This window comes from Micromonospora matsumotoense, assembly GCF_900091525.1.
GTDB classification, from domain to species: domain Bacteria; phylum Actinomycetota; class Actinomycetes; order Mycobacteriales; family Micromonosporaceae; genus Micromonospora; species Micromonospora matsumotoensis.
In genome coordinates, this window is the sequence record NZ_FMCU01000002.1 from 170,695 (window position 1) to 226,756 (window position 56,062).

The following is a 56,062-nucleotide window of genomic DNA, read 5'->3' on the forward strand; positions in this document are numbered from 1 at the left end:
GGCCTTCCTCGGCGAGGTCGGCTACTGGACGGCGATCGCCGCCCTGATGGCCGCCGGGCTCGCCGGCGTGGCCGGCATGATCGACCTGTGGGACGTACGCCCCGGGCCGCACCGTCGTACCATGATCACTTTCAACATGGTCAACGCGGGCATGGCCGCGCTCTTCCTGCTGGCCTGCCTGGTCCGGGCGGACGCCCCACAGCGTGGCGCGACCGGCATGCTGCTGGTGACCGAGTTGGTCGCGCTGATGGTCGGCGCGGTCGGCGTCGGGCTCGGTGCCCGGCTGATGCGCCAGTTCGAGTCCGGCCGTCGGGAGCCCACCGGCTTCGACGCCCTCGACGGTGTCCCCGCCGGCTCCACCGTGGAGATCCTCCGTCCCGCCCCCTGACCGCCATCCGCCCTCTCCCGGGGGATCACAAGTGGGCCGACGCAGCGGTTTCCCCGTCCCGGCAACCCGCCGTGGTGCGACCTGATGTGGATCATTGCTTGCCGGTAATCGGGTTGCCGGTCGGGGGCCGGTGCCGCAGGGTGGGCGGATGGTCGATCGGAGCTGCGCCGAGTTGATCGCCGAGGCGGCGGCGGCCCCCGTCGACGGCTGGGGTTTCGACTGGCTGGACGGCCGGGCCACCGAGGAACGTCCGCCGTGGGGTTACGCCCGCCAGGTGGCTACCCGGATGGCGGGGGTCGGGGCGGCGCTGGACATCGACACCGGCGGCGGTGAGGTGCTCGCCGAGGTGCCGCAGCCGCCCCCGCTGCTGGTCGCCACCGAGGCGTGGCCGCCGAACGTCGCGATCGCCCGGCGGACGTTGCGTCGGCTCGACGGCCGGGTGGTCCAGGTCGGCCCCGGCTCCCGCCTGCCGTTCCGGGACGACGCCTTCGACCTGGTCACCAGCCGGCACCCGGTGGACACCTGGTGGGCGGAGATCGCCCGGGTGCTGCGGCCCGGCGGTCGTTACCTGTCCCAGCAGATCGGTGCCGGCACCATGCGTGAGCTGAGCGAGGCGGTGCTGGGGCCGCTGCCACCGCCGGCCACCCGGCACACCGCCCAGGCGGTGGCCGCCGCCCGGGCCGCCAACCTCGACGTGGTACGCCTCGAGCAGGCCACCCTCCGGGCGGAGTTCCACGACATCGGTGCGGTGGTCTGGTTCCTGCGCAAGGTGGTCTGGACCGTGCCGGACTTCGACATGGACCGTCACCGGCCACAGCTGGAACGGCTGCACCGCCTGATCCGGGCCGAGGGCGTGTTCGTCGCCCATTCCCGACGCTTCCTGATCGAGGCGGTCAAGCCGGCTGCGTAGCCCCGGGCCGGGCCAGCCGGATGGGACGAGGGGGCAGAGCTGGCCGCGCGGCCTCCCGGAGCGCACGGCAAGCGGTCGAGCGCCGTCGGGTGGTGGAGTCGAAGCCGGGGCAGGTGGATCGGCCGGGCCGAGCATTCGGCTGCCGCCCGGTCGATGACGACAAGATCCACTCAGGGGGGCCGATGGTGCGGTATTCCGGCGACCGGATACCGCACCATCGGCCCAGGTGAGTGGATCAAGACTGGCCGGTCGGGCCGCGCTGGAGCGCGTCGGCATGCTCCGTGGCGGATGGGTCCCGCCCGGCGCCGGGCCGGGTCGGTGGCGGGTCAGCGGGCGGCGAGCAGGGTGAGCATCTCCGGCAGGTCGAAGAAGCGGGCCGTCTCCACCGCCGACGGCGTGCCGTGCTCCGGGTCGGCTCCGGCGTCGAGCAGTGCCCGTACCGTCTCGGCGTGGCGTCGGAACACCGCCGCGGCGAGCGCGGTCTGCCCCCGGTCGTTGACCCGGGTGTGGTCCGCGCCCCGGGCCAGCAACGCCGTCACAGTCTCCGGGTGGGCGTGGTAGGCGGCCAGGATGAGCAGCGTGTCGCCCTTGTCGTTGGTCATGTTCACCGGCAGGCCGGCATCGACGTAGCCGCCGAGTTCGGCGGCCTCGCCCGTCCGGGCCAGGTCGAACATCCGGTGGGCGAAGGCCAGCGCTTCGGCGTCGAACTTCTCGGTCACCGGTCCAGCCTAGATGTCCGGGTGCGGGCGGTGGCGTGGTCGGCAGGGGTCGGCTGGGCAGGGGACCCGCCACACCGCCGGCGACCGGCGGTGGTCACCTCCGCATCGTGCGTCCCATCATGCGGTATTACCTACTAAACCTATAGGCTTTAAAGTCTAGAGTGGTGCGGGACGCATCACTACGGGAGTGACCATGACCAGCATCCACGCCACCGACCTGCTCGCCGTCGCGGGTCGGTACACCGACCCGACCACCTGGGCGGTGCCGCTGCGCTTCGACCGCGCCGAGCGCTGGTACGCCCGGCTCGCCTCGGCCGACGACCACGAGGTCTGGGCGCTGAGTTGGCTGCCCGGCCAGGGCACCGACCTGCACGATCACGGCGGCTCGTCCGGGGCCTTCCTGGTCGTCGCCGGGGAACTGACCGAACAGACGGTCTCCGGTGGACGACTACGACCGCACCGCCTCGCCGCCGGGGCCGGGCGTCGGTTCGGCCCCCGCCACGTGCACGTGGTGACCAACCGTGGTGACCAGCCGGCGGTCAGCGTGCACGTCTACCGGCCCGCGCTGCGCCACATGACCCAGTACCGCCTCGTCGACGGCCGACTCCGGGTCGCCGAGGTCGCCCTGGCCGGCGTCTCCTGGTGACACCGCCTGTTCCCGTTCCGCCCGCCCGCCGGCTCGCCCATGGAAGGACCGCGACGATGCCGCAGCACCCCACCCGTACCGAGAGCTGTCCGGCCCCGCCACCGGGTTCGCGCGGCATCGACGAGATCCTCGCCGAGGCCCGCACCCGACTGCGTCGGCTCGACCCCGAGCAGGCGCACCTGGCCCACCGGGGTGGGTCGCTGATGGTCGACATCCGGCCGGCCGCCCAGCGGGCCGCCCACGGCACCGTACCGGGTGCTCTGGTCATCGAACGCAACGTGCTGGAGTGGCGACTCGACCCGCGCTGCCCGGCCCGGCTGCCCGAGGCGGTCGGCTACGACCTGCCGGTGCTGGTGATCTGCCAGGAGGGCTACACCTCGTCGTTGGCCGCCGCCGCGTTGCAGGACCTCGGGCTGCGCCGCGCCACCGACGTGGTGGGCGGCTTCGTCGCCTGGCGGATCGCCGGCCTGCCGACCCTGGGGCCGACGCCGTCGCACCGCGTCCCGTCCCTCGCGCCGCCGGTGACCGCCGGCCGGACGCCGCACTGACCGTCGCGCCCCACCGGGCGTGGCGGACGCACCGCCACACAGGAGGCTCCCATGTCCCTCGTCACCCTCACCGCGCGTCCGCACCCGCCGGGCCGCCCCGACCGGGTGGCACCGGGTCGGCCGCGGTCCACGCCGTCGCTGACCATCACCCTCGACCTGACCGCCGGGCCGCTGACGCCCCGGCTGGCCCGCCTGGTCGACCTGCTCGGCGAACTGGTCGAGACGGGGGAGGGGGCGGTCCGGCTGAGCGAGCCGACCGCGCCGCGCCTGCTGTCGTCGGTGCCGACCCCGCGCCCGACGCCGGCTGCCGGGGAGCCGACACCGGCCGGCGACGATCCGGCGACCCTGTGGATCCTCGCCGGCACCCGGGTGGTGCGCCAGGGCGACCGGGACATCCCGCTCACCCGCATCGAGTTCGACCTGCTGCTCTTCCTCGCCGAGCACCCGCACCGGGTCTTCACCCGGCTCCAGTTGCTCGCCAGCGTCTGGGGATACGAACACGCCGTCGCCCGTACCGTGGACGTGCACGTCCGCCGGCTGCGCGCCAAGCTCGGCGCGGACGCCCCCCTGGTGACCACCGTGTACGGAGTGGGCTACCGGCTCGCCGACGAGGTGAGGGTGCGGGTCGACCGGTTCCGCTGATCGTCGGACCAATTCGCGACGCACCCGGCTCGTCCGAGCGGGTGCGTCGCGTCGTGCCGGCCGTGCCCCGACGGGCAGGCACCCCCCGTACCGGGGCACTTCCGCCCTTCTGCTGTAATCATCTGGCTCGTACACAGAGCGAGGGCTCGGCTGCGAACTGTTCGTCAATTGTCACATTCATGCAACGCGGTCGCCCCTTGACCCTCGTCCAGGGGCCGGGAAGCATCGATGCAGCGGCGTCCCGGGCCGTGGGAGATACCCGGACCAGCCCTAGGAGGACCATGTCGGTCAGCCCCGCATCGTCGCGCGCCGGATGGCATACGTCCCAACCCTCGGTTCCGGGTCGGCCCCCCGGCGGACAGCGCCGCCCGGCCAACGGCGTCACCCCCGTGCTCACGGTGACCCTGTCCATTCCGCTGGCCAGTGAGGAGTCGCTCACCGCGCCGGCCCGCCGGCTGTTGGAGGCGGCCCGGGAGATGCTGGAACGGGGGGAGGGCACCATCACCACCACCGGCGTCCCCGCCGAGCGGCGACCCGACCAGGTCCCGGCCGGCCGGTCCCCGGGTCGGTCCCTCGCGGCCACCATCCCGATGCTGCACATCCTGGCGTCCTCCCGTTCGGTGCTGCGCGACGGCGAGCCGCTGCCGCTGACCCGACTGGAGTTCGACCTGCTGCTGCACCTGGTGGCCCACCCCCGTCGGGTGTTCACCCGGCTGCAACTACTCAACGCCGTGTGGGGCTACGAGCACGCCGGGGTACGCACGGTGGACGTGCACGTCCGCCGGTTGCGCGGCAAGGTCGGCATCGACGTCCCGCTGGTCACCACGGTCTACGGGGTGGGCTACCGGCTCGCCGACGACGCCCGGGTCACCGTCGACCGGACCGGCTGACGACGCGCAGGGCACCATGGGTGAATGCGCGTCCGTCCGATCTCGCCCGACCTGCTCGTCGCCGAGCTGACCGAACGGCTCCTCACGGCCGCGTCCGCGCCCGCCTCCGCCGGGTCCGCCCCGCCGGCCCATCTGCGGGTCGCGGTCGACGGCCCGCCGGCCGCCGCTCCCGACCGGCTCGCCGCCGCGCTGATCGATCCGCTGCGCGCCCGTGGCCGCCCGGCGCTGCACCTGCGTGCCGGGGACTTCCTCCGGCCCGCCTCCGTCCGCTACGAATTCGGCCGGACCAACCCCGACGCCTACTACGAGGGCTGGACCGACGAGGCCGGCCTGCGCCGGGAGGTGCTCGACCCGGCCGGTCCCGGTGGCACCGGGCGGGTGCTGCCGTCACTCTGGGACGCGGCGGCCGACCGGGCCAGCCGGGCGGCCTACCAGGAGTTGTCGCCGGGCACGGTGCTGCTGGTCAGCGGGGCGCTCCTGCTCGGTGGGGGCCTGCCGTTCGATGTCACCGTGCACCTGGTGCTCTCGCCTGCCGCGCTGGCCCGGCGCACCGATGCGGCGCAGCGGTGGACCCTCCCGGCCTTCGCCCGGTATGCCGACGAGGTCGTCCCGGCCGCCTTCGCCGACGTGGTGGTCCGGGTCGACGACCCCCGCCACCCGGCGTGGGTGCAGCGGGACGAGGTGACCGGTTGACCCCGGCCGCCAGGCGGCGTGGGGCACCGGAAAAAACGGGCACCGGGGCCGGGAAGTCCGGTGGTTTACCGGACCGGGAGGGTGGGTAATCGCGGGACTCACACGGCACGGATGATCTCATCCTGCCGTCCGAGTCCGGAGTGCGCCGTGTGCTCACGCCGGTCCCAGGAAAGGCAGGCAGCGATGCTCGTCCACGACACCGTCGGCACCGCCCGCACCACGGCGGAGGCCGACCAGATCCGGACCTCCCTGCGGGCCCGCTACGACGAGCTGTCCGCGGAGTACGAGCAGGCCGTCATGCAGAGCCAGGTGCTGCGGCTGGTGGAGGTCGGCGACACCGCCGGCGACGACCAGGCCGACAGCGGCACCAAGACCGCCGAGCGGGACACCGCCCAGTCCCTGCTGCGCACCATCCTCGACCGGCGGGCCCAGTTCGAGCACGCCCTGACCCGGTTGGACGAGGGCACCTACGGCTTCTGCGAGGGCTGCACCGCGCCGATCCCGGTGGAGCGGCTGGAGATCTACCCCTCGGCCACCGCCTGCGTGACCTGCAAGCAGAACCGGGAGCGGCGGGCCGCCTGACCGGTCGCCGACCACTGCCACCGGGCCGCCACGGACCCGGGTGCGCCGGGGGTACCCGGCCGACCCGGGTCTCCGCGCTCCACATCCGCGCTCCACAGGGGACCCAGGCCCGGGCCTGGGTCCCCTGTGGAGCGCGCGCCGGAGGTCGAGCGGCGTTGCCGTTCCTCCCCGCCGGTCGCCGAGTGTCGGCACGCCTCCTGGTCGGCGGGGGCGACCGCGAGGAGACCCCTGACGTTCCCGCGTGCGCACCGGTGGGCGTACGTCGCCATGGACGCCACGGGGGGCACCGCAGGTCGGTGCCCCCGGTGCTGGCCGCCACCGCTGGCCTGGCGGTGGCGCGGTGGCACGCGCACCGCGACAGGTGGGCCAGCGGCTTTCACCTCGTCCGGGTGAGGACGGCTCACCCCGCCACCGCGCAGCATCGATGGTGCCGGCCCGGTCTGGCGGCCGGGACGATGCCCCGGCCCTACCAGGCGGCCGGGGACGACACCCCGGTCGTCATACGCGGCCGGGACACCGAGCACGGGCACGGAGGTGACCGAGATGGCGGTGCGGGTGGTGGTGGATCCACGACGGGGCGCGGTGCTGCACGTCGTCGGCTCGGGTGGAGACACCCGCCGACCGGAGCGGGTCGGTCGCAGCGGCAGCCCGGCCCGGCAGGGGCGGGGCCCGTCGGGGCCGCCCCGACGCGCCGACGACCGGCGGTGGGACGGCGAACCGAAGGCCGGGGGGTGACCCGATGGCGGAGCAACTGATCTCGGCGTTCGAGTCCTCGGTGGACAAGACCAACCTGATCCTCAAGGACATCGAGCAGGCATACGGGTGGCCCCGGGCGCAGCGCAACCAGTCGTACGCGGCGCTGCGCACGGTGCTGCACCTGCTGCGCGACCGGATGACCGTGCAGGAGTGCGCGGAGTTCGCCGCCCAACTGCCGGTGCTGGTCCGGGGCATCTACTTCGACGGTTGGCAGCCGGAGAACGTGCCGGTCAAGCTCAACCGGGACGACTTCCTCTACGAGGTCCGGCAGGGCTTCCCGTACGACGTCGAGGGTGGTCCCCAGCGGGTGGCCCAGGTGGTGCTGGACGCCCTGCGCCGGCACGTCACCCAGGGTGAGTGGCAGGACGTGAAGGCCGGCATGCCGAGGGACCTGCAACGGCTGATTCCTTGACCCCGGGTCATGTGTTTCTCCCGACCTGGCCCGGCGATCCGTCCCGCGCGTCGGACGGGCCGTCTACGGTGTGGTTAGAGAAGATCGTGTGGGGGGTATCACCCGCACGACAGACCCCGCCCTGTGGCGGGGCGGCACACCCGAGGGAGCACCCATGGCACTGAACGACGACGACATTCAGACCACCAGCGGCGGCGGCCTCGAGGGTCCGGCCGACGGTGGCGCGACCCCGGGTCAGCATGACGGTGGCGCCGACGGTGGCGCGGAGGGTCCGGCCGACGGCGGGGCGACCCCGGGTCAGCATGACGGTGGCGCCGACGGTGGCGCGGAGGGTCCGGCCGACGGCGGGGCCACCCCGGGTCAGCATGACGGTGGCGCCGACGGTGGCGCGGAGGGTCCGGCCGACGGCGGGGCCACTCCGGGTCAGCACGACGGTGGCGCCGACGGCAGCGCGCGCTGACCGGCAGCATGACGACCATCGACCCGCCGGGCGGCCACGGCCGCCCGGCGGTCACGTCGGCCGCGACGCGTGCCCTGGCACGTTGCGTCAGCGTCGAACCGGCCAAGTTCGCCGCCGCCCACTGGGGTCGCGCCCCGCTGCTGTCCCGCGCCGACGAGCTGCCCAACCCCGCCGGGTTCACCGACCTGCTCAGCCCGGACGACGCCGACGAGCTGCTCAGCCGGCGCGGTCTGCGTACCCCGTTCCTGCGGGTGGCCCGGGACGGCCAGTTGGTGCCGACGGCGCGGTTCACCGGCGGTGGCGGCGCGGGCGCGGAAATCGGCGACCAGGTCCTCGACGAGCGCATCCTGGAGCTGTACGCCGCCGGCGCGACGCTGGTGCTCCAGGGACTGCACCGGCTCTGGCCCGCCCTGGTCGACTTCGCCCGGGACCTGGGCAAGGCCCTGACGCAGCCGTTGCAGGTCAACGCCTACCTGACCCCACCGGGCAGCCAGGGCTTCGCCACCCACTACGACACCCACGACGTCTTCGTGCTCCAGGTCGACGGCCGCAAGCGCTGGCGGATCCACCCGCCCGTGCTGACCGACCCGTTGGAGCGGCAGCCGTGGGGTGGCCGGGCCGACGAGGTGTCCGCCACCGCCGACGGGCCGGCCGCGCTGGACGTGGTCCTCGAACCGGGCGACGCGCTCTACCTGCCGCGTGGCTGGCTGCACAGCGCCCAGGCGCAGGAGTCCCGCTCGCTGCACCTGACCGTCGGCATCCGCGCACTGACCCGGTACGCCCTGGTCGAGGAACTGCTGGCGCTGGCCGCCGAGGACCCCCGGCTGCGGGCCGGGCTGCCGTTCGGCACCGACGTCGCCGACCCCGACGCCATCGAACCGGAGCTGACCGAGACCGTGGAGGCGCTGCGCGCCTGGCTGCTGCGGGCCGATCCGGCCGCCGTCGCCGCCCGGCTGCGGGACCGGGCCTGGCCGGCCGCCCGGCCGGCCCCGATCCGGCCGCTCGCCCAGGCCGCCGCGCTCGCCAGCCTCACCGCCGACAGCCGGATCGCACCCCGGGGAGGGCTGCGCTGGCAGCTCGCCACCGCCGCCGACCGGGTGGCGCTGCGGTTGACCGACCGCACCATCACCCTGCCCGCCCAGTGCGCGCCGGCACTGCGTGCCCTGCTCGGCTCCACCGGTCTGCGGGTGGGCGACCTGCCCGGCCTGGACGACGACGCCGACCGGATGGTGCTGGCCCGCCGGCTGCTGCGCGAGGCGGTCGCCGTCCCGGTGTGAGCCGTCCCCCATCCGAGCCGTGCCGGGGTGAGCCGCCCGGCGAGCGTCCCGGGGCGCGCACCGGACCGGGAGCCCGGGGGCGGTTCAGCGGGTCGACACCAGCAGCAGCACCGTGGTCAGCACCCCGGCGGCCAGCACGATCGCCAGCGGGCGGGGGCCGAGCAGCGCGTGCCGGCGGTCGGCCAGCCGCTTCGCCGGCGCCAGCCCGGCCACCGGCCCGAGCAGCGTCACCACCAGCGCCAGCACCGGCATCCCTACCGCCAGGTCACCGCCGTACCGCTGGCCGGCCGCCCGGGCGCCGGCCCCGAGGGCGTACGCGACGACCGCCCCGGCCACCCCGCAGAGGGCGAGCAGCGGGTTCACCGACCCCGGCAGCTCACCGCGCTGGCCGGTCCGGTCCAGCAGTTCGCGTACGCCACGCAGCAGCGGCACCGGGTCGCCGGTGACCTCCCGGGCCGGCCCCGGCGGATCGCCGAGCCGACGGGTGCCCAGCCGGGAGCGCAGCTCGGCCCAGAGATGACCCACCTCGGTGTCGACCCGCTCCAGCATCGACCGGGCGTCGGTGGCCTCCTGCTCGGCGTCGCGCACCTGTGCGGTGGCCTGGGCCACGGCCCGTTCGGCGGCGGCGCACTGCTGGTCGTGCCAGGCCTGTGCCTCGGCCCGCTGGGTGGCCACCCGACCGGTCAGCTCGGCGAGCCGGCGGACGTGGGCGGCGTAGGTGTCACTGGCGACCGGTTCGTTCATCGGGACGGACCATAAGGGATGATCACCTGTCCGGTGCGGTGCACCGCCCGGTCGAAGAAGAGTCCCCGCCACGGACGCGGGTACCAGTCCGGCCCGCCGGAGCCCGGATAGAGCGCCGAGCCCAGCTCGCCGCCCTGCACGTCCAGGGCCACCCAGGCGCCGATCTGGTCGGTCCGGGCGGCCGGCCCCCCGAGGTCCGCCCGCATCCGGGCCACCCCCCGCCACCAGGCCAGCACATGGGTACGCCGCTCCGGCCCGTCATGCAGGATGCGGCGCAGCCGGTCCAGCCCGGTCGATCCGGGCGAGCCGGTCGCCAGCGCACCGGCCGCCGCGTCGACGGCGAACAGCAGCAGGTAGTGCGGGGTGGACGGGGTGCCCGGCCGGGTCAGCGCGGTCGCCGTTTCGGCCATCAGCTCGGCGACGGTCTCCTCGTCGTACCAGGCGGCGTCGTCGGCGAGATCCTCGTAGAGGGCACGGGCCGCCGGGTCGGCGTCCGGGTCGAGGCAGGCGATGGAGAACCGGGCGCTGCCGGGGCGGTGCTGCCGGGCCAGCGATCGGGCGGCGGCGTCGAGCACGGCGCATGCCTCGTCGACCCGGGTGCCCAGGACCGCGAGGTTGCGGCCGGGGGCCCGGGGCAACCGCAGCGCCGCCGACCGGGACTGCACGTCGATGATCTCCCCGAGTACGGCGACCGGGCCGCGCGGCGGGAGATCGTCAGGCGGCGGGGCGAGGGCCCGGAAGTCGGGGGCCTCGGCGAGCCGGGGAATGGCGTCGCCGTCGAAGAGCCGCGCCGGGGCGGCGTCGGCGGGCCGCATCCGCCACAGCCGGTGCTGCAACTCGCTCCAGGTCTCCCAGTCGCTGGCCGACGGGATGCGGGCCACCTGGTTGCCCTCGGTCATCCCCGACTCGGCGTTGACCACCGCGTGGTGCCGGGGCAGCGCCTGCGCGGCGTCGTTGCGTTCGGCGAGGATGCGTAGCGCCTTGGGCAGCGCGATCCGCAGGGTGAACTGGGCGACCAGGGCGGGCCGTCCCCACAGCGCCTCGATGCCCCGGACGTCCTGCGAGGCGAGCACCAGGTGGATGCCCTGCGAGCGACCCCGCCGGGCCAGGTCCTCCAGCAGGTCGGCGGCCTCCCGGGCCACCACGTCCCGGCCGGCGAGCAGCGCCTGGAACTCGTCGACCACCGCGACGATCCGGGGCCAGTGCCCGGTCGGGTCCACCGCCCGCAGCTCGGCCAGCTTGGTGACCTCGTGCTTCTTGGCCGCGTCGGCCCGCCGGCGCAGCTCCTCGGCGAGGAAGCGCAGCAGGGCCAGGCCGAACTCCCGGTCGGTGTTCACGTTGATCCCGACCAGCCGCATGTGCGGCAGCCAGCTCGGGTCGCGGCGACCCTGGGCGAACCGGGCGAAGGACACCCCCTCCTTGAAGTCGAGCAGATAGAACTCCAGCTCGGCGGGGGAGTAGCGGGCGGCCAGCGCGCCGATCCAGGCGAAGATGAGGTTGGTCTTGCCGGTGCCGGACGGCCCGCCGATCAGCGCGTGCGGGGGATAGTCGCCCAGGTTGAGCAGCACCGGCCGGCCGTGCGGTCCCTCGCCGATCGGGGCGGTCAGCCCGTGCGCCGAGTCGTCCTTCCACATCTGCTCCGGCGGGGGGAGCAGGTCGGTGAAGGGGGTCGGTGGCGGGCCGGCGTTGACCCGGGCGGCGACCTCCCGGCAGGTCTCGGTGACCAGGGTGGCCGGTGGGGGCGGGTCGAGGCGTACCGGGGGGCCGGGTGGGTCACCGATGTGGGCCGCGCCCGGCCCGGTGCGGACCCGGGTGAGGCTCGGGTCGTCCGGCAGGTCGATGCCGCGCACCACCAGGTGCACCCCGCAGGCCGCGCCGGTGCGGACCACCCGGTCGAGCTGGCCGCGTTCGTGCCGGGACAACTCGTCCCCACCGAGCAGCACCGCCACCCGCCACGGCTCCGGGCGTCGGCCGGTCGCCATGGCCAGGGCGCGCAGCGAGCCGTACTCGCCGGCCAGCACCGTCTCGTTGATCCGGCGGATCTGCTCCACGAGATCGTCGAGGAGCCGGGCCAGCCCGCCCGGCCCGACGAAGGTGAGCAGCCCCGCGGTGCCGAGCGGGGCGAAGCCGGCCAGTCCGCCGCCGAGGTGTTCGGGGTCGTAGCCGTAGAGCCGGACCGCACCCGGGTCGGCCCGGCCGACACCGCGCAGCAGCAGCGCCGACACCACCGCGTCGGCGCCCTCCCGGTCGTCGCCGGTCAGCTGCACGTGGCCGGCGTCGAGCAGGGGCACCAACGCCGGGACCGGTTCCGCTCCGGGCACCTGCAGGGTGCCGACGCGCAGCGGGCCGGGGCTCTCGCCGCGTCCCGCCGGGGTGGCCTGCCAGCCGGACCACGGCGCGCCGGCCGCACCGGGGGCCTCCCGGCGGGCGGCCTCGGTCGCCCGGTGGGCCAGCTCGGCGAGCCGCGCGGCATGTCGCTGGTCGATCTCGACCAGCCGCCGGTCGCGTTCGGCGCCGACCCGCGCCGGCACGGTGGTGGCGGCCCGCCGGACCCGGGCCAGCCGCTCCCGGGCGGCGGTCAGCTCCGCCTCCGCCGAGGCGAGCCGGGTACGGGTGACGCCGAGCGCCTCGGAGAGCATCCCCCGCACCCGCGCCGCCAACTGGGTACGCAGATCAGCCACGGGGTCCACCGTTCGCCCAGGGGCTCGTCCGGCCCGGCGTCGGGCGCGGGGCGGGCGGCTCGACGCGCGGTGGCGGGCTCGGCTCGGGCCGGCGTTGCGGGGCCGGCGCGGGCCGACGCGGCCCGGCGCGACGGTCGGTGGGCGGGCGGGGCGGGGACCGGTCGGGTTCCGGTGCCGGCTGCGGCACCGGCTCCCGCTGCCGGTCGGGTTCCTCGCGGGGCAGCTCCCGGCCGAGCCGGGCCAGCAGCACACCGGTCAGCACGCCGGCGGTGACCGCGGGATCGGCCGCGTGGGGCTGCGCGTCGTCACCCTCACCCCGGCGTGGCGGGGGCATTCGACAGACCCGGGTGAGCAGGGTGTCCAGCACCGGCGGGGGCAGGCCGGGGAGCAGGTCGCGGACCCGGCCGTCCAGTTCCCGGCGCAACCGGGGCAGGTCGTCGGCGCGGGGCGGATGACCGAGCAGTTCCCCGGCGAGGTCGCGCAGCAGCGGTGGGGCGATCGCGGCCAGGCCGAGGCCCACGTCGGCGTGCGCGGCGCGCAGCTCCCGGTGCAGCCGGTCCCGGTCGCCGGAACGGATGCCGGTGACCACCCGACGCAGCAGCTCCCGGGAGTCGGCGACCCGCTCGTCCGGCTGCGCGGCGGGGCCCTCCCGGCCGCCGGTCAGCTCGGCCACCCGGACCGCCCACCAGCGCTTGACGGTGGGGTCCTCCTCGGTGGCCGGTGGTGGGGCGGCCGGCCCGGTGGTCTCGCCGCGCGGCCCGTCGTGGCGCGGCGCGGGACCGGTGGTCCCGGGGGGAGGCGGGCCGTCGGGGGCCAACCCGATCGCGGCCAGATATCCGGAGAGCTGCTCCTGGGCGACCCGCAGGGCGTGCCCGGCCGACTCGGCATGCTCGGTGGCGGCGGCCAGCTCCGGCACCCCCATCGGGTTGGCCGATTCCTGGCGTACCCAGCGCAGCCGCTCGGTGGCCTGGCCGAACTTCTCCAGGGCCAGGGCGAGCTGGGCGAGCGGGAGCTCCTCGGCGGCAGCCCGCACCTGGGCTCCGACGTCCTCGATGATGGACACGACGCCCCGCTACAGCGACGACACGTAGAGCTGCGCCTGTTCCACCGCGACGAGCGTCGCGGCGAGACATTCCTCCAGCTCCTGGCCGGCCTGGGTGAGGGAGGCCTGGGCCGCCTCGACGGTCTCGTGCCCGCTGCCCTCCAGTGCCCCGGCGAGGGTCTGCTGCGCCTCGGAGAGTTTCTCCCCGGCGGCCTGCACGGCTGTCTGCCCGTCACCGATCTGTTGGAGGGCGATGTCGATCGCGGCCTTCAGCTCGGCGACGCTCGCCACGGTGACCTCCTGGGGGCGGGGAGATCTCCATTACAACGTATACCCGACGTGGAGAGAACATCCGCCCTGTCGGTGTTGCCGCCCGGGTGTCCGGTTACCGCCCTGACGTGCGGAAAAGCCGCCGACGGGTCCCGCAGGCGATACGCCTGGTCCCGTTGACGGCACTGGGCGGGGGTGGCCGCCCACCGGCATCCGGGTCGGTCGGGTCAGGAGGGCAGCCAGCGGGGGCCGTACACCTCGGCGCCCAGCTCGCCCACCCGGCCCCGCAGCTCCCGGTCGGCCGTGACCACCAGCCGACGCCGGTCCGGCGCGTCACGTACCAGGTCGACGATGGTGTCGTCGCCCGAGCCGGGTGCGGCGACGGTGCGTACCCCGGCCACTCCCGGCACGTCGCGCGCCGCGCCCTCGACCACCAGCACCACCTCGACGGGCGCGGACAGTTCCGGGGGCACTCCGGCGTCGGCCACCGGGACCAGCCGGTCGCGTAGTCGGGCCGCCGCGCCGGCCCGGTCGTGCCACCAGCCGTCCGGCCGGGAGCCGACCACGTTCGCACCGTCGACGATCAGCAGCGGGTTGGTGTCCATGCCCCCCACCCTGCCATCTGTCGGCGTTTGTCGGGGCGACCGTCGGGTAGCCACCGGCGATCGTGTCGCGCCTACGTGTCGCCCTCGGCGACCCTGCCGCGCCCGAGGAGCGGAGGACAGACATGATGGGACCCGGTGACTTCGGCTCCGACCCGTGGGACGAGTTCCTGGCCCGGTACTTCGGCCGGGGTGAGGGCGGACGCCGACCGGCCCATCGGGTCGACATCACCCGGCTGATGACCGCCGACGCCCGGGAGATGCTGGCCGACGCGGCCCGGCGGGCCGCCCAGAAGCACAGCACCGACCTGGACACCGACCACCTGCTCTGGGCGGCGTTGCAGCGCGACCCGTTGCGGGACCTGGTCCGCCGCGCCGGCGCCGACCCGGACACCCTGGTCAACGCGCTCGGCGGACGCGCCGACGGTGCCCCGGGCGGCGAGGTGCCACCGAACCTCTCCCTCACCCCGGCGGCCAAACGGGCGTTGCTCGACGCCCACCAGCTCTCCCGGGCGATGGGGGCGAACTACATCGGCCCCGAACACATCCTGATGGCGCTGCCGCTCAACCCCGAGTCGCCGGCCGGGCGGATGCTCGCCGCCGGGCGGATCCAGCCCGAGTCGCTCCAGGCGGCCGGTGCCGAACGGGGCCCGATGACCGGCCCCCGGCCCGACCGGGGCACCCCCACCCTCGACCAGTACGGCCAGGACCTCACCGACCTGGCCCGCAACGACCAGATCGACCCGGTGATCGGCCGCGCCGACCAGATCGAACAGGCGATCGAGATCCTCTCCCGACGCACCAAGAACAACCCGGTGCTCATCGGTGAGGCCGGCGTCGGCAAGACCGCCATCGTGGAGGGCCTGGCCGAGCGGATCTGCGACGGCGACGTGCCGCAGACCCTGCTCGGCAAGCGGGTCGTCCAGCTCGACCTGGCCGGCCTGGTCGCCGGCACCCGCTACCGGGGCGACTTCGAGGAGCGGCTCAAGAAGGTGATCGACGAGATCCGGGCGCACCGGGACGAGCTGATCATCTTTCTGGACGAGATCCACACCCTGGTCGGTGCGGGCGGCGCCGGCAGCGAGGGCGGCATGGACGCGTCCAACATGCTCAAGCCGGCCCTGGCCCGGGGCGAGCTACGGGTGATCGGGGCGACCACGCTGGACGAGTACCGGCGCAGCATCGAGAAGGACGCCGCCCTCGCCCGCCGATTCCAGCCGGTGCTGGTGCCCGAGCCCAATGTAGAGGACACCGTGGCCATCCTGCGCGGGCTGCGGGACCGGTACGAGGCACACCACCAGGTGCGGTTCACCGACGAGGCGCTGGTCGCCGCCACCGAGCTGTCCGACCGGTACGTCACCGACCGGTTCCTGCCGGACAAGGCGATCGACCTGATCGACCAGGCCGGCGCGCGGGTGCGGTTGCGTACCCGGACCCCCGCCTCGGACGTCCGGGAGCTGGAACAACAGCTGGAGGACGTCCGCCGGGACAAGGAACAGGCGGTCGCCGACGAGCAGTACGAGAAGGCGTCCGCGCTGCGGGACCGGCTCGCCGAGGTGGAGGCGCAGATCGGCCGGGCCCGGGGCGACGGGGGGGACAGCCGGGTCCCCTCGGTCGACACGAAGGAGATCGCCGAGGTGGTCTCCCGGTCCACCGGCATCCCGATCAGCCAGCTCACCGAGGAGGAACGCGACCGGCTGCTGCGCCTGGAGGGGCACCTGCACCAGAAGGTGATCGGCCAGGACGACGCGGTCAGCGCGATCGCCGAGGCGGTCCGCCGCTCGCGCACCGGGCTGGCCGACCCGAACCGGCCGATGGGCAGTTTCCTCTTCCTCGGCCCGACCGGCGTCGGCAAGACCGAGCTGGCCCGTGCCCTGGCCGAGGCGCTCTTCGGCGAGGCGGACCGGATGGTCCGGGTGGACATGAGCGAGTTCCAGGAACGGCACACCGTGGCCCGGCTGGTCGGTGCGCCCCCCGGCTACGTCGGCTACGAGGAGGCCGGCCAGCTCACCGAGGCGGTGCGTCGCCGCCCGTACGCGGTGGTGCTGCTCGACGAGATCGAGAAGGCCCACCCGGACGTGTTCAACATCCTGCTCCAGGTGCTCGACGACGGCCGGCTCACCGACAGTCAGGGCCGCACGGTCAACTTCAAGAACACCGTGCTGATCATGACGAGCAACCTGGGTTCGGAGCTGATCACCGGCGCTCAGCGTACGGTCGGGTTCGGGGTCGGCGCGCAGGGCGACCAGCAGGAGGCCGACGAGCTGCGGGAGCGGCTGATGCGCCGGCTCCAGGAGAACTTCCGCCCCGAGTTCCTCAACCGGATCGACGAGACGATCATCTTCCAGCGGCTGGAGGCCGAGCAGCTGCGCCAGATCACCGGGCTGCTGCTGGAGGAGACCCGTCGCCGGCTGCACGCCCAGGACATCCAGGTCGACTTCACCGCGGCCGGCACCGACTGGCTGGCCGAGCACGGCTACCAGCCGGAGTTCGGGGCCCGCCCGCTGCGCCGGGTGATCCAGCGGGAGGTGGACAACCGGCTCTCCCGGATGCTGCTGGAGAACCAGCTCTCACCGGGCCAGAAGGTCACGGTCGACGCGCGGGACGGACAGCTCACCTTCGAGGTGTCCGCCGGCGACCGCGACTACACCCCCGCCACCACCTCGCATCCCCGATGACCGGAGGGCGGAGATGACCGAACCCGAGGAGACCGAGGAGTACGCCGAGCAGACCCCACCCATCCTCGCGGTCCCGACGGCGAACCCGGGCCGGGTCCAGGTGCCGCCGGAGGGCCTGAAGCAGTGGACCGACGACGGGGACCCGGCACCACCCGGGCCACCGGAAGAGGAGGCGTGATGGCACGCGAACAGCGACTCGACCCCGAGGTCGAGGTGATCTGGGAGGACTTCCACGCCGAGGTGAACGTCCCCTCCGCGCAGTTGCGGCAGTGGCTGCTGACCCGGGGGTCGGGGGAGGAGGCGTTCGGCCCCGACCCGGATCTCGACCTGCCCGAGCCCGGCCGGCAGATCCTGGCCGTGCTGCGCAAACGCAAGGTCGACCTCACCCCGGCCGACATCGAGGTGATGCGCGTGGCGATCGACCGGATCCGGTCGTTGGTGGACGAGAAGCCCGGCGGCGGCAACGCCGACGACGAGTGGCGGCACGCCCTGCTCGACCTGGGCCACGACGTCCTCGTCGAACGCTGACCCGAAGGTCGGTCGGGCATGGCGGGGGCACCCGGGACGGCGTCCCGGGTGCCCGGTCGTCGGTGGGGCTACTCGGACCCGAGGCTGGGCAGTTGCAGGCCGGCGGCGTCGGCGGCGTCCTGCCGAGCGGCGCGGGTCTGCTCCTCCCGGGTGAGCAGCGTCGCGTACTCGGTGATGTCGGCCGGGTCGGGCACGTCGGGCAGGCGACGCAGGAACGTCTCGACGTCGCGGACGGCGGCGGTGTGCGCGGTGGCCGCCCGGCGCAGCAGTTCCCGCTGGTCGGCGGCCGGATAGAGATCGGTCATGCAGGGCTGATACCCGTCGTCACGCCGTTCGCACCCACCCGGCCGGGCGGGCCGCACCGGTGTCCCGGGCCCCGAACTCGGGATGTCGCAGCAACCAGGTCAGGTAGTCGGGGTGCGCGGCCAGCGAGTCGGTGTACGCGGCCACCGCGTCCTCCAGGACCGCCTCGGCGACCCGGGCCGCCGCGGACTCGGGGTGCCAGCCGAGCAGCAGTCGCCAGCGCAGCGGGGTGCCCGCCAGCCGACGGGTCACCAGCCCGGCGACCGGGCGGAAGGTGGCCTGGCACAGCGCCACCGCCTCACCGGCGTCGACCAGATCCATGCAGCCGCGCACGTCGGTCTCGTACACCTTGCGGGGGGTGAACCCGGCGCGGGCGCACGCGGCGGCGAAGCAGTCGCCGAAGCAGCCGTCACCCGGCGCGGCCACCCACTGCTCGTGGCGCAGCTCGGCCAGGCCGACCTCGTCCTGGCCGGCTTTCGGGTGGCCGGCCGGCAGCAGCACCAGCACCGGATCGACCGCCACCTCCTGCCAGGACAGGCCGAACTCCGCCGGTGGGGTGGCGTCGCCGCAGATCCCGGTCAGCGCGAAGTCGAGCCGGCCACCGGCGACCAGGGCGGCCAACTCGTCGGCCGACCACGACGCGTAGGTGGTGATCTGCGCGTGCGGTTGCTCGGCGGAGAGCCGGTGCACCAGCCGGCCCAGGATCGGGCTGTTCACCCCGCCGAAGCGGTACCGGCCGAGGGCGTCGTCGGCTCCGGCCAGCCGGGCCGCCTCGTCCTGGAGGCCCTTCATCGCCGGCAGCAGCACCCGGGCCCGGGACAGCACCAGCTCACCCAGCGCGGTCGGCCGGGCGCCCCGGCGGTCCCGTTCGAACAGCGGACCGCCCAGCGTCCGCTCGATGCGCTGAAGCTGGGCGGTCAGGGCCGGCTGGGCCAGGCCGAGGGTGGACGCGGCCTTCGTCACGCTGCCCGTCTCGGCGATCGCGCAGACCACCCGCAGGTGACGCAGCTCCAGATTCATATGGTGACGGTATGGCCACTCGTCGATAGACGGAAGGCCCTGGACGTAACCGGCTGGCCCAGCTGAACGGATCGGAGTCGACCGGTCACCGCTGCGCGCGGCGGGTGAGGTCGCTCAGCTGGGTACGCCGGCCGGTCACCGCGTCGCGCAGCTTGTCCACCACTCCGACGGCCGGCTCGACGATCCGGTTCCACGGCGGGGTGGCCGGGGTGCCCGGATGCGGTCGGGTCGGTGCCGCCTCCTCGGCGATCACCCAGCGGTTGCCCAACCGGATCAGCTCCGCGTCGGTGGCCACCTCGCGCAGCGGGACGAGCAGCGCGTCGACCGCGGTGACGTGCCGACGGATCTGGGCCGCCACGTCGGCCAGCGTCGGATCGTCCGGCCCGCCGAGGGCCTTCAGCGCGGTGAGCAGCGCCGCGTCCGCGGCGATCTCCCGGTCCACCCGTTCCGCGGCGTCGGGCAGCGCGGCACGGGCGCTGGGCAGCAGGTACTGCTCCTCGGCCGACAGGTGCCGCGACACCATGGCGGTGAGCACCTGTTGCACCTCCCGGCGCCGCTCGACCGCCAGGGTGGGGTCGGTGACCTGGTCGACGAGTTCGAGCAGTTGCCGGTGCTCGGTGTCGGCGAGGTCGGCCATGCTCCGCCCACCGGGGCGGTAGGCGTCGTCGGCGGCCGGGGGCAGCGGGGGCAGGGGAACGGCGGACATGACGCCCTCCTCGACGGGGGCCGGCACGGATCGCCGGCCGGTGCGACGGGCGGAACGGGGACGCCAGCGCCGGTACCCGTACCCGATGCTCGGCAAACCCCGGCCGGTGCGGGCGCTCCGGCGCGAGGCGGCGACTGGTAGAAAGAGGCGATGACGAGCGATGCCGCCTCCGCCCCGCCCGACCCCACCGCCGAGGTCGTCGACCTCTGCCGTGACCTGCTGCGCATCGACACCACCAACACCGGTGACAACGCCACCAGCGCGGGTGAGCGCCGGGCCGCCGAGTACGTCGCGGAGAAGCTCGCCGAGGTCGGCGTAAACGCCGAGATCCACGAGTCCGCGCCGGGCCGGGCCAACCTGGTGGCCCGCATCCCCGGCGTCGATCCGGGCCGGGACGCCCTGCTGGTGCACGGTCACCTGGACGTGGTGCCCGCCGACGCCGACGAGTGGTCGGTGCACCCGTTCTCCGGGGAGATCCGCGACGGCTACCTGTGGGGTCGGGGCGCGATCGACATGAAGGACTTCGACGCGATGGTGCTGGCGGTGGTGCGGCACTGGCAGCGCACCGGCGTCCGCCCGCCCCGCGACATCGTGCTGGCCTACACCGCCGACGAGGAGGCGGGCAGCGACTACGGCGCACACTTCCTCGCCCAGCACCACCGGGACCTGTTCGACGGCTGCACCGAGGCGGTCGGCGAGGTCGGCGGGTTCTCCTACTCGATCAGCGACACCCAGCGGCTCTATCTGATCGAGACCGCCGAGAAGGGCCTGGACTGGATGCGGCTGCACGCCAAGGGCCGCCCCGGGCACGGCTCGTTCATCCACGACGACAACGCGGTCACCGCGCTCGCCGAGGCGGTCGCCCGGATCGGCCGGCACCGCTTCCCGATCACCGTCACCCCGACCGTACGGGCGTTCCTGACCGAACTGTCCGACGTGCTCGGCGTCGAGTTGGACCCGGACGACCCGGAGACCGCGATCGCCAAGCTCGGCCCGATCGCCAACATCATCGGCGCGACCATCCGCAGCACCGCCAACCCGACCCGGCTGGCCGCCGGCTACAAGGACAACGTCATCCCCGGTCGGGCCACCGCCACCATCGACTGCCGCAGCCTGCCCGGCCAGTCGGAGATGCTGGAGCGGCAACTACGCGAGCTGGTCGGCCCGGACATCGAGATCGAGTACATCCAGCGTCAGCCGGCCCTGGAGACCACCTTCGACGGCGACCTGGTCGAGGCCATGTCGGCGGCGCTGCGGGCCGAGGACCCCGGAGCGCGGCCGGTGCCGTACATGCTCTCCGGTGGCACCGACGCCAAGGCGTTCGCGCAGCTCGGCATGCGCTGCTTCGGGTTCGCCCCGTTGCGACTGCCGGCGGATCTCAACTTCTCGGCGCTGTTCCACGGCATCGACGAGCGGGTACCGGTGGACGGACTACAGTTCGGCGTGCGGGTGCTCGACCGGTTCCTCCGCAACTGCTGAGCAGCACCGGTACCGCACCTCCCCCCATTTTTGTTGAAGGGACTGCCTCATGACCGACCAGCACGGTGAGCTGGACGCCGCCCTGGAGCGCGTGATCGACGCGGCCCGCGCCCACCTGACGGCGGTGCGCGCCGCCCAGGGGCGGATCGACGACGACGACGTGTGGCAGGCGTACGTGGCGTTGAACAACGCCTCCTTCGCCTACGACGAGCAGTTGCTCGACGCGTTCGGCGAGGTCACCCCCTGGGACGTCGAGTCGATCGACCCGGACGAGGCCGACGAGCGGTTCGGCGGCGCGGCCGAGGGTGCCGAGGCCACCGATCCGCACCCCCAGGTCATCTCGGTGCGGCAGCGCCGCGACTACCGGGTGCCCAGCGTCTCGGCGCTGCTGCGGGTCGCCGAGGTGGCCCGCCGGGAGGGCACCCCCGAGGACGACGAACCGGCGCCGGTCGAGGGGGTCGGCGAGGCGGTGCTGGAGCTGCTGCAGAGTGGCGACGGTTCGCTCAGCGCCCTGGACGTGCCGGAGCTGGAGCCGCTGGACGGCGTGGTGATGGTCAGCGAGGTGGGCACGCCCGTCGACCTGGAGTCGTTCGACGACGACGACCCGGTGGGACCGTTCGCCCCGGCCGCCGACGACCGGCTGGTGGGCCGGCTCGACGAGCACCCGTTCCTCGACGAGGACGAGCACGACCACGCCGGGCACCAGCACTAGGCGGCGCGCGGACCGGCCCGGGGTGGCGTGACCCCGGGCCGGCCGGTGCCCCCTGCACGCGCCGGCCGCGTCGGGCTGGTGGTCAGTAGGACAGGCCCGGCTGTGGTTGGTTGACCAGGCGGCGGCGCAGCATGACCTTGCGGGTGCCGTCCCGGAACAGCTGCACCCGGGCCAACTCCCAACCGGAGAACTCCGCCTGGATCGCCAGCTGCGCCGCAGCGGTCAACCGGTCGACGTTCGGCGGCAACCGCAACGGCGCGTATTCGTAGTCCATGGCATCCATGCTGCCCAGCCCGGCGGCCACCCGCCACCCCCTGGGCGGTGCGCCGTGCCACCGTCGAGCTTCGTGTGCGCCCACGGCACCCGGACGGGCCGGTCGCCCGGCTCCGTTCAGCCCGACACGCAGTCGGCCGCCCCGTGCTGCCAGGAGTGGTCGTAACGGCCGGCGATCCGCTCGATGAACTCCTCGACGGCCCGCTCGTCGAGGGTGTCCAGGCGGCCCAGCCGCTGCCAGCCGGTCAACCCGATGCCGTGCCCCAGCGGTGGGTAGGGGGCCACCACCACGTCACGGGGATGGCGGCGGCCGAGCCGCTCCAGCTTCTCGACGTCGCCGGGCGGGACGTCCGGGGCGTACTGCACCAGCACGTGGCCGTGTTCCAGGGCGTGCACCTGGAGTTCCTCCGGCACCGCGTCCCGGTAGATGCCCGGCACGACCACCCGGGGCGAGTGTGGCCCGGATGTCGGCGGGACCGTCCGGTACGGCTCGTGCGGCGCCCCCTCGTACGCGATGTGCCGGTCGCCCTCGAACGGCTGGGCCGTGCCGGGCAGCCGGTCGCAGGGCAGCGCGGTGTCCCCGCCGACCAGGCCGACCAGCACCCCCACCCCGAGGCTGGACATGGTCGCCACACTGAGCACGGTGACCACCACACTGACCACCGGGCCGAGCCATCTGCGGTTCACGTGGCCAACTTTCCGGCGCGGTAACGATTACGGGCGATCACCCCGAGCGGAAGCAGGACGTTGAGCGACGCGAAAGCGGCCAACGCAATTCCCTCCCACCAGTAGACACTGCCGAACGGTGCGCCGATCAGCACTCCGGCGGCCCACCCGAGTGTCACTTTTGCGCCCGGTAGCAGAAAATGGATGGCGAACCAGACCATCCAGATGACTCCGGCGACATACAACAATCGGTACCAGCGGGACACCCGCAGATCCCGGGCGTGCGCGTCCCGCAACACGTTCCGTTCGGCGGGGGTCAGCCGGCGGACCCATTTCTTGAGGCTGAGCCGGGTCACCTCGTGCAGGTTGCGGCAGCCGGTCGCCGTCGCCATCACCAGGTACATGTCGGTGCGCAGGTAGGCCAGGGTCTGGAAGGCCAGCTTGACGGCCTGGCTGAAGACCACCATGGCGAGGAACCGGACCATTCCCGGCGGCAGCTCCAGCCAGCCCCGCGACCAGGCGAAGCGTGGGGCGACCGCGGCGAACAGCAGTATCCCGTCGATGGCCATGCCGGCGAGGAACGGACCGTAGCGGCGTTCCGGCGGCAACGCCCACAGCCCGGTCAGGTCCGTCTCCAGGACCGGGAAGATCCCCCGGCGTTCCAGCCGCAGCTGCGACCGGACGCCGACGGCCGCGCCGGCGAAGGCGTGCCACGCCTCGTGCACCACCGTGAGCAGGGCCACCGTGACGTTGGTGATCAGCAGGCTGAGCACCACGTCGGGAAAGATGAAGGTGTCCTCGTAGGTCGGCAGCAGCGACGGCTCGGCGACGAACATCGCCAGGGTGGCCAGCAGCGCGCCGACGTAGATCGTCCAGGCCACCCGGCCGAACAGCGGCCGGACCAGCCGGGCCGGGATGCGGGACACCGACCAGGGGCGGGCCTGTGGCGGCGGCGGGCCGTCGGCCTGCGCCCTGATGATGCCCGCCTCGACCAGCACCTCGACGAAGTCCAGCGCGTCCACCGGCTCACCGGTCTCGCGCTCCACCTCGTCGGCGGCCTCGGCGACGGTCCGACCGGCGGCGAACAGCGCCACCAGCCGTGCCCCCACCTCGGGCACCACCACGAAGTTTCCGCTGGCCAGGTCGCCGACGACGTACTCGTCCTCCTCCTCCTGGCGGACCACCAGGTGCGCCACCGGCGGCCGGCTGTCCAACCCGAGCGCGGTCACCGTTCCTCCTGCAACCAGCCGCAGGTGTCGCACTTCGTGCCGGGCCGGGGATTGACCACGTAGTGGTAGGTCAGGTCGGTCAGGCTCAGGTGGAACATCCGGCCCCGGGTGGTGGTCGGGATGCCGGCGAGGTGGTGGACGGCGTCGAGCGCGGCCAGGTGCCCGGTGAGGTTGGCGGTGGGGGCGATCACCGCGTGCCCGGTGAACGGGAACAACTCCTCCGGCTCGGCACCGTGCTCGTCGCGCAGCCGGTCGGTGACGCTCGGCAGGCACGCCTCGCAGCAGGTCTGACCGGGCACGAAGAGACCGATCACCGCCATCGGGCCGGCGTACTGGGCCAGCATCCAGGGCGTGCCGGTGGCCAGGGCGGCCCGGTTGGTCCACTCCCGGATGGCGTGCCGGGGCTGGTCGGCGCAGAGCACCAGCAGGTCGCGGTCCCGCATCAACGCCGCCACGTCCTGCGTCGAGTCGACCCGGGCCTCCTCGCCGGTCACCGTCACGTGGGAGTTCATCCGGCGCAGCCGGGCCACCGCGGTCGTCACCTTGGCGGCGCCGATGTCGTCCTCGGTGTAGAACAGCTGCCGGGTCAGGTTGCCCGGCTCGACCACGTCGAAGTCGACGCAGTGCACCGTGCCGACCCCGGCGGCCACCAGGGAGGCGGCCACCGCCGAACCGGAGCCGCCGAGCCCCAGCACCACCACCCGGCCCGCCTTGAGCCGGGCCTGCACCTCGTAGCGGGAGGTGCGCGGGGTGAGGTCCACCCAGGCGTGGTACGTGAACGCCCGGTCGTACCGGTCGATCTCCTCGGGGCTCAGCTCGGGCGGGGGTGGCGCGGCGGCGTCCTCCACGTACCCGGCGTCGACGATCGTCTCCAGCGCGTCGGTCGCCTCGTCGGCCGTCATCCCCGGGTGCCCGGCGAGCAGCGCCGCCACGATCTCGGCCCGGGTCCGGGTGCCGTCCATCAGCCCGAGCAGCGCCCAGAGGCTGCCGTCCTCGTCGTCGATCTCCGCGCCGATGCCCACCTGACGACCACCGATGTTGATCAGGGTCGGGTGCAGGCGTACCGGCTTGTGGATGCCCTTGATCCGGGGCCGCAGCATCGGGCGATGACCTCCTGGCGGATGGCCGACCGGGGCGCGGCACGCCGCGCCCCGGCCGAAACGGGGTGGGTCAGCCGCAGACGTCGTTGCGGCAGCCCGGGTCGGTGATGATGGCGACGGTGGTCTCGAGCCGCTCGAGCTTGCGCACGACGACCTTGGCGGGCTTGCGCTTGACGTCGGTCTTACGGTCCACGGGTCCTCCAACGAAATGGGAGAAACGACGCGGCGGGGGTCGCTCACGCCGCAATCATTAGAGCACCGTCATTGGTTCGCCACAATGTTTCCCGGGACCCGATCGGATTACCTGCGACTGCGGGAATCCCTTTTCGGACAGGGCCACCAGAAACTGGACGGAAAAAGCTGGGCCAAAAGCGCGCCAGGGCAGTCGAAGCCGCCTATTCGGACGGAACATCCCCCAGTGGGTGGATCGAATTATGGGGGTGTGACAGTTGGTAAAGGATGATCGGTGGAATTGACGCGCTCCGGTGCGCTTTTGAGGCGTTCCGCCACCTTGTGTGGGGGCCGCCGGGGGCATGCCCGCCCGCGACCGGGCGCGGGCGGGCGGCGCGGATCGACGCCCCGGCCTGCGCGTGCGTCACGACGGCGTCCGGTCGCGGGCGGGGGAGGGGCGGGTCAGCCTTCGCGTTCCGGGTAGCCGACCGGCACGGCGGACACGTCGTCCAGGGCCGTGGTGATCTCCTCCGGCAGGGTCATCCGTTCCACCTGCAACGCGCCGAGCAGTTGACCGACCGTGCGGGCGCCGAGGATCGGCGCGGTCACCCCCGGCCGGTCCCGGATCCAGGCCAGCGCCACCTCCAGCGGGGACACCCCCAACCCGCCGGCGGCGATGCTCACCGCCTCGACGATGCTGGAGCAGCGCGGCTCCAGGTAGGTGGCGACGAACGGCTCGAAGTGCGCCGAGGCGGCCCGGGAGTCCGCCGGGCGGCCGTTGCGGTACTTGCCGGTCAGCACCCCCCGCCCCAGCGGCGACCAGGGCAGCATGCCCAGGCCCAGCGCGGCGCAGGCCGGCAGCACCTCCCGCTCCACCCCCCGCTCCAGCAGCGAATACTCCATCTGGGTGGCGACCACCGGGGCCCGCCCCGGCCAGGCGGCCTGCCAGGCGGCGGCGCGGGCGGTCTGCCAGCCGGAGAAGTTCGACACCCCGACGTACCGGACCCGGCCGGACGCGACGGCGTGGTCCAGCGCGGCGAGGGTCTCCTCCAGCGGGGTGTCCGGGTCGTAACCGTGCACCTGCCACAGGTCGACGTGGTCGGTGCCGAGCCGGCGCAGGGAGCCGTCCAGCGTCCGCAGCAGGTGCCCGCGGGAACCGTCGCGCCGTCGGCCGCTGCCCGGTCGCAGGCCCGCCTTGGTGGCGATCAGCACGTCCTCGCGGGGGACCAGGGTGCCCAGCAGGGAGCCGAGCACCGACTCGGCGTCCCCGTCGGCGAACACGTCGGCGGTGTCGACCAGGTTGCCGCCCGCGTCGAGGAAACTCTTCAACTGGGCCGCCGCGTCGTCGGCGTCGGTGTCCCGGCCCCAGGTCATGGTACCGAGCGCGAGCCGGGAAACCGCCAGCCCGCTTCGGCCGAGCGGTCGCTGTTGCATGGGTGAACCTTATTTCGAACCCGGCGCAACCGATATCCTCGCTCCCGGCATCTCTGCCTGTCGGGTCGCCGATCCGACCGTCACCACCGCCCCCGGTGGCGCGTTGTGCACCCGATGCGCCGATCCGGTCGCTGGTTGTCGAACCCCGCAGGCCGCGGTGCCGTCGACCGGGACCCACCCACCCCGCCCCCCGGCGGCAGGCCCGGTGCCCGGTGGCGAGCCGGTGGGCGGCGGGACCCATGCCATTGCGTAACCTGATGCGACCTGTGGTGCGGGATGGGGAGGATCAGTGCGACTCGGGCTCAGCCTCGGATATCAGACGGCGTGGAGTACGCCGGCAGACCACCTGGCGCTTGCCCAGGAAGCGGACCGCCTCGGCTACTCGGTGGTGTGGGCGGCGGAGGCGTACGGCTCGGACTCCCCGAGCATGCTGGCCTGGATGGCCGGCCAGACCGAGCGGATCGACGTGGGCAGCGCGGTGATGCAGATCCCCGCCCGGACCCCGGCGATGACCGCGATGACCGCGGCGACCATCGACGCGCTCTCCGGCGGCCGGTTCCGGCTCGGCCTGGGGGTCTCCGGCCCGCAGGTCTCGGAGGGCTGGCACGGCGTCCGGTTCGCCAAGCCGCTCGCCCGCACCCGCGAGTACGTCGACATCGTGAAGCTGGCGGTGGCCCGCAAGGAGGTCGCCTACGCCGGCGAGCACTACACGCTGCCGTTGCCGGACGGCCCCGGCAAGGCGCTGCGGCTGGGTTTCCACCCGCCGCGCGAGCAGATCCCGATCTACCTGGCGGCCGTCGGCCCGAAGAACCTGGAACTGGCCGGCGAGATCGCCGACGGCTGGCTGGCGGTCTTCTACGCCCCGGAGTTCGCCGAGGAGCAGCTCGCCTCGGTGCGGGCCGGCCGGGCGGCGGCGGGCAAGGAACTGGCCGGCTTCGACGTGGTGCCGTCGGTGCCGGTGGTGGTCGGTGACGACGTGGCCTCCTGCGCCGAGCTTGTCCGGTGGTACGCCGCCCTGTACGTCGGCGGCATGGGCAGCCGGCAGCAGAACTTCTACAACCAGCTCGCCACCCGGATGGGCTACGGCGACGCCGCCCGCCAGGTGCAGGACCTCTACCTGGCCCGGCAGCAGCGGGACGCGGCGGCGGCGGTGCCGATGGAGTTCATCGACCGCACCTCCCTGCTCGGCCCGAAGGAACGCATCGCCGAGCGGATGCGGGAGTACGCGGCGGCCGGGGTGACCACCCTGTCGGTCACCCTGTTCGTGGCCGACCGGGACAGCGGCGTGCAGACCCTGCGTACCGTCGCCGAGGCCCTCGACCTCTCGGGAGTCGGCGAGTGACCTGGGTCGAGGCCATCGTCCTGGGCATCGTCCAGGGGCTCACCGAGTTTCTTCCGGTGAGTTCGTCGGGGCATCTGCGGATCACCTCGGCGATCTTCTTCGACCGGGACGCGGGCGCGTCCTTCACCGCGGTCACCCAACTGGGCACCGAGGCGGCCGTGCTCATCTACTTCGCCAAGGACATCTGGCGGATCACCCGGACCTGGCTGGTCGGCATCCGGGACTCCTCGGTGCGGTCCAGCCTCGACTACCGGATGGGCTGGTACGTGATCGTCGGCTCGATCCCGATCGGGCTGTTCGGTTTCCTGTTCAAGGACCAGATCCGTACCGCCGGGCGCAACCTGTGGGTGGTCTCCACCACGTTGATCGTCTTCGCTTTCGTGCTGGCGTTCGCCGAGTACTGGGGTCGGCAGACCCGTACCCTGGCGAACTTCCGGATGCGCGACGGCATCGTGATGGGCTTCGCCCAGGCCATGGCGCTGGTCCCCGGGGTGTCCCGCTCCGGCGGCACGCTCACCGCCGGCCTGCTGCTCAACCTCACCCGGGAGGCCGCGGCACGGTACTCGTTCCTGCTGGCCATCCCGGCGGTGGTGATGTCCGGCATCTTCAGCGTCGGGGACGTCTTCGAGCCGGCCGCGCCGGGCACCTCGGTGCCGTCGGTGGCGCAGATGGTGGTCGCCACGATCATCGCCTTCGGCATCGGCTACGCGGCCATCGCCTGGCTGCTGCGGTACGTCGCCCACCACACCCTGTACGTCTTCGTGCTGTACCGGGTGGCGCTCGGCACCCTGGTGCTGGCGCTGTTGCTCACCGGCACGATCAGCGCCACCTGATCCGACGCCGCCCCACGGCCCTCGACACCACCGCCGGTGTCGGGGGTCGTCGGGGGTCGGGCTGCCCCTAGGGTGGGGGCGTGGCGACCCTTCTGCTTCTGCGACACGGCCGGACCACCGCGAACGCCGACGGTGGCCTGGCCGGCCGCCAGCCGGTCGAGCTGGACGACACGGGCCGGGCCCAGGCGACCGCGGTCGGCGAACGGCTGCGGCCGGTCCCGCTCGCGGCAGTGGTGACCAGTCCGCTGATCCGCTGCCGGCAGACCCTGGAGTTGGCGCTGCCGCAGGCCGAGCCGGTGGTCGAGGACGGGCTGATCGAGTGCGGCTACGGCGCCTGGGAGGGGCAGCCGCTGAAGAAGCTGGCCAAGGAGCCGCTCTGGCCGGTCGTCCAGCAGCACCCGAGCGCCGTGGTCTTCCCCGAGGGGGAGGCGATGGCGGCGATGGCGGCCCGGGCGGTCACGGCGGTACGTACCTGGGACGCCCGCATCACGGCCGAGCACGGCCCGGAGGCGATCTGGTTGGCGTGCAGCCACGGCGATGTGATCAAGGCCATCGTGGCGGACGCCCTCGGGGTGCATCTGGACCAGTTCCAGCGCATCGTCGCCGACCCGGCCTCGGTCACCGTGATCCGGTACACCGCGCTGCGGCCGTTCCTGATCCGGCTCAACGACACCGGCGGTGACCTGGCCGCACTGGTGCCCCCGCCGGCCAAGCGTCGGCGGCGGGCGGCCCGACCGGCCGACTCCGACGCGGCCGTCGGCGGGGGTGCGGGAACCGCCGGTTGAGCCGGGCCGCCCGCCACCGCGCTCGGGCCGCGCCGTTTCGCCCTCGGCTGATTCGGCGTCGGTGCCTTGCGCGACCGTTCCACGCTCCGGATAGGGTCGTGGGTATGACCCACCAGGTGCACGCCTTCGAGCCACCCGAGCGGTTCGTCGCCGGGACCGTCGGGGCACCCGGGGAGCGCACGTTCTTCCTCCAGGCCCGCGGTGGCGGCCGCCTGGTCAGCGTCGCGCTGGAAAAGGTGCAGGTGTCCCTGCTCGCCGAGAAGCTGGAGGAGTTGCTCTCCGAGGCGCAGCGCCGGTTCGGTGTCGAGCTGCCGGAGGCGCCCGTGGCCGTCGGCGACAACGATCCGCTGGACAACCCGGTCGACGAGGAGTTCCGCGTGGGCACCCTCGGGCTGGCCTTCGACGTGGACTCCGCCACCGTGGTGATCGAAGCGATCGCCGCCGGTGAGTCGGAGGTCGAGGTCGAGCTGGGCGACGACGACGAGGCCGACGAGGACGACGAGGACGAGGAACCGGACGAGGATCTCGACCGGCTACGGGTGCGGTTGACGCCCGAGGCCACCCGCGAGTTCATCGAACGGGCCCGCCGGGTGGTCAACGCCGGGCGTCCACCCTGCCCGCTCTGCGGGCAGCCGCTCGACCCGGCCGGGCACCTCTGCCCCCGGCACAACGGTTACCACCGGTGACCTCGTCGGAGGTGCGGCGGCAGGACGCCGACGCCGCGCTCCGGCTGCTGTGCGACGGTGAACTGGAGCTTGAGGGTCGGCTGGTCGACGCCTCCAACACCACCCTGCGGGCGATCCTGACCCTGGACGGCCGGACGGCCCGCTGCGTCTACAAGCCGGTCCGTGGCGAGCGCCCGCTCTGGGACTTCCCCGACGGCACCCTCGCCGGCCGGGAGGTCTCCGCCTACCTGGTCTCCCGGGCCACCGGCTGGGACCTGGTCCCGCCGACGGTGCTGCGGGACGGGCCGTTGGGGCCGGGGTCGTGCCAGCTCTGGATCGACGAGCCGGACGAGGCCGAGCCACTGGTCGGGTTCGTGCCGGCCGAGGCGGTGCCGCCGCGGTGGTTCCCGGTGGCCGCCGCCCGGGACGACGACGGCGCGGCGTACGCCCTGGCACACGCGGACGATCCCCGGTTGGCCCGGCTGGCCGTGCTGGACGCGGTGCTCAACAACGCCGACCGCAAGGGCGGTCACGTGCTGGTCGGCGCGGAAGATCGGATCTACGGGGTGGACCACGGGGTCTGCTTCCACGTCGAGGCGAAGCTGCGGACCGTCCTGTGGGGCTGGGCCGGTCGGCAGCTCCCGGCGGACGCGGTGCAGGTGCTCGACGCCCTCGCCGGGCAACTCGCTGGCGAACTGGGCGAGGAGTTGGCGGAGCATCTGACCCTCGGCGAGGTCGCCGAGGTGGGTGCCCGGGTGCAGCGGCTGCGGGACGCCGGCCGTTTCCCGTTGCCGCCGCAGGAGTGGCCGGCGATGCCGTGGCCACCCATGTGAGCCGTTGTCGTGTTGATCACCCGGGCGGTCGCTCCCGGCGGCGGGGCGGCTCGTTAGGCTGACGGTCATGGAGTCTTGGGCGGGACACGAGGTGCCACGGCTGCCGGGTGACGGCGGGCCACTGAGCTTGTACGACTCGGCGCGGCGCGGTGTCCACCCGAGCAACCCCGCCGGCCCGGCCACCATGTACGTCTGCGGCATCACCCCGTACGACGCCACCCACCTGGGGCACGCCGCCACCATGATCACGTTCGATCTGGTGCAGCGGATGTGGCGCGACGCCGGTCTGACCGTGCGGTATGTGCAGAACGTCACCGACATCGACGACCCGCTGCTGGAGCGCGCCGAGCGTGACGGGGAGGACTGGAAGGTCCTGGCGATGCGGGAGACCGCGCTGTTCCGCGAGGACATGGAGGCGCTGCGGATCATCCCGCCGGCGCACTACGTCGGCGCGGTCGAGTCGATCCCGGACATCGCCGACCGGGTGCAGGAACTGCTCAAGGACGGTGCCGCCTACCGACTCGACGACGGCACCGGCGACGTCTACTTCGACATCGCCACCGCCCCGGAGTTCGGCTACGAGTCGAACCTGACCCGGGAGCAGATGCTGGAGCTCTTCCCGGAGCGCGGTGGCGACCCGGAGCGGGCCGGCAAGCGCGACCCGCTCGACCCGCTGCTGTGGCGCGGCGCCCGCGACGGCGAGCCGTCCTGGCCCGGCGGTGAGCTGGGTCCCGGCCGACCCGGCTGGCACATCGAGTGCACCGTGATCGCGCTCAACCTGCTCGGTGACCGGCTGGACGTGCAGGGCGGCGGCAACGATCTGATCTTCCCGCACCACGAGTGCTCCGCCGCCCACGCCGAGCGGCTCACCGGCACGGCCCCCTTCGCCGACCACTACGTACACGCCGGCATGATCGGCCTGGACGGCGAGAAGATGTCGAAGTCCAAGGGCAACCTGGTCTTCGTCTCCCGGCTGCGTGCCGACCGGATCGATCCGATGGCCGTCCGGCTCGGCCTGATGTCCGGTCACTACCGGGCCGACCGGGCCTGGACCGACGACGTGCTGCACGCCGCCCACCAGCGGCTGGACCGGTGGCGGCGGGCCGCCGCCGCGCCGTCCGGGCCGTCCGGCGCGGCCTTCCTCGCCGGGGTACGCGAGCGCCTCGGCGCCGACCTGGACACGCCGGGCGCACTGGCCCTGGCCGACGACTGGGCGGACGCGGCGTTGGCCGGCACCGGCGACGACCCGCAGGCCCCCGCCCTCTTCGCCGGCACCGTCGACGCCCTGCTCGGCATCCGCCTCTGACGGTGATGCTGGGGGAGTGGGTCATCCGGCCGGGCTGTGAGCCAGGTCGGTGCGCTGGCGCCGGGGGCGTGACCGCTGTTCTGCCCCGCACCCCCCGACAGCGAGCACCCGCCGGCCGCCGTGGTCTGCCTGAGCGCGGCCGTCATCGGGTGTCCGCCTCCGGCGCGCTCGGCCGAGGGTGGGCTGTCGTCGGGTGCGCTCGGCCGAGCCCATGATCCAGTGCAGCCCGTGACCAGCCGGGTTCAGCCGAGGACCAGACCGGGGTCGGGGTCGGGGTCCGGCGCGGGGGCGGGGATCGGGTACTCCTCGGTGAGCGTGGTCATCGGGCCGGGCCAGGTGGCCTGGGCGACCTCGATCGGCTTGCGGTGGGCGTCGTAGGCGACGTGCAACAGGTGCAGCACCGGCGTGTCCGGGCGGATCTGGAGGGTCTCCGCCTCCTCCCGGCTGGGCTGGCGGGCGCTGATGGTGTCGGCGGCGGTGGTGTACCGCCGGCCGGTCGCCTCCTCGGCCTCCTGGTAGAGCGGTCGACCGAATGCCTCGGCCCGCTCCAGCGAGGTGCCGGCGGTGTCCCCGGGCAGGAACCAGGAGGCGCCCACCTCCACCGGGGATTCGTCGGTGCGCACCAGGTGCCGCCGGCAGAGCAGTTCGGTGCCGTCGGCGACCCCGAACGCGTCGGCCACCTCGGGCGGGGCGGGTGCCCGACCGACCGAGACGAGCTGCTGGCGGTACCGGGCGGCGAGGTCGGCGTGGTAGCCCCGGAAGCCGCCGTACCGGCCCCGGGAGAGCCGGTTGAGCCGCCGCCGGGTGCCCCGGACGTACGTACCGGAGCCGGGTTTGGTGATCAGGATGCCCTCGACCCGCAGCTGGTCGATGGCGCGCTGCACGGTCTGCTTCGCCACCCCGAACAGCTCGGCGATGGCCGGGATGGACGGCAGCCGCTCGCCCGGCCCCCAGTCACCCCGGCGCACCTGGGCCTTGAGCTGCGCGGCGATCTGCCGGTGCGGGAACTCGGCGGTTCCCGGGTTGATCTGCACGCCCGCCTCCTCCTGACAGCTAGGTTCCTAGGATGCCTTAGAGGGGGTGACCGCGCCACCCCGGACACGCGAAAGCCCCGGACGGGTCAGCATCCGGGGCGGACGGCGCAACGATCGGTCGAACAGCGCGGCCGGCACACCACGGCGCGGAGCAGCCGGGCGGCAGGCAACCGTCGGGTCCGGCGACCCGCGACGGCTGGCCGGTGTGCCGCCGGGCCGGCAGCGGTGGCTGTCGAGCCCGACGCGCGGGGCGGGAGTGGCCGCTACCAGGAACCGGCGGTGGGGCCGGCGGAGCCGCCCCGGCGGCGCAGGTACTTCTCGAACTCCTGGGCGATCTCGTCACCGGTCAACGGGGTGATGCCCGCGTCGCCGACCCGTTCCTCCAACTCGCGGACGTACTCACCCAGTTCGGCGTCCTGCTCGGCGGCGCTGCCCACCCGCTGCTCCCACTCGGCGGCCTCCTCGGCCAGGTCGGCCATCGGGACCGGCAGGTCGAGCACCTCCTCCACCCGGTGCAGCAGGGCGAGGGTGGCCTTCGGGCAGGGCGGGTTGTTGGCGTAGTGCGGCACGTGCACCCAGAACGACACCGCGTCGACCTCGGCCCGGGTGCAGGCGTCCTGGAGCACCCCGACGATGCCGGTGGGCCCGTCGTAGCGGGTCGGGGTGAGCTGGTAGCGCCGGGCGGCCTCGGCGTCGGAGGCGCTGCCGCTGATCGGCAACGGCCGGGTGTACGGCACGTCGGCCAGCAGCGCGCCGAGCAGCACCACCCGTTCCACCTCCAGGCTGTGGCAGATCTCCAGCACCTGCTCGCAGAAGGTGCGCCAACGCATGCTCGGCTCGATGCCCCGGATCAGCACCACGTCGCGTTCGGTGCCCTCGGGACTGGCGACCATGAACTTGGTGGTGGGCCACTCCACCCGGCGGGTCTCACCGTCGGACATCGTGATGGTCGGCCGGCTGACCTGGAAGTCGTAGAACTCCTCCGGGTCGATCTCGGTGATCTGCCGCGATTGCCAGACCTGCTCCAGGTGTTCCACGGCGGCGGTGGAGGCGTCCGCGGCGTCGTTCCACCCCTCGAAGGCGGCGATCGCCACCGGGGACCGCAACACCGGCAGCCCGTCGAACTCGGTCACGCCGTCACCCCGCCCCGCTCGTCGCCGACGGTGCCGGGGGTCGACCCGGTCACCCGCCCGCCGTGCATGGTGGCGTCCCTGATGTCCTTCACGTCCGCCAGCCTACGTCCCGGCGCGGCGCGTGGCCCGTCGGCCGCGCCGGTCCGCCGACCCGCCCCGCCCCGAACCGGTACGAACCGACCCGATGAGCGGATGGACACATAGTGGGACGGGGGCGGGCGTCGACAATCCTCGGAATCCTCGCACTAACCTGAACCTGTGCGGACTTCGTTGCGGGATGTGCTGGCCGACCGGATCCTCATCGCCGACGGCGCGATGGGGACGATGCTCCAGGCGGCTGACCTCAGCCTCGACGACTTCGAAGGGCTGGAGGGTTGCAACGAGATCCTCAACGTGACCCGACCCGACGTGGTCCGCGGCGTGCACGAGGAATACCTGGCGGCGGGTGCGGACTGCGTCGAGACGAACACGTTCGGTGCCAACCTCGCCAACCTCGCCGAGTACGACATCCCGGAGCGCATCCGGGAGCTGTCCGAGGCCGGCGCGCGGATCGCCCGAGAAGCCGCCGACGCGTACGCCACCGCCGAGCGGCCCCGCTTCGTGCTCGGCTCGATCGGCCCCGGCACCAAGCTGCCCACCCTCGGCCACGCCCCGTACGCGACGCTGCGGGACGCCTACCAGGAGAACGCCGCCGGGCTGATCGCCGGCGGGTCGGACGCGTTGATCATCGAGACCTGCCAGGACCTGTTGCAGGTCAAGGCCGCCGTGGTCGGGTCCAAGCGGGCGATGGCCGAGCTGGGCCAGCAGGTGCCGATCATCTGTCACGTGGCGGTGGAGACCACCGGCACGATGCTGGTCGGCAGCGAGATCGGGGCGGCGCTCGCGGCCATCGAGCCGCTGGGGGTGGACCTGATCGGGCTGAACTGCTCCACCGGCCCGGCCGAGATGGGTGAGCACCTGCGCTACCTGTCGCAGCACTCCCGGATTCCGCTGTCGGTGATGCCCAACGCCGGCCTGCCGGTGCTGACCGCCGACGGGGCGTACTTCCCGCTGAGCCCGGCGGAGCTGGCCGACGCCCTGGAACGGTTCGTCAACGAGTACGGCGTCGGGCTGATCGGCGGCTGTTGCGGCACCACCCCGGAGCACATCCGGGCGTTGGCCGAGCGGCTGCACGACGCCACCCCGGCGGCCCGCGAGCCCCGGCACGAGCCGGGTGTCTCGTCGATCTACCACCCGGTGCCGTTCGCCCAGGACGCCTCGGTGCTGATGGTGGGGGAGCGGACCAACGCCAACGGCTCCAAGGCGTTCCGGGAGTCGATGCTCGCCGCCGACTGGCAGGCCTGTGTGGAGGTGGCCCGCAGCCAGGCCCGTGACGGCTCGCACCTGCTCGACCTGTGCGTCGACTACGTCGGCCGCGACGGCACCCAGGACATGCGGGAGCTGGCCGGCCGGTTCGCCACCGCGTCCACCCTGCCGATCATGCTGGACTCCACCGAGCCACAGGTCATCGAGGCCGGGCTGGAGATGCTCGGTGGGCGTTGCGTGGTCAACTCCGTCAACTTCGAGGACGGTGACGGCCCCGACTCCCGCTACGCCCGGGTGATGCCGGTGATCGCCGAGCACGGCGCGGCCGTGGTGGCGCTGCTCATCGACGAGGAGGGGCAGGCGCGTACCCGGGAGTGGAAGGTCCGGGTCGCGGCCCGGCTGATCGACGACCTGACCAGCCGGTGGGGGATGGACCGGGGGGACATCCTCATCGACGCGCTGACCTTCCCGATCGCCACCGGGCAGGAGGAGACCCGCCGGGACGGCATCGAGACGATCGAGGCGATCCGGGAGATCGCCGCCCGCTACCCCGGGGTCAACTTCACCCTGGGCATCTCGAACGTCTCCTTCGGGCTCAACCCGGCCGCCCGGCAGGTGCTCAACTCGGTGTTCCTGCACGAGTGCGTGCAGGCGGGGCTGACCTCGGCGATCGTGCACGCCAGCAAGATCCTGCCGATGTCCAAGATCCCCGAGGCGCAGCGGGAGGTGGCCCTCGACCTGATCTACGACCGGCGGCGCGAGGGCTACGACCCGGTGCAGCGGTTCATCCAGGCGTTCGAGGGCGTCGACGCGGCCTCGGCGCGGGCCACCCGGGCCGAGGAACTGGCCGGGTTGCCGCTGGACGAGCGGCTCAAGCGGCGGATCATCGACGGCGAGCGCAACGGCCTGGAGGCCGACCTGGACACCGCGATGGCGCAGGGGCGCAGCCCGCTGTCCATCATCAACGACATCCTGCTGGACGGGATGAAGGTCGTCGGCGAGCTGTTCGGCTCCGGGCAGATGCAGTTGCCGTTCGTGCTCCAGTCCGCCGAGGTGATGAAGACGGCGGTGGCCTACCTGGAGCCGCACATGGAGGCGGTCGAGGACGGCGGCAAGGGTCGGATCGTGCTGGCCACCGTGCGCGGCGACGTGCACGACATCGGCAAGAACCTGGTCGACATCATCCTGTCCAACAACGGCTACGAGGTCGTCAACATCGGCATCAAGCAGCCGATCACCGCGATCCTCGACGCCGCCGAGGAGCACCGGGCCGACGCGATCGGGATGTCCGGGCTGCTGGTCAAGAGCACGGTCATCATGAAGGAGAACCTCGCCGAGATGGCCTCGCGCGGGGTCGCCGAGCGGTGGCCGGTGCTGCTGGGTGGGGCGGCGCTGACCCGCGCGTACGTCGAGGACGACCTGCGGGCGATGTTCCCCGGCCAGGTGCACTACGCCCGGGACGCCTTCGAGGGGCTGGCCCTGATGGACCGGGTGATGACCGCCAAGCGTGGTGGCGCCCCGGTGATCGACCCGGAGCGGGAGGCCGCGCTGGCCGCCCGCCGGGCCCGCCGGGAGAAGCAGCGCACCATGGTCACCGAGGCGCTGCCGGAGCTGCACGACGCCTCGGTCCGCTCGGACGTGGCGACCGACGTGGCCGTGCCCACCCCGCCGTTCTTCGGCACCCGGGTGGTCAAGGGGGTGCCGCTGGCCGACTACGCGGCGCTGCTGGACGAGCGGGCCACCTTCCTCGGCCAGTGGGGGTTGCGCGGCTCGCGCGGTGGCCAGGGCCCGTCGTACGAGGAGTTGGTGGAGACCGAGGGGCGGCCCCGGCTGCGCTACTGGCTCGACCGGCTCATCGCCGACCAGGTGCTGGAGGCGGCCGTGGTGTACGGCTACTTCCCGGCGTACGCCGAGGGCAACGACCTGGTGGTGCTGGACGAGAACGGCAACAGCGAGCGGGCCCGGTTCTCGTTCCCCCGGCAGCGGCAGGAGCGGCGGCTCTGCCTGGCCGACTTCTTCCGCCCGAAGAGTGACGGGCTGGACGTGGTGGCGTTGCAGTTGGTCACCGTCGGCCAGCCGATCAGCGAGTACACCGCGAAGATGTTCGCCGCCAACGAGTACCGCGACTACCTGGAGGTGCACGGGTTGTCCGTGCAGCTCACCGAGGCACTCGCCGAGTACTGGCACCGGCGCATCCGGTCCGAGCTGACCCTGCCGGGCGGTGGCACGGTCGCCACCGGCGACCCGACCGACCTGGCCGGCCTGCTGCGCAACGACTACCGGGGCTGCCGGTACGCGTTCGGCTACCCGGCCTGCCCCGATCTGGAGGACCGGGCGAAGGTCGTGGAGCTGCTCGGAGCGGAACGGATCGGGGTGCAGCTGTCGGAGGAGTTCCAGCTGGTGCCGGAGCAGGCCACCGACGCGATCGTGGTCCACCACCCGGAGGCGAACTACTTCAACGCCAAGTGACGCCGTCACCCTGCCTGAGCTGTGCGAACACCGTTCCGGCACCCTGCTAGGCCGTCGGGGGTCGTGGGGCCGTGCCCGAAGGCGGTGTCGATCGCCCGGCGGGTGCGGTCCTCGCTGGTCGGCAGGAGATGGGTGTAGACCCGCAGGGTGAAGCCGGGGTCGGCGTGGCCGAGGTACAGCGACGGCGCCTTGATGTTCTCGCCCGCGTCGAGCAGCACCGAGGCGTACGTGTGGCGTAGGACGTGCATGCCGTTCTGTCGGGTGTCCTCGACGCCGGCCGCCCGGATGGCCGGCTTCCAGACATTGGCGTTGAACGACGGTCGACTGAGCGGGTCGCCGTTGGCGGTGCTGAGGTAGACCGTGACCGTCCGGGGTTCGCCGTCGGGGGTGCCCCACGGCAGGGTCACCGGCACGGGGTCGACCTGGGCGGCGGGCTCGCGTAGCCGTGCCGCAACCGCGTCGGGTAGCGGGACCTCCCGCAACTTGCCGCCCTTGGGCGGGGCGAAGACCAGGGTTCCCCGCACGATCTTGATCTGGCGGACGACATGGAGCAGTCGCCGCGAGGTGTCGACGTCGTCCGGGCTGACGGCGAAGATCTCGCCCTGCCGGAGTCCGCAGCCGGCACCCAGGTCGACGGCGATCCGATAGCGTTCCCGCATCACCGCACGGAACGAGGCGAGGCGCTCCGTCGACCAGGGGACGACCTTGGCCGGGACGTACCGGGGAGCCCGGACCGTCTTGAGCGCGCAGGGGTTGCTGATCACCTTCCGGTCGTCGACGGCCGCGTTGAGGATCATCGACACGTCGTTGAACAGGTTCCGCCGGTACCTGGCCGCCATGCCCGAGCCCTGGAGCTGCTTGGCCCAGGCCCGGATCGTGTTCGGCTGGACGGCGGCGATGGGGCGGTCACCGAAGACCGGGTGGACGTGCAGGCGGAACTGTCGCTCCAACCGTTCGCGGGTCGACTCGTCGCAGGATGCGGCAGCGAGCCACTCGTCGGCGTACCTGCGGAACGTCACCCGACCGGCGTCCGGGTCGACGTAGGTGCCCTTGAGGATGTCGGCCTGGACCTGGGCAAGAAACGCCGAGGCGTCCCGCTTGCGCCTGTCCGGGAACGACTCCGAACGCTCCCGCCCATCCGGGCCGATGTAGCGCACCCGGTAGCGCATCCCCTTGCCGTGGGTGGCCTTGGGCACCTGGACGTTGCGGTCGTCAACGACGACCGTCTTGTACCAGCGATCCTCGATGTGAGCCATGGGTCGACGGCGAACGGGATGGCAGGTGGGGTGGGGTCATGCCAGTTCAGCGACGCGCACAGGCCTGTCAAACTGCGCCTGGAGTGCAGTAATCTCGCGCCATGACTTCCGGACCACCCTAGTGACGGCGCACACCGTCACTAGTCGTCTTTGCTCACCGGGAGTCTTTTCATGTCCGCCGAACGTGTGGGCACGTCTTACCGTGCCCTCTTGTCCTTGCCACATGCACTGCGGCTGTTCCTGCCCGCCACCGCAGGCCGCCTCGCCTACGGCATCCTGCCGCTGGGGATGTTCTTCTCCATAGCCGACGCGAGTGGGTCCCTCGGCACCTCGGGACTCACCGCCGCAGCCCTCAACCTCACCGTCGTACTTTTCGGCCCGTCGCGGGGCAGGCTCGTCGACCGGCTCGGACGCCGGATCCTTCCCGTCATGGCCATCGGGTACGCGCTGAGCACCGCCCTGCTCCTGGTGGCCGCTCACGCTAGGGCACCGCTGCCGGCGCTGCTGGTGCTGGGGGCGTTGACTGGCGCCTGCCCGCCGCCGCTGGGGCCGGCGATGCGCACCGCCTGGGCCGACCTCACGCCGGAGGGCCCGCTTCGGATGCGCGCATTCAGTCTCGACGCCGTCGTTGAGGAACTGCTGTTCACCGCGGGCCCGTTGCTGACCGGGTTGGCGATCGCCGTCGCCGACCCACAGCTGGCGGTTGTCCTCGGGCTTGCCTTGATGATCGGCGGCGGAACGGTGTTCGGATTCGGCCCGGCGACCCGTCCCGCCACCGTGCCCATGACCGGCGGTGCAGTCGAGGCGGCCGATGCGCGTGAGGGGGTGCTGCGAACGCAGGGCTTCGCCCCGATGCTGATCACCCTGGCCGGTGTCTTCTGCGCCCTCGGGCTCATCCACATCGCCGTTCCGGTGACCGCCGCGCACGCTGGCAACCCCGCAGCCGCGGGCTGGCTGGTGGCCGGGCTATCAGCCGGCAGCGCCGCAGGCGGGCTGCTGTTCGGCCGCCGGACCTGGGCAACTCCGTTCGCCCTCCTCCTGCCGCGGCTCACGCTGCTGCTTGCCGGTCTGGTCGCCGCGTTGACCCTGGCCGGATCCGTCGAGGTGCTAGCGCTCGGGCTCGTGGTGACCGGAGTGCTCGTCTCTCCCAGCTTGATCATGGCTTACGCCCTGGCGGACGCGCTGGCCCCGCAATCAGCCAGGACGCAGGCCTCGACTTGGGTGAACACTGCGGGCAACGCTGGCGTCACCGCGGGCACAGCGTTGGCCGGGGTGCTCGCCGACCGGGTGCCCAGCTGGCTGCTCTACCTGCTAGCCGCGGTGGTGCTGCTAGCGACCGCAGCAGGCCCCGGGCGGCTGCTCGCCCGCCTTCAGCGGGTCGTCGAGCAGCCATCCACCGCCGCGGCGCTGAGATGACAACCACATAGGCGAGGCGAACGGGCTCACGGATCGCTGTGTGGGCCCGCTCGCCGGGCCGTCAAAGCTAACCGCGTAGCCGAAGCTCAGCGGAGGGCATCCCTAGGTTCCGCTTCAACGATCTGACGCTGAGGTTGGGTGACCAACTGGGTGACGACGGCCGCGAGCAAAGCCGGACGTCCATGGACTCTGGTGGACCGTTCGGGCAGCTCAGCCCTGCTACTCGCACAGCTCAGCGCAGGGTGATCGTTCTTTCACACCAAAGCAGTCACTCGACGAACGTGCCATCCGGATCCATGACCTGGTCTCGCACCAGCGGTTCGAACGCCGACCAGGTCCCGTCATCCACGGCCACCGACATGCGGATACGCCTATCGCCGTCATCAAGGGCGTAGCTGACCACGCTGTACCGCTTGCCGTCCTCGCCGACGACCTGGCGTACATCCTTGTCATCGAGCATCGTGCGCCACTCGTCATAGTCGATGCCTTGCCATTCAACCAGGCGCGCATCGGCAAGTCCTGCCGCTATCTCCTTGTCCAGCCCCACGCGCTCAGCCTCTCACCCGGATGACGGTGGCCTCGATCGCATGCCCGATCCGTGCCCGATGCAGAGGTCAACACTGGCCAAGGCCGGCTTGCCCCGCGCCGCAACCTGGACGCCCCGTGTTCACTAACTAGACGATGCGGTTACTCAGGGTGTAGATCAATCCCGATTCCCAAGCTGACAGTCCGAGCAACCCGGGCCCTGTCGTTGCCAGGCCGTCGCCAGGCCGTGAGACGTCGACCAACGGTGCCTAACGGTGACGGTCGATGCCTGATGTTCGCGCAGCTCAGCAGGGGATGGGCGTCTTTGTCCAATTAGCCTGGCATCCGGTGACAGCTCAACGCCAAGTGACGCCCTGACCCGGACCGGTGGGGCTGGCCCGACCACGGGCCGGCCCCACCGCAGGTCACTCGGGGATGACGAACTGGGCGGTGCTGGTGGCGTCGTAGTTGACGCCGTTCTTCTCGGCGTGGTGGGTGCAGCGGACCGTGACGGTGCGGGACTGGACGGGGACCCCGGTGACCGGGACGGTCGGAGACCAGAAGGTCACGTCGACGAGCGCCCCGTTGTTCTCGGAGTCGTAGTCGTTGGTGACGTAGGCGAGCACGGTGGCGGAGCACCGGACGTTGATGTAGTTGGCGTCCACCCGGTCGTTGCTCCAGGTGGCGAGCCGGGAGTAGCCGCGGACCTTGATTCCGCCGACGCGTAGCGGCCAGTTCCCCTCGTGGCCGACGCTCTCCAGTTGGATGACGCCCTGCAGGTTGTACGCAGGTCCCGGCGGAGACGTGGGCGTGGGCGGGACGGGGTCGCCACCGCTGCCGCCGCCGTCGCAATTCAGGGAACACTCCGGTTCCGAGGCGTACGCCGGTATGGCCAGCGCGCCGGCGCCTGCAATGCAGGCCAGCAGGGTGATTGCGACCGTTGCAACGCGTTTGAGCACGTCATCTCCTGTCAGCGGGCCCCGAGGAAATTGACCGGGGTGGGTGATTCGGTGGGTAGGTTATCCCTGTCATTTTCGGAAACGCAATGGATACCGGTCGGTACGGTCGATCCGGCATTGGTCCGCTCGTCGAATCAGGGGCACGGTCGGGTGTTATTCCTGTTCACAGGCTTTAGAGCCCCCATTCGCTGGAGAAAAACGACCGGAGTCCAGCCATATCGGCAGATGCTGGCCGGGCGTGCGGTGTGCGGTGGGATCAGGCGTGTGGTGAACTGGTGGTAATTGTCTGAGGCGGAGGGTTATGCGGGAAGCCAGACTGTTTTATCCATGCCGCCCGGCCGGCCAGTTGCCGCCTGACCCCATTAATTGACCGGCTTCCGTGTAATTGCCACCGAAAGGGGTGTGGTGTGGGGCGGAAGTCGCGATATCGGCGACACCGGTCGGTCGCGAAGCGTGTCCCCCGCCCACGCCCGCGGTGGCGGTGGCGCTACGTGGTCTGGTCGTAGGTCCGGCGCGCGGCCTCGATGGCGCTCAGGTGCTGGTCGGCCCAGTCGAGCAACACGTCGACCGGGTTGCGGAGCGTCTTGCCCAGCGGGGTGATGCGGTACTCGACGGCGACCGGCCGGGAGGAGAGGACGTGCCGCGCGACGATGCCGTTGCGTTCGAGGCGGCGCAGGGTGGCGCTCAGCGACTTCTGGGACACGGCGGGGATGGCGTGGCGCAGCTCGTTGAACCGGGACGGTCGTTCGCAGAGCTGGTGGAGCACCTCCAGCGACCACTTGTCGAGGACCTGGTCCAGGAGTTCGCGGTGCGGCGGGGTGATCTGGAGGCGTTCCGCCGGGAGGGGGTCGGTAGCTGGCATGACACGTAGTCTCGTTGAAGTTTCCTCGGCGCACCAGGTATCCATGAGCTACTCAGAGACGCGAGCTGCTCCAGGAAACGTGAGCTGCTCCACGAGGAAGGAAAGTTCGATGGGGGTCCAGTTTCTCTCTCCGCAGGGCATGATGCAGCCCGTTCCCTACCACCACGTCGCCGTCGCGTCGGGGTCGCGCCACGTCCACGTGGCCGGTCAGATCAGCCGGGACGGGGCCGGCCGGCCGGTCGCCACCGGCGATCTGCGGGGCCAGGTCGCCCAAGCGCTGCGCAGCACGGGGCACGGTCTGGGCGGTGCCGGAGCGAGCTTCGCAGACGTCGTCCGCCTGACGTTCTATGTGACGAACTGGTCGCCGGAGCGGATCGGCGACTTCATGGCCGGGGTGGAGGACGTCGCGGGGGAACTCGGCCTGCCGCAGCCGCTGCCCCCGTCGTCGCTCATCGGCGTCGACCACCTCTTCGAGCCCGACGTTCTCGTCGAGGTCGAGGCGACGGCGATCGTGGACTGACTGTCCCGGTCCGGGGGAGACGGGTCGCTCACCACGTCGGCGATCCAGCGGTATCCCACGCTCCGATACCGCTGGATCGCCGACATTGGGTCGATCATGTGGGGCGGCCCAGGGTGGTGGGTCGGGGCGGGGGAGGATCATGCGGGCAGCGAGGGCGGGCCGGACCCGCCCGACGGAGGGGGAGACGCGATGACGGACGACCGCTCACCCGGGCCGTACGGTGCCGACAGCCACGATCTGATCCGGGTGCAGGGCGCGCGGGTGAACAACCTGCGCGACGTCGACGTGGAGATCCCGAAGCGCCGGCTGACCGTGTTCACCGGGGTCTCCGGCTCGGGCAAGAGCTCGCTGGTGTTCGGCACGATCGCCGCCGAGTCGCAGCGGTTGATCAACGAGACCTACAGCGCCTTCGTGCAGGGTTTCCTGCCGACGTTGGCCCGTCCCGAGGTGGACGTGCTCGACGGGCTGACCACGGCGATCATCGTGGACCAGGAGCGGATGGGGGCGAACGCCCGCTCCACCGTGGGCACCGCCACCGACGCCACCGCGATGCTGCGCATCCTGTTCAGCCGGTTGGGGCAGCCGCACATCGGCCCGCCCAACGCGTACTCGTTCAATGTTCCCTCGGTGCGGGCCAGCGGCGCGATCACCGTCGAGCGGGGTGCCGGGCGGACGAAGACCGAGAAGGCGACCTTCACCCGGCTCGGCGGGATGTGCCCGCGCTGCGAGGGCATGGGCGCGGTCACCGACATCGACCTGTCGGCGCTCTACGACGACGGCAAGTCGCTCAACGAGGGCGCGCTGACCATCCCCGGTTACAGCATGGAGGGCTGGTACGGCCGGATCTTCCGGGGTTGCGGTTACTTCGATCCGGACAAGCCGATCCGCCGGTACACGAAGACCGAACTGCACGACCTGCTGCACCGGGAGCCCACCAAGATCAAGGTCGACGGCATCAACCTGACGTACGCCGGGCTGATCCCGCAGATCCAGAAGTCGTACCTGGCCAAGGACGTCGACACCCTGCAACCGCACATCCGGGCGTTCGTGGAGCGGGCGGTGACCTTCACGACCTGCCCCGACTGCGCCGGCACCCGCCTCGGCCCGGAGGCCCGGTCGTCGAAGATCGGCGGGAAGAACATCGCCGACGTCTGCGCGATGCAGCTCAGCGACCTCGCCGACTGGCTGCGGGGCGTCGCCGACCCCTCGGTGGCCCCTCTGCTCACCGGGCTGCAACGGCTCCTCGACTCGTTCGAGGAGATCGGCCTCGGCTACCTGTCGCTGGACCGCCCGGCGGGCACCCTGTCCGGTGGGGAGGCGCAGCGGACCAAGATGATCCGCCACCTGGGGTCCTCGCTGACCGACGTCACCTACGTCTTCGACGAGCCCACCGTCGGGCTGCACCCGCATGACATCCAACGGATGAACAACCTGCTGCTGCGGCTGCGGGACAAGGGCAACACGGTGCTGGTCGTGGAGCACAAGCCGGAGGCGATCGCGATCGCCGACCACGTGGTCGACCTGGGCCCGGGTGCCGGCTCGGCCGGCGGCGAGGTGGTCTTCACCGGCACCGTCGCCGGGCTGCGCGACAGCGGCACCCTGACCGGACGGCACCTGGACGACCGGGCCGCCGTGAAGCCGGCGGTGCGCACCCCGTCGGGCGTGCTCCCGGTACGCGGCGCGGACACCCACAACCTGCGCGACGTCGACGTCGACATCCCGTTGGGCGTGCTGGTGGTGGTCACCGGGGTGGCCGGGTCGGGCAAGAGTTCCCTGGTCCACGGCTCGGTGTCGGGGCGCGACGGGGTGGTCGCGATCGACCAGGGGGCGATCCGGGGTTCGCGGCGGAGTAACCCGGCGACGTACACCGGGCTGCTCGACCCGGTCCGTAAGGCGTTCGCGAAGGCCAACGGGGTGAAACCCGCCCTGTTCAGCGCCAACTCCGAGGGGGCCTGCCCCGGCTGCAACGGCGCCGGTGTCATCTACACCGACCTGGCGATGATGGCGGGGGTCGCCACCGTCTGCGAGGAGTGCGAGGGCCGCCGGTTCCAGGCCGCCGTGCTGGAGTACCGCCTTGGCGGTCGGGACATCAGCGAGGTGCTCGCGATGTCGGTGACCGAGGCGGCGGAGTTCCTCGGTACGGGCGAGGCGCGTACCCCGGCGGCGAGCGCCGTCCTCGGCCGGCTCGTCGACGTCGGGCTCGGTTACCTGCGCCTCGGCCAGCCGCTCACCACGCTCTCCGGCGGTGAGCGGCAGCGACTCAAGCTGGCCACCCGGATGGCCGACAACGGCGGTGTGTACGTCCTCGACGAGCCGACCACCGGCCTGCACCTGGCCGACGTGGCGCAGTTGCTCGGCCTGCTCGACCGGCTGGTCGACGCCGGCACCTCGGTCATCGTCGTGGAGCACCACCAAGCGGTGATGGCGCACGCCGACTGGATCATCGACCTCGGTCCCGGCGCGGGCCACGACGGCGGGCGGGTCGTCTTCGAGGGCACCCCCGCCGACCTGGTCGCCGCCCGCTCCACGCTCACCGGCGAACACCTCGCGGCCTACGTCGGCCGCTGACGCCACCCTGTGCCCGCCGGACCCGCACGGGCCGGGCCGGCTGGCCGGGGTGCGGACCGGTCGGTGCCGGGGGCGGCGGGGAGCTGCCGCCTCCGGCACCGGGACGGCATCGACGCACCGGGTCGAGGCCGCGTCGCGGATACGCGAGCTACCTGCCCTGCGTGAGAAAGCCCTCCAGGGCGAGGGTGGCCGCGCCGAGGCTGACGGGGTTGCCGGGGACGGTGGAGCGGACGATCTCGGTGGCGGCGAGCGGGCGGCGCAGCGCGTGCTGGGCGACGACGGTGCGGACCTCGTCGCGCAGCCGGTCGCCGAGTCGGTCGGCGACCCAGCTGCTGAGCACGACGACCTCCGGGTTGAGCAGGTTGACCAGGTCGGCGACGGCGACGCCGAGGTAGCGGGCGGTCTCGGCGACCACCTTGGCGGCGGTGGGGTCGTCGGCGGCGAGCCCGGCGGCGAGGGCGTCGAGGGTGGCGGTCTGGTCCTCGGGGTGCAGCAGCGGACTGGTCGGGGCCAGGTCGCGCAGGGTCTGCATGATCCCGGGCGCCCCGACGTACGCCTCGACGCAGTCCCGGCTGCCACACCGGCAGAGCCGTCCGTCGAGGACCAGGGTGGTGTGACCCCACTCGCCGGCGCTGTTGCTGCGGCCCCGGTAGAGGACGCCGCCGAAGGCGAGCCCGGCGCCGACGCCGGTGCCCAGGTTGATCACGGTGACGTCGTCGTGGCTCCGGGCGGCCCCGGCCCACAGCTCGGCGAGGACGGCCGCGCGCAGCGGGTTGTCCAGGTGCAGCGGCAGCGGCAGGCGGTCGGCGAGCAGGTCCCGCAGCGGTACGTCGTGCCAGTCCCAGTTCGGCGCGAAGACCGACACGCCGCCCTCCCGGTCGACCTGCCCGGGCACGCTGACCCCGACGCCGAGCACCCGGGCGTCGGTGCCGGCCAGGACGACGTCGACGCCGCTGACGATGTGCCGCACCACCTGGTGGGGGCGCCGCTCCAGCGGATGCAGCGTCTCCTCGGCCCCGGCCAGCCGGGTCAGCGTGGTGTCGAAGAGGTCGACGTGCACGTACGTCTCGGCGACGTCGACGCCGACCAGCAGCCCGCCGTGCGGGTCGGCGGTGACCAGGCCACGGGGCCGGCCGCCGCCGGAGTCCTCCCGGCCGGCCTCGACGAGCAGCCCGAGGGCGGTGAGTTCGCCGACCAGGGTGGCGACGGTGCCGAGGCTGAGCCCGGTGTCGGCGGCGAGGCGTTGCCGGCTGGTGGTGCCGGCGGCGACGACCTGTTGGACGACGGTGAGGCGGTTGGCGGAGCGGATGTCGCGGGAGGTCCGTGCCATGGCTTATCGCAACACTTACGAAAAACGTTGGCAATAGTGCAGGATGACGACTGTCGATTTATATGGAAGAGGTGTGTCGATGGGACGTCTCCGGTACGCCGCTCTGGCGGCGGTGCTCTGCGTGCTCGGTGGCCTGCTGGTCGCCGCACCCGCGCGGGCCAACGCCGCCGGGCCGGTCCCGCACTACCTGATGACCGCGTTCACCAACAGCAGCGAATCCAACATGTACGTCTACGACTCGGCCGACGCCACCCGGTTCACCCTCCAGCGGGCCAACGCGTACACCCCGCCGTCCGGGCTGGTCCGCGACCCCAGCGTCATCCGGCACACCGACGGCTACTACTACCTCGTCTACACCACCGGCTGGACCGGCAACACCATCGGCATCGCCCGCAGCGCCGACTACCTGAGCTGGACGTTCCAGCGCAACGTCACCGTCGGTGTCGCCCCGGCCAACGGCAGCACCTGGGCTCCCGAGTGGTTCGTCGACAGCGACGGCAGCGTGCACATCGTCGTGTCCGTCTCGCAGACCGGCACGGCCGGGCAGTTCCAGCCGTACCGGATCACCGCGACGAACACCGCGCTGTCGGCGTGGAGCGCCCCGGCGGCGCTCAGCGGCATCGGCACCAACCACATCGACAGCTTCATCGTCAAGGTGGGCGGCACCTACCACAACTTCATGAAGAACGAGACCACCAAGTACATCGAGCACGCCACCGCCACCGCGCTGACCGGCCCGTGGAGCTGGGTCGGCACCGGCAACTGGGCCGGTTGGGGCTCCGGCCTCGAAGGCCCCGCCCTGGTCCGGCTGCCCGACAACCGCTGGCGCATCTACTTCGACCAGTACGGCGCCGGCCGCTACTACTCCGCCGACAGCAGCGACCTGTTCGGCTTCACCGCCAAGACCGAGCTGGCCGGCCTGTCCGGCACCGTGCGGCACTTCACGGTGCTGCGGGAGAGCGTCGGGGACAGCTCCGCCCCACCCACCGGCAACCGCTCGCTGCGCTCGGCGAACTTCCCCGACCGCTACGTGCGCCACCGCGACAACCTCGCCCGCATCGACGTACTCAACAGTGGCAGCACGCTCGCCGACCGGCAGGACGCCACCTTCCAGATCGTCGCGGGGCTCGCCAACTCCTCCTGCTACTCGTTCCGCGCGGTCAACGGCTCCTACCTGCGGCACTGGGACTTCACGATGCGGCTCGCCGGCAACGACGGCAGCGCCGTCTTCGCCGGGGACGCCACCTTCTGCAGCCGCAGCGGGCTGGCCGGAGGGGGCAGCTACTCGTTCGAGTCGTGGAACCATCCGGGCCGCTACCTGCGGCACTACGACTACGTGCTGCGGGTCGACCCGTACGCCGCCGGCAGCACCTTCGCCGGGGACGCCTCGTTCACCCTCACCGCGCCGCTGGCCTGAGCCCCGGCCCGGGTACGGCCGGTGGACGCAGCCACGTCCACCGGCCGTACCCGCGCCGTCAGCGGGTGGCCGGCAGGCCGAAGACCGGGAACAGCGTGCTGTCCAGGAACGAGGTGAGCTGGGCGATCCGGCCGTCGCGCACCGTCAACACGGTGATCGACCAGGGCAGGTACGGGCCGGTGTCGCCCGCGCGCAGGTAGTTGGCCACCGCCGGTTGCCCGTTGGCCGCCACCGTCGCGTGCCGCCAACTGCCGCAACTGGTCAACGGCATCGTCCGGGCGAAGTCGAGCACCGCGTCGCGGCCGGCGTACCAGTGCGGCAGCGGCGGCATCGACCAGGTGACGTCCTCGGTGAGCAGGGCGACCAGGGCGTCGGCGTCGCCGTTCTCCAGGGCGGTGGCGTAGCCGGCGGCGATCTCCCGCAGCCGGGCGTCGCCGAGCGCCCGCAGGGTCCGCTGCTGGCTGCGGGCCGGCACCCGCTCGGCGACGACCCGACGGGCCCGCGCCAGCGCCGAGTTGACCGAGCCGGTGGTGGTGCCCATCATGGCGGCGATCTCGGCAGCGGTGAAACCGAGCACGTCGAACAGCAGCAGCGCGGCGCGCTGGTTGCCGGGCAGGTGTTGCAGCGCGGCGACGAACGCCAGTTCGACGGCCTCCCGCTGCTCGTAGCGGGTGTCGGGGGTGGCCGGGCCGGCGGCCAGGGCGGCGTCGGGATACGGGCCGAGCCACCGGACGTGCTCGGCGGCGACGCTGCCCGGCACGGCGTGCTCGCTGGCCGGCCCCAGGTCGACCGGTAACGCCCGCCGGCCGCGTCCGGTGGCCAGGTCCAGGCAGGTGCGGGTGGCGACGGTGTAGAGCCAGGTCCGCAGCGAGCTGCGCCCCTCGAACCGGGGCAGCGCCCGCCAGGCCCTCAGCAGCGCCTCCTGCAACGCGTCGTCGGCGTCGTGCGGGGAGCCGAGCATCCGGTAGCAGTGTGCGTGCAGTTCCGGCCGCAGCGGCGCGACCAGCGCGGTGAACGCGGCGTCGTCCCCGCCCCGGGCCCGGGTCAGCGCCGCCTCGTGGTCGTCGGCCGTAATCTCGGCGAGAATCATGCTCACGACCGACGATTCTGCCCCACGCCGGGAGTCTGCACCGTGTAAGAGCCGCACGTCACGACCCGGAGGACCCCACAATGAGCAGTCCCACCACCATCCCGGTGACCACCGCCACCCTGGCCGTCCCCGACGGGACCCTGCACTTCGAGGTGCGCGGGCAGGGCCCCCTGGTGGCGCTGGTCGCCGCCCCGATGGACGCGCGGGCCTTCGCCCCGCTGGCCGACCTGCTCGCCGCCGACCACACCGTGCTCACCACCGACCCGCGTGGCATCCGCCGCAGTCGGCTGCACGACCCCGAGCAGGACTCCACGCCGGAACTGCGCGCCGACGACCTGGCCCGGCTGCTGGCCCACCTCGACGCCGGCCCGGCGACGGTGCTCGGCTCCAGCGGCGGCGCGGTCACCGTGCTGGCGCTCGCCCACGCCCACCCGCAGGCGGCGCACACCGTGATCGCCCACGAGCCGCCGCTGCTGCTCCTGCTCGACGACCGCGACGAACTCCTCGCCCGGGAGGACGACATGGTCGCCACCTACCTGCGCGGGGACCGGCTGGGTGCCTGGCGGAAGTTCCTCGCCAACGCGAACATCGCCATGCCGGAGGAGATGATCCAGGGGATGTTCGGCCGCGAACCCGACCCGCAGGACGCCGCCGACGAGCGCTACCAGTACGTCCACACCCTGCGCGGCACGACCCGCTATCAGCCGGACGTCGCCGCGTTGCGCGACGGCGCGACCCGGGTGCTGGTCGGCCTCGGCGAGGAGTCGGCCGGGGAGTTGTGCGACCGCAGTTCCCGGGCGCTGGCCGCCGCCCTGGGGGTGCCACCCACGATGTTCCCCGGCGGGCACATCGGCTTCGCCGACGACCCCGCCGGGTTCGCCGTCCGGTTGCGGGAGGTCATCGCCGGGTGACCGCGCGGCCCGCCGGGTAACGGTCCGGGGGACGCGGCGACCGATTCGCGACAGTCGCGCGAATGGCGGGCACCCCCGGTCCTACAGTGCCGCCCATGAAGGTGATCGTGCGACTCGCCGGCGGGTTCGCCGTCCTCGTGGCGGCGTTGGCGGCGGGGCCGGTGGCGGCCTCCGCCGCGCCGGCCGGCGGGGGTCTCGGGCTGGACCTGCGGACCACCGCGCCGGGATACGCGCCGGGTGCGGCGATCCGGTTGACGCTCGCGGTCACCAACGCCACCGGCGCGGCCTGCGGCCTGGCCACCGTGGCCGACGGCACCGTGCAGGTGACCTCGGTGCGCCGGGACGGGCAGGAGTTGGTGCCGGCCCTGGGCCGCAGCTTCTACGGCGACGGCATCGGTGCCGCCGCCACCGCCGGCGCGGCGATCGTGGAACCCGGCGCGAGCGTGACCGTGTCGCTGGTCAGCGCGCGGGTGCACGACGGTGCCGACGCCGGTGCCGTGGTGCTGCGGTCGGTGGCGGCAACCCCGGACGGCGGGGGATTGGACACCCTCTGGCCGGTCGGGGCAGTCGGCCGCTACGAGGTGACGGCGAGCTACGCGGCGCTGCCGGTGACCGGTCTCGACGCCCCGTGTGCGGGCGCGACGGCGCTGCGGACCACCCGCTTCACCGTCGGCGACGACCCGGCGGGCCCGGTGTGGTGGCGCTGGCTGCTCGGTGGGGCGGTGCTGCTGCTGGTCGTCGTCGGCGCGCTGACGGTCCTGCTCCTGCTCCTGCGGCGTGGTCGCCGTCGCCCGGCCGCCGCCGTGGCGCTGCTGCTCGTCGGCGTCGGGGCCGTCGTCGGGGGGACCGGCAAGCCGGCCCGGGCCGATTACCAGGTCGATCCGAGTTCCGGGGTCCCGGTCAGCGGCGTCGACTTCCAGGCGGCGGTCGACGGCTGCCTCCAGGGGTTCGCGGCGGCCGGTGGTGACCCGGCGGGCATCCTGCCCCGGCTCAAGGACGCCAAGACACCCCGGGTGCGGATCATTCCGACCCCCGGCGGATCGGGGTCCTTCGAGACCCCGGGCAGCAAGGACGGCAAGGGATCGTCCACGGTGACCTGGAACCCGACATCGGTCGAGCCGTACGGCGACGGGATCGCCCGGGACCCGTGCGCGGCGCTCTACCACGAGCTGAACCACTCCGACGACATCTCCCGCGACGCGGTGCCGCCGGGCGACTGCGGCGGCACCGGGATCAGGACCGCCGAGGTCAAGGCGACCCTGGCGGAGAACAGGTACCGCGCGGCCAAGGGCCTGCCACCCCGCACCGAGTACGACGGCAAGACCCTGCCGAAGAGCCTCGACGAGTGCAAGAAGCCCGCGAAGAAGACCCCACCGCCGAAGGGACCGGTCAAGCTCTGCGAGGACGGGGCCGACTGTGGTGGCACCAACGGCGACCCGCACCTGGTGACCTTCGACCGGCACTACTACGACTTCCAGGCCGTCGGCGAGTTCGTGCTGGTCGGTTCCACCTCGGGTGACCCGCTGGCGGTGCAGGTCCGACAGACGCCGATGGGCGACTCGCGGACGGTGTCGGTCAACTCCGCCGTCGCCTTCCGGCTCGGCGACCACCGGGTCGCCCTCACCCTGGTCGACGGCGGCACCGAGGTCCGCGTCGACGGCGCCGCCCGGGTCCCGTCGCCGGGGGAGACGGACCTGCCCGGCGGCGGCACGCTCACCCGCCGCGACTCCGACACCGGTGCCGCCGACGGCTACGACCTGCGCTGGCCCGACGGCTCCGCCGCCGCCGTCGACCAGATCGGCCCCTACGGCTACCGGGTGCTGACGAGGCTGGCCCCGGGCCGGGCCGGGAAGGTGCGGGGCCTGCTCGGCGACTTCGACGGCGACCCGACCGACGACGTCGGCGCGCCGTCCGGGGCAGCCCTCACCCCGCCCGTGCCGTTCGAGAAGCTCTACCCGTCGTATGCGGACAGTTGGCGGGTCACCCGGGACAGTTCCCTGTTCAGCTACGCCGACGGCCAGGACACCGGGTCGTTCACCGATCGCGGCTTCCCGGAGCGGGCGGTGACCGTCGATGACCTCGACCCGGTGCAACGGGCCCGCGCCGAGCAGGTGTGCCGGTGGGCCGGTGTCACCGACCCCTGGCAGCTCGCCGAGTGTGTCTTCGACGTCGGCGTGACCGGCCGTCCCGAGTTCGCGGTCAGTGGCGTCGGCACCGAGCGGATCGCCCCGCCGGCCGCCGCGCCGATCGCCGCGACCCCGATCGCCACCGGGGCGCTGACCCCGGGCGGCGACCCGCTGACCTTCTCCGGCCGGGCCGGCGAGGCCGTGTTCGTCGACATCAGCGCGCCCGGCCTGGCCGACCGCTGCTCGCCGTACCGGCTGCTGGACCCGACCGGGACGGAGGTGGCCAGCGGCTGCAACATCAACGGTCGCGGCCACATCGACCGCACCGACCTCACCCGCGCCGGCAGGTACACGGTGGTGGTCGACGATGACGCCGGTGGCACCGGCCGGGCCGCGGTACGGGTCTACGCGGCCCGGGACACCACCGGCACCCTGCGACCGGACGGTCCGGCGGTCTCCGTGGCGGTCACCGCGCCGGGCGGCCAGGCCCGCTACCGGTTCACCGGCGTCGCCGGCCAGCGGGTCTTCGTCGAGGTGCCGGAGAGCACCCTGCCGGACCAGTGCTCGCCGCTGGAACTGCGCGATCCGGACGGCAAGCGGCTCAGCAGCGGCTGCGTCGTCAACGGCACCGGCGACATCGACGGCACGGTGCTGCCCACCGACGGCACGTACACCGTGCTGGTGGACCCGGTGGACCGCACCATCGGCACCGTGGCGCTGCGCCTGTTCGCCACCGAGGACCGGATCGACGACATCTCGGTCGGCGGCCCGCCGGTCGTCGCCACCGTCGGCCGGCCCGGAGCGGTGCTCGGCTACCGGTTCACCGGCACGGCCGGCACGTCGGTGACCGTGACGGCCACCGACGCCACCCTGCCGGACCAGTGTTCGCCGCTGGAGTTGCGCGACGCCGACGGGACACCGGTGAGCACCGGCTGTGTGGTCAACGGCGTCGGTGGCATCGACGCGACCGTCCTGCCCGCCACCGGTGTCTACACCGTCGTGGTGGACCCGTCCGGGGCGGCCACCGGCACCGTCACCCTCACCCTGCGGCAGTGACCCGACGACGGGCGGGTCGGGCACGCAGGTGAGGGCGGTGCGGGTCAGGTGGCGTTCACGGGCCGGATGGCGTCGGGCCGGGGCTTGAAATCCTATCGCTTCGATAGGAAAATGAGGCCATGCTGCCCGTTCGGCTGCTCACCTCCCGCCGGGTCGTCGACCTGATGCGGGTCGCCGCGCAGCGCTGTCCCGGAACCCCCGTCGCGGCCTGACCGACCGTGCCACCGCCGCCGCGCCGGTCGCCTCCCGCCGGCCCCGGGTCACCGGCCGGCGCGGCCGGCTCCGGCCCTCCCGCCCGCACGTGGCCGCCCGGCCCCGCCCCGCACTTCTTCCACGACCTCGTCGTCCGACCGGGGGAGTCCCGATGACCGACACACTGCCCGACACCGCCGCCTTCGTCCGCGACCGGCAGGACTGGCACCGGCGGCACGAGGAGGCGTTGGCGGCACCGCACGGCTTCCTCGCCGTCACCGGGCTGCACTGGCTCACCTCCCGGCCGCAGCGCTTCCCCGACCTGCCGGGGCGTGCGGCCCCGCCGCCCCGACCACCCGCTGCGCACCGGTTTCCGGGGCACCCCGGCCTACCCGCCGACGCCACGCTGGGTCCTCGACGGGCGGTGCGTGCCGTTCGACGTGTCCCGGCCGACGACGGTCGGCGCGGCGGTGGAGGGGTTGGCGCACGGCCCCGCCGCCCCCGACGCCCAGGGGCGGGTGACGCTGGATTTCCACCGGGCGCCCAACCTGCCCTGCGCCTACACCGACTTCGCGACCTGTCCGCTACCGCCGGTGGAGAACCGGCTGCCGGTCGCCGTCGAGGCCGGCGAGAAGCTCCCGTACGAGCGGCACGCGTCCGCCGGGCAGCCGTGACCCGCCGACCCGCGCGTAGGAGGTCTCCCAGATGACCGCGCCCGACCATCGCCCACCGCCGGTCGACGCCGATGTCGACGCGCTGCGTACGCTGCTGCGCCATCAGGCCAGCACCGTCGTGGTGGTCACCGCGCCCGGTGCCCCGGCGGTCGGCTTCACCGCCACCTCGTTCACCTCGGTGTCGCTGGCCCCGCCGATCGTCTCGTTCTGTCTGAACCTCGGCGCGTCGAGTTGGCCGACGGTGGCCCGGAGCCGGCACGTGGTGGTGCACCTGCTCGCCCACCACCAGCAGGAGTTGGCCCGTACCTTCGCGACCAGCGGCATCGACCGGTTCGCCGCGCCGACCCGGTGGCGGACCGGGCCGGAGGGCGTGCCCATTCTCGACGACACCCTGGCCTGGCTGCTCTGCCGGGTGGTCGAGCGGGTGACCGTCGGCGATCACGCGATCGTGCTCGCCGAGCCGGAGCTGATCCAGCACGCCGACGTGGGTTCGCCGCTGCTGTACCACCGGGGCCGCTACGCCGGCCTGGCCGGTGGTCCGGACGGCGCGACCCGCCGTCCCGCCGCCTGACCGACCGGGGATGACCGACGCGGGCCTGACCGGGGATGACCGGCCGGGCCCGCGTCGCGGCCGGTGGCTGCTGCGCCGGGTGCCGGTGGTGTCCCTGCCGCTGGTCCCGGTGTCGGCGTCGCTCATCCTGGGCCCGGTGTGCATCCCGCGCCGGGTCGCCGCGCGGGACACAATCCCCGCAAATCCTATAGCCTTAGTAGGTATTGCGTCAACGGATCGACACTCCCGGGTGCGATAGCCGACATCCGCCGTGCGATTCGTTGACACCACCGGCGCCCCAGAGGTGGACTCGCCTCATGTCCAGCGAGCTGCGGTTGACGATC

Annotated in this window: 55 protein-coding genes (1 of these 55 cut by a window edge); 32 read left to right on the forward strand and 23 right to left on the reverse strand. The window is 73.0% G+C overall.

Going from position 1 to position 56,062, the window contains the following annotated elements; all coding sequences use genetic code 11:
• Positions 1–388: the 3' portion of a DUF2231 domain-containing protein gene (locus GA0070216_RS04450; protein WP_091239349.1), read on the forward strand. It extends 116 nt beyond the left edge of the window; the window shows 388 of its 504 coding nt (coding positions 117–504); its start codon lies beyond the left edge, outside the window; it ends in the stop codon at positions 386–388.
• A 148-nt stretch (positions 389–536) separates the two neighbouring features.
• Complete coding sequence (locus GA0070216_RS04455) at positions 537–1,298, forward strand: class I SAM-dependent methyltransferase (RefSeq protein ID WP_091239352.1); 762 nt, start codon at positions 537–539, stop codon at positions 1,296–1,298.
• A 326-nt stretch (positions 1,299–1,624) separates the two neighbouring features.
• Here the strand turns inward: GA0070216_RS04455 and GA0070216_RS04460 are convergent, their stop codons facing one another.
• Entirely contained in the window at positions 1,625–1,972 is a 348-nt protein-coding gene (locus tag GA0070216_RS04460; RefSeq protein ID WP_425413135.1) for an ankyrin repeat domain-containing protein, read from the reverse strand.
• 238 nt (positions 1,973–2,210) lie between these two features.
• Between GA0070216_RS04460 and GA0070216_RS04465 the strand changes: the two genes are divergently transcribed.
• From GA0070216_RS04465 to GA0070216_RS04510, 10 genes are all read left to right on the forward strand, one after another.
• Positions 2,211–2,663 (forward strand): cysteine dioxygenase, encoded by a 453-nt coding sequence (locus tag GA0070216_RS04465; RefSeq protein WP_091240807.1) that lies wholly within the window; start codon positions 2,211–2,213, stop codon positions 2,661–2,663.
• 56 nt (positions 2,664–2,719) lie between these two features.
• On the forward strand, positions 2,720–3,211 hold the full coding sequence (locus tag GA0070216_RS04470; protein ID WP_091239357.1) for a rhodanese-like domain-containing protein: 492 nt from the start codon (positions 2,720–2,722) through the stop codon (positions 3,209–3,211).
• A gap of 51 nt (positions 3,212–3,262) precedes the next feature.
• Positions 3,263–3,853, forward strand: a complete 591-nt coding sequence (locus GA0070216_RS04475) for a winged helix-turn-helix domain-containing protein (RefSeq protein ID WP_091239360.1) — start codon at positions 3,263–3,265, stop codon at positions 3,851–3,853.
• Positions 3,854–4,134: 281 nt separating this feature from the next.
• Positions 4,135–4,743, forward strand: coding sequence for a winged helix-turn-helix domain-containing protein (locus GA0070216_RS04480; protein ID WP_091239362.1), 609 nt, complete (start codon positions 4,135–4,137; stop codon positions 4,741–4,743).
• Positions 4,744–4,767: 24 nt separating this feature from the next.
• Positions 4,768–5,436 (forward strand): nucleoside/nucleotide kinase family protein, encoded by a 669-nt coding sequence (locus GA0070216_RS04485; RefSeq protein ID WP_091239364.1) that lies wholly within the window; start codon positions 4,768–4,770, stop codon positions 5,434–5,436.
• A gap of 183 nt (positions 5,437–5,619) precedes the next feature.
• Complete coding sequence (locus tag GA0070216_RS04490; RefSeq protein WP_091239366.1) at positions 5,620–6,018, forward strand: TraR/DksA family transcriptional regulator; 399 nt, start codon at positions 5,620–5,622, stop codon at positions 6,016–6,018.
• Positions 6,019–6,561: 543 nt separating this feature from the next.
• Positions 6,562–6,753 (forward strand): hypothetical protein, encoded by a 192-nt coding sequence (locus GA0070216_RS04495; RefSeq protein WP_091240810.1) that lies wholly within the window; start codon positions 6,562–6,564, stop codon positions 6,751–6,753.
• A 4-nt stretch (positions 6,754–6,757) separates the two neighbouring features.
• A complete protein-coding gene (locus GA0070216_RS04500) occupies positions 6,758–7,186 on the forward strand; it encodes a DUF2267 domain-containing protein (RefSeq protein ID WP_091239368.1) in 429 nt (142 codons plus the stop codon).
• Between the two features lie 154 nt (positions 7,187–7,340).
• A complete protein-coding gene (locus GA0070216_RS04505; RefSeq protein WP_091239370.1) occupies positions 7,341–7,646 on the forward strand; it encodes a hypothetical protein in 306 nt (101 codons plus the stop codon).
• Between the two features lie 8 nt (positions 7,647–7,654).
• On the forward strand, positions 7,655–8,923 hold the full coding sequence (locus GA0070216_RS04510; RefSeq protein ID WP_091239372.1) for a cupin domain-containing protein: 1,269 nt from the start codon (positions 7,655–7,657) through the stop codon (positions 8,921–8,923).
• A gap of 84 nt (positions 8,924–9,007) precedes the next feature.
• Here the strand turns inward: GA0070216_RS04510 and GA0070216_RS04515 are convergent, their stop codons facing one another.
• The 5 genes from GA0070216_RS04515 to GA0070216_RS04535 all read right to left on the reverse strand — a co-directional run bounded on the left by GA0070216_RS04515 (position 9,008) and on the right by GA0070216_RS04535 (position 14,265).
• Positions 9,008–9,667, reverse strand: coding sequence for a hypothetical protein (locus GA0070216_RS04515; protein ID WP_091239374.1), 660 nt, complete (start codon positions 9,665–9,667; stop codon positions 9,008–9,010).
• Positions 9,664–12,348 (reverse strand): FtsK/SpoIIIE domain-containing protein, encoded by a 2,685-nt coding sequence (locus tag GA0070216_RS04520; RefSeq protein WP_091240812.1) that lies wholly within the window; start codon positions 12,346–12,348, stop codon positions 9,664–9,666. The genes GA0070216_RS04515 and GA0070216_RS04520 overlap by 4 nt, the downstream gene beginning before the upstream one ends.
• Positions 12,341–13,411, reverse strand: a complete 1,071-nt coding sequence (locus GA0070216_RS04525; protein WP_245722301.1) for a hypothetical protein — start codon at positions 13,409–13,411, stop codon at positions 12,341–12,343. Before GA0070216_RS04525 ends, GA0070216_RS04520 begins: the two co-directional genes overlap by 8 nt.
• A gap of 9 nt (positions 13,412–13,420) precedes the next feature.
• A complete protein-coding gene (locus GA0070216_RS04530; RefSeq protein WP_067305468.1) occupies positions 13,421–13,681 on the reverse strand; it encodes a hypothetical protein in 261 nt (86 codons plus the stop codon).
• Positions 13,682–13,887: 206 nt separating this feature from the next.
• Complete coding sequence (locus GA0070216_RS04535; protein ID WP_091239375.1) at positions 13,888–14,265, reverse strand: hypothetical protein; 378 nt, start codon at positions 14,263–14,265, stop codon at positions 13,888–13,890.
• A 122-nt stretch (positions 14,266–14,387) separates the two neighbouring features.
• Between GA0070216_RS04535 and GA0070216_RS04540 the strand changes: the two genes are divergently transcribed.
• The 3 genes from GA0070216_RS04540 to GA0070216_RS04545 are packed head-to-tail and all read left to right on the forward strand — an operon-like array spanning position 14,388 to position 17,468.
• Complete coding sequence (locus GA0070216_RS04540; protein WP_091239377.1) at positions 14,388–16,940, forward strand: ATP-dependent Clp protease ATP-binding subunit; 2,553 nt, start codon at positions 14,388–14,390, stop codon at positions 16,938–16,940.
• Positions 16,941–16,953: 13 nt separating this feature from the next.
• A complete protein-coding gene (locus GA0070216_RS34370) occupies positions 16,954–17,118 on the forward strand; it encodes a hypothetical protein (RefSeq protein ID WP_176738832.1) in 165 nt (54 codons plus the stop codon).
• Positions 17,118–17,468 carry a DUF3140 domain-containing protein gene (locus GA0070216_RS04545; RefSeq protein ID WP_091239379.1) on the forward strand — a complete coding sequence of 117 codons (351 nt, stop codon included), beginning with the start codon at positions 17,118–17,120 and terminating at the stop codon, positions 17,466–17,468. Before GA0070216_RS34370 ends, GA0070216_RS04545 begins: the two co-directional genes overlap by 1 nt.
• A gap of 68 nt (positions 17,469–17,536) precedes the next feature.
• Here the strand turns inward: GA0070216_RS04545 and GA0070216_RS04550 are convergent, their stop codons facing one another.
• The 3 genes from GA0070216_RS04550 to GA0070216_RS04560 all read right to left on the reverse strand — a co-directional run bounded on the left by GA0070216_RS04550 (position 17,537) and on the right by GA0070216_RS04560 (position 19,497).
• On the reverse strand, positions 17,537–17,773 hold the full coding sequence (locus GA0070216_RS04550) for a hypothetical protein (protein WP_091239383.1): 237 nt from the start codon (positions 17,771–17,773) through the stop codon (positions 17,537–17,539).
• 19 nt (positions 17,774–17,792) lie between these two features.
• A complete protein-coding gene (locus GA0070216_RS04555) occupies positions 17,793–18,791 on the reverse strand; it encodes a LysR family transcriptional regulator (protein ID WP_091239388.1) in 999 nt (332 codons plus the stop codon).
• Between the two features lie 85 nt (positions 18,792–18,876).
• On the reverse strand, positions 18,877–19,497 hold the full coding sequence (locus GA0070216_RS04560; protein ID WP_091239392.1) for a hemerythrin domain-containing protein: 621 nt from the start codon (positions 19,495–19,497) through the stop codon (positions 18,877–18,879).
• 150 nt (positions 19,498–19,647) lie between these two features.
• Here GA0070216_RS04560 and GA0070216_RS04565 point away from each other — a divergent pair, with 150 nt between their 5' ends.
• Positions 19,648–20,976: a M20/M25/M40 family metallo-hydrolase gene (locus GA0070216_RS04565; RefSeq protein WP_091239396.1), complete on the forward strand. Its 1,329-nt coding sequence runs from the start codon at positions 19,648–19,650 to the stop codon at positions 20,974–20,976.
• Between the two features lie 49 nt (positions 20,977–21,025).
• Positions 21,026–21,688 (forward strand): hypothetical protein, encoded by a 663-nt coding sequence (locus GA0070216_RS04570; RefSeq protein ID WP_091239399.1) that lies wholly within the window; start codon positions 21,026–21,028, stop codon positions 21,686–21,688.
• An 82-nt stretch (positions 21,689–21,770) separates the two neighbouring features.
• Here GA0070216_RS04570 and GA0070216_RS04575 read toward each other — a convergent pair whose 3' ends face one another.
• From GA0070216_RS04575 to GA0070216_RS04595, 6 genes are all read right to left on the reverse strand, one after another.
• The gene (locus GA0070216_RS04575) at positions 21,771–21,962 is read right to left on the reverse strand and encodes a DUF5703 family protein (protein ID WP_091240815.1); all 192 of its coding nucleotides are present in this window, start codon (positions 21,960–21,962) and stop codon (positions 21,771–21,773) included.
• A gap of 116 nt (positions 21,963–22,078) precedes the next feature.
• Positions 22,079–22,648, reverse strand: coding sequence for a DUF3105 domain-containing protein (locus tag GA0070216_RS04580; protein ID WP_091239403.1), 570 nt, complete (start codon positions 22,646–22,648; stop codon positions 22,079–22,081).
• Positions 22,645–23,856: a PqqD family protein gene (locus GA0070216_RS04585; protein ID WP_091239406.1), complete on the reverse strand. Its 1,212-nt coding sequence runs from the start codon at positions 23,854–23,856 to the stop codon at positions 22,645–22,647. The genes GA0070216_RS04580 and GA0070216_RS04585 overlap by 4 nt, the downstream gene beginning before the upstream one ends.
• Positions 23,853–24,956 (reverse strand): HesA/MoeB/ThiF family protein, encoded by a 1,104-nt coding sequence (locus tag GA0070216_RS04590; protein WP_091239409.1) that lies wholly within the window; start codon positions 24,954–24,956, stop codon positions 23,853–23,855. Before GA0070216_RS04590 ends, GA0070216_RS04585 begins: the two co-directional genes overlap by 4 nt.
• Positions 24,957–25,026: 70 nt before the next feature.
• Complete coding sequence (locus GA0070216_RS36005) at positions 25,027–25,149, reverse strand: hypothetical protein (protein ID WP_281190395.1); 123 nt, start codon at positions 25,147–25,149, stop codon at positions 25,027–25,029.
• A 440-nt stretch (positions 25,150–25,589) separates the two neighbouring features.
• Positions 25,590–26,561: an aldo/keto reductase gene (locus GA0070216_RS04595; RefSeq protein WP_091239412.1), complete on the reverse strand. Its 972-nt coding sequence runs from the start codon at positions 26,559–26,561 to the stop codon at positions 25,590–25,592.
• Positions 26,562–26,850: 289 nt separating this feature from the next.
• On the opposite strand from GA0070216_RS04595, the gene GA0070216_RS04600 reads away from it, so the two are divergent.
• The 6 genes from GA0070216_RS04600 to mshC all read left to right on the forward strand — a co-directional run bounded on the left by GA0070216_RS04600 (position 26,851) and on the right by mshC (position 32,325).
• On the forward strand, positions 26,851–27,903 hold the full coding sequence (locus GA0070216_RS04600; protein WP_091239414.1) for an LLM class F420-dependent oxidoreductase: 1,053 nt from the start codon (positions 26,851–26,853) through the stop codon (positions 27,901–27,903).
• The gene (locus tag GA0070216_RS04605; protein WP_091239418.1) at positions 27,900–28,736 is read left to right on the forward strand and encodes an undecaprenyl-diphosphate phosphatase; all 837 of its coding nucleotides are present in this window, start codon (positions 27,900–27,902) and stop codon (positions 28,734–28,736) included. Before GA0070216_RS04600 ends, GA0070216_RS04605 begins: the two co-directional genes overlap by 4 nt.
• 80 nt (positions 28,737–28,816) lie before the next feature.
• A complete protein-coding gene (locus tag GA0070216_RS04610) occupies positions 28,817–29,521 on the forward strand; it encodes an MSMEG_4193 family putative phosphomutase (RefSeq protein ID WP_091239421.1) in 705 nt (234 codons plus the stop codon).
• A gap of 104 nt (positions 29,522–29,625) precedes the next feature.
• Entirely contained in the window at positions 29,626–30,207 is a 582-nt protein-coding gene (locus GA0070216_RS04615; protein WP_091239424.1) for a DUF3090 domain-containing protein, read from the forward strand.
• Positions 30,204–31,019, forward strand: coding sequence for an SCO1664 family protein (locus GA0070216_RS04620; RefSeq protein WP_091239427.1), 816 nt, complete (start codon positions 30,204–30,206; stop codon positions 31,017–31,019). Before GA0070216_RS04615 ends, GA0070216_RS04620 begins: the two co-directional genes overlap by 4 nt.
• Before the next feature lie 67 nt (positions 31,020–31,086).
• Positions 31,087–32,325, forward strand: coding sequence for a cysteine--1-D-myo-inosityl 2-amino-2-deoxy-alpha-D-glucopyranoside ligase (gene mshC, locus GA0070216_RS04625; RefSeq protein ID WP_091239431.1), 1,239 nt, complete (start codon positions 31,087–31,089; stop codon positions 32,323–32,325).
• 242 nt (positions 32,326–32,567) lie between these two features.
• On the opposite strand, the gene GA0070216_RS04630 is transcribed toward mshC, so the two are convergent.
• Positions 32,568–33,359, reverse strand: coding sequence for a GntR family transcriptional regulator (locus GA0070216_RS04630; protein WP_091239434.1), 792 nt, complete (start codon positions 33,357–33,359; stop codon positions 32,568–32,570).
• Positions 33,360–33,622: 263 nt separating this feature from the next.
• Positions 33,623–34,492 (reverse strand): PAC2 family protein, encoded by an 870-nt coding sequence (locus tag GA0070216_RS04635; RefSeq protein WP_091239437.1) that lies wholly within the window; start codon positions 34,490–34,492, stop codon positions 33,623–33,625.
• A gap of 270 nt (positions 34,493–34,762) precedes the next feature.
• On the opposite strand from GA0070216_RS04635, the gene metH reads away from it, so the two are divergent.
• Positions 34,763–38,266: a methionine synthase gene (metH, locus tag GA0070216_RS04640; protein ID WP_091240819.1), complete on the forward strand. Its 3,504-nt coding sequence runs from the start codon at positions 34,763–34,765 to the stop codon at positions 38,264–38,266.
• 5 nt (positions 38,267–38,271) lie between these two features.
• Here the strand turns inward: metH and GA0070216_RS04645 are convergent, their stop codons facing one another.
• Entirely contained in the window at positions 38,272–39,522 is a 1,251-nt protein-coding gene (locus tag GA0070216_RS04645) for a tyrosine-type recombinase/integrase (RefSeq protein ID WP_091239440.1), read from the reverse strand.
• Positions 39,523–39,693: 171 nt separating this feature from the next.
• On the opposite strand from GA0070216_RS04645, the gene GA0070216_RS04650 reads away from it, so the two are divergent.
• Positions 39,694–40,938, forward strand: coding sequence for an MFS transporter (locus tag GA0070216_RS04650; protein ID WP_091239443.1), 1,245 nt, complete (start codon positions 39,694–39,696; stop codon positions 40,936–40,938).
• A gap of 268 nt (positions 40,939–41,206) precedes the next feature.
• Here the strand turns inward: GA0070216_RS04650 and GA0070216_RS04655 are convergent, their stop codons facing one another.
• From GA0070216_RS04655 to GA0070216_RS04665, 3 genes are all read right to left on the reverse strand, one after another.
• The gene (locus tag GA0070216_RS04655) at positions 41,207–41,485 is read right to left on the reverse strand and encodes a hypothetical protein (protein ID WP_091239446.1); all 279 of its coding nucleotides are present in this window, start codon (positions 41,483–41,485) and stop codon (positions 41,207–41,209) included.
• 403 nt (positions 41,486–41,888) lie between these two features.
• Positions 41,889–42,422 (reverse strand): hypothetical protein, encoded by a 534-nt coding sequence (locus tag GA0070216_RS04660; protein ID WP_176738834.1) that lies wholly within the window; start codon positions 42,420–42,422, stop codon positions 41,889–41,891.
• A 487-nt stretch (positions 42,423–42,909) separates the two neighbouring features.
• The gene (locus tag GA0070216_RS04665) at positions 42,910–43,284 is read right to left on the reverse strand and encodes a winged helix-turn-helix transcriptional regulator (RefSeq protein WP_091239448.1); all 375 of its coding nucleotides are present in this window, start codon (positions 43,282–43,284) and stop codon (positions 42,910–42,912) included.
• 109 nt (positions 43,285–43,393) lie between these two features.
• On the opposite strand from GA0070216_RS04665, the gene GA0070216_RS04670 reads away from it, so the two are divergent.
• Complete coding sequence (locus GA0070216_RS04670) at positions 43,394–43,804, forward strand: RidA family protein (protein ID WP_091239452.1); 411 nt, start codon at positions 43,394–43,396, stop codon at positions 43,802–43,804.
• Between the two features lie 189 nt (positions 43,805–43,993).
• Complete coding sequence (locus tag GA0070216_RS04675; RefSeq protein WP_091239456.1) at positions 43,994–46,372, forward strand: ATP-binding cassette domain-containing protein; 2,379 nt, start codon at positions 43,994–43,996, stop codon at positions 46,370–46,372.
• A 148-nt stretch (positions 46,373–46,520) separates the two neighbouring features.
• On the opposite strand, the gene GA0070216_RS04680 is transcribed toward GA0070216_RS04675, so the two are convergent.
• Entirely contained in the window at positions 46,521–47,702 is a 1,182-nt protein-coding gene (locus tag GA0070216_RS04680) for an ROK family protein (RefSeq protein WP_091239459.1), read from the reverse strand.
• A gap of 79 nt (positions 47,703–47,781) precedes the next feature.
• On the opposite strand from GA0070216_RS04680, the gene GA0070216_RS04685 reads away from it, so the two are divergent.
• Positions 47,782–49,119, forward strand: coding sequence for a glycoside hydrolase family 43 protein (locus tag GA0070216_RS04685; RefSeq protein ID WP_091240826.1), 1,338 nt, complete (start codon positions 47,782–47,784; stop codon positions 49,117–49,119).
• Between the two features lie 58 nt (positions 49,120–49,177).
• Here GA0070216_RS04685 and GA0070216_RS04690 read toward each other — a convergent pair whose 3' ends face one another.
• A complete protein-coding gene (locus tag GA0070216_RS04690; protein WP_091239462.1) occupies positions 49,178–50,209 on the reverse strand; it encodes a sigma-70 family RNA polymerase sigma factor in 1,032 nt (343 codons plus the stop codon).
• 80 nt (positions 50,210–50,289) lie between these two features.
• Between GA0070216_RS04690 and GA0070216_RS04695 the strand changes: the two genes are divergently transcribed.
• The 4 genes from GA0070216_RS04695 to GA0070216_RS04710 all read left to right on the forward strand — a co-directional run bounded on the left by GA0070216_RS04695 (position 50,290) and on the right by GA0070216_RS04710 (position 55,739).
• The gene (locus GA0070216_RS04695; protein ID WP_091239465.1) at positions 50,290–51,120 is read left to right on the forward strand and encodes an alpha/beta fold hydrolase; all 831 of its coding nucleotides are present in this window, start codon (positions 50,290–50,292) and stop codon (positions 51,118–51,120) included.
• 95 nt (positions 51,121–51,215) lie between these two features.
• Entirely contained in the window at positions 51,216–54,302 is a 3,087-nt protein-coding gene (locus GA0070216_RS04700; RefSeq protein WP_091239469.1) for a VWD domain-containing protein, read from the forward strand.
• A 524-nt stretch (positions 54,303–54,826) separates the two neighbouring features.
• On the forward strand, positions 54,827–55,168 hold the full coding sequence (locus tag GA0070216_RS04705) for a DUF1684 domain-containing protein (protein ID WP_245722302.1): 342 nt from the start codon (positions 54,827–54,829) through the stop codon (positions 55,166–55,168).
• A gap of 31 nt (positions 55,169–55,199) precedes the next feature.
• Complete coding sequence (locus GA0070216_RS04710; protein WP_091239473.1) at positions 55,200–55,739, forward strand: flavin reductase family protein; 540 nt, start codon at positions 55,200–55,202, stop codon at positions 55,737–55,739.
• Positions 55,740–56,062 lie beyond the last annotated feature (323 nt).

Bases quoted from the DNA above. Each gene is read 5' to 3' on its own strand.
- GA0070216_RS04455 (WP_091239352.1), top strand. From the start codon at position 537: ATGGTCGATCGGAGCTGCGCCGAGTTGATCGCCGAGGCGGCGGCGGCC.
- GA0070216_RS04460 (WP_425413135.1), bottom strand. From the start codon at position 1,972: ATGTTCGACCTGGCCCGGACGGGCGAGGCCGCCGAACTCGGCGGCTAC.
- GA0070216_RS04465 (WP_091240807.1), top strand. From the start codon at position 2,211: ATGACCAGCATCCACGCCACCGACCTGCTCGCCGTCGCGGGTCGGTAC.
- GA0070216_RS04470 (WP_091239357.1), top strand. From the start codon at position 2,720: ATGCCGCAGCACCCCACCCGTACCGAGAGCTGTCCGGCCCCGCCACCG.
- GA0070216_RS04475 (WP_091239360.1), top strand. From the start codon at position 3,263: ATGTCCCTCGTCACCCTCACCGCGCGTCCGCACCCGCCGGGCCGCCCC.
- GA0070216_RS04480 (WP_091239362.1), top strand. From the start codon at position 4,135: ATGTCGGTCAGCCCCGCATCGTCGCGCGCCGGATGGCATACGTCCCAA.
- GA0070216_RS04485 (WP_091239364.1), top strand. From the start codon at position 4,768: ATGCGCGTCCGTCCGATCTCGCCCGACCTGCTCGTCGCCGAGCTGACC.
- GA0070216_RS04490 (WP_091239366.1), top strand. From the start codon at position 5,620: ATGCTCGTCCACGACACCGTCGGCACCGCCCGCACCACGGCGGAGGCC.
- GA0070216_RS04495 (WP_091240810.1), top strand. From the start codon at position 6,562: ATGGCGGTGCGGGTGGTGGTGGATCCACGACGGGGCGCGGTGCTGCAC.
- GA0070216_RS04500 (WP_091239368.1), top strand. From the start codon at position 6,758: ATGGCGGAGCAACTGATCTCGGCGTTCGAGTCCTCGGTGGACAAGACC.
- GA0070216_RS04505 (WP_091239370.1), top strand. From the start codon at position 7,341: ATGGCACTGAACGACGACGACATTCAGACCACCAGCGGCGGCGGCCTC.
- GA0070216_RS04510 (WP_091239372.1), top strand. From the start codon at position 7,655: ATGACGACCATCGACCCGCCGGGCGGCCACGGCCGCCCGGCGGTCACG.
- GA0070216_RS04515 (WP_091239374.1), bottom strand. From the start codon at position 9,667: ATGAACGAACCGGTCGCCAGTGACACCTACGCCGCCCACGTCCGCCGG.
- GA0070216_RS04535 (WP_091239375.1), bottom strand. From the start codon at position 14,265: ATGGACACCAACCCGCTGCTGATCGTCGACGGTGCGAACGTGGTCGGC.
- GA0070216_RS04540 (WP_091239377.1), top strand. From the start codon at position 14,388: ATGATGGGACCCGGTGACTTCGGCTCCGACCCGTGGGACGAGTTCCTG.
- GA0070216_RS34370 (WP_176738832.1), top strand. From the start codon at position 16,954: ATGACCGAACCCGAGGAGACCGAGGAGTACGCCGAGCAGACCCCACCC.
- GA0070216_RS04545 (WP_091239379.1), top strand. From the start codon at position 17,118: ATGGCACGCGAACAGCGACTCGACCCCGAGGTCGAGGTGATCTGGGAG.
- GA0070216_RS04550 (WP_091239383.1), bottom strand. From the start codon at position 17,773: ATGACCGATCTCTATCCGGCCGCCGACCAGCGGGAACTGCTGCGCCGG.
- GA0070216_RS04555 (WP_091239388.1), bottom strand. From the start codon at position 18,791: ATGAATCTGGAGCTGCGTCACCTGCGGGTGGTCTGCGCGATCGCCGAG.
- GA0070216_RS04560 (WP_091239392.1), bottom strand. From the start codon at position 19,497: ATGTCCGCCGTTCCCCTGCCCCCGCTGCCCCCGGCCGCCGACGACGCC.
- GA0070216_RS04565 (WP_091239396.1), top strand. From the start codon at position 19,648: ATGACGAGCGATGCCGCCTCCGCCCCGCCCGACCCCACCGCCGAGGTC.
- GA0070216_RS04570 (WP_091239399.1), top strand. From the start codon at position 21,026: ATGACCGACCAGCACGGTGAGCTGGACGCCGCCCTGGAGCGCGTGATC.
- GA0070216_RS04575 (WP_091240815.1), bottom strand. From the start codon at position 21,962: ATGGACTACGAATACGCGCCGTTGCGGTTGCCGCCGAACGTCGACCGG.
- GA0070216_RS04590 (WP_091239409.1), bottom strand. From the start codon at position 24,956: ATGCTGCGGCCCCGGATCAAGGGCATCCACAAGCCGGTACGCCTGCAC.
- GA0070216_RS04595 (WP_091239412.1), bottom strand. From the start codon at position 26,561: ATGCAACAGCGACCGCTCGGCCGAAGCGGGCTGGCGGTTTCCCGGCTC.
- GA0070216_RS04615 (WP_091239424.1), top strand. From the start codon at position 29,626: ATGACCCACCAGGTGCACGCCTTCGAGCCACCCGAGCGGTTCGTCGCC.
- mshC (WP_091239431.1), top strand. From the start codon at position 31,087: ATGGAGTCTTGGGCGGGACACGAGGTGCCACGGCTGCCGGGTGACGGC.
- GA0070216_RS04645 (WP_091239440.1), bottom strand. From the start codon at position 39,522: ATGGCTCACATCGAGGATCGCTGGTACAAGACGGTCGTCGTTGACGAC.
- GA0070216_RS04650 (WP_091239443.1), top strand. From the start codon at position 39,694: ATGTCCGCCGAACGTGTGGGCACGTCTTACCGTGCCCTCTTGTCCTTG.
- GA0070216_RS04665 (WP_091239448.1), bottom strand. From the start codon at position 43,284: ATGCCAGCTACCGACCCCCTCCCGGCGGAACGCCTCCAGATCACCCCG.
- GA0070216_RS04670 (WP_091239452.1), top strand. From the start codon at position 43,394: ATGGGGGTCCAGTTTCTCTCTCCGCAGGGCATGATGCAGCCCGTTCCC.
- GA0070216_RS04675 (WP_091239456.1), top strand. From the start codon at position 43,994: ATGACGGACGACCGCTCACCCGGGCCGTACGGTGCCGACAGCCACGAT.
- GA0070216_RS04680 (WP_091239459.1), bottom strand. From the start codon at position 47,702: ATGGCACGGACCTCCCGCGACATCCGCTCCGCCAACCGCCTCACCGTC.
- GA0070216_RS04685 (WP_091240826.1), top strand. From the start codon at position 47,782: ATGGGACGTCTCCGGTACGCCGCTCTGGCGGCGGTGCTCTGCGTGCTC.
- GA0070216_RS04690 (WP_091239462.1), bottom strand. From the start codon at position 50,209: ATGATTCTCGCCGAGATTACGGCCGACGACCACGAGGCGGCGCTGACC.
- GA0070216_RS04695 (WP_091239465.1), top strand. From the start codon at position 50,290: ATGAGCAGTCCCACCACCATCCCGGTGACCACCGCCACCCTGGCCGTC.
- GA0070216_RS04700 (WP_091239469.1), top strand. From the start codon at position 51,216: ATGAAGGTGATCGTGCGACTCGCCGGCGGGTTCGCCGTCCTCGTGGCG.
- GA0070216_RS04710 (WP_091239473.1), top strand. From the start codon at position 55,200: ATGACCGCGCCCGACCATCGCCCACCGCCGGTCGACGCCGATGTCGAC.